We start from the raw sequence: 57,671 nt of genomic DNA, 5'->3' as shown, positions 1-57,671 counted from the left end.
CTTTGCTGTTTCTATCAATAACAAATCACCCGCATCGTGGCCACGGGTGTCGTTCAGATTTTTGAAGTTATCCAGATCGATGAAAAAGATGGCGCTGTGACTGCTGTTGCGCTGACGAACAGAAATCAGATGTTCCAGGCGATCCATCAGCAAGCGGCGATTCGGCAACTGCGTCAGCGAATCGTAAAATGCGAGTTTGCGGATATCTGCTTCATAACTTTTGGAAAGACTGATGTCGGTGAATGAGGCAACATAGTTGCTGATTTCCTGGCCTTCCATGATGGCTGTCAGTGTTAGCATTTGCGGGAACGCTTCGCCATTGCGGCGGAGGCTCCACAGTTCTCCGTTCCAGAAATGTTTCTCTTTCAATGAGTCAAAAATTCTCTGAAAAAAAGCGCTGTCCTGCTCATCGCTTCTGTAAACCGGGGGGCGTTTTCCCAGCATATCTTCTGCGGTGAATCCTGTGATCCGGGTGAATGCCTGATTAACTTTCAGAATTTTCCAATTGGCATCGGTGATGAAAATGCCTTCTTGTGATTCGAAGGTGCAGGCAGCGATATGCAAATCTCTTTCCGCTTGTTTGCGGTCTGTAATATCGCTGAGAAAACAATGCCAGAGCATAGCGCCATCGGCTTCGCGCTCAGGCAGTCCATCGACAAACAACCAGCGCACACTGCCATCAAGGCGATAAAAGCGAAATTCCGTTTGCCATGGCGACAGTTCTCGGGTTGCCTGTGCGAGTTGTTGTCTGGCTGTCTCGACATCACGAGGATCGATTCTGTCTATGAGCTGTTGCGCGTTATCTTTGACGTCTTGATGACTGACTTCTAACATCTGCAAGATGCCGATACTGGCGTAAGGGATACTCGTGGTTTTGTCAGAACGTACCCGGTATTGTATTGCCAGGCCGGGCAGGCGGGACGTCACTTTATTGAGCCGCTGATAGGTTTCGTTTATTTTTTTACTGGCGATTGCGTTTTCTGATCGCATGGCGTTGATCATCAGAGCAATCAAGGCAATCGTAGTCACATACGCCCAGACCACAACCAGACCGGATGCCTCGAAACTGGAAAACCTGCCGAGATTATTCGATGCGGCCCAGGTCGAGAATATGGCCAAGGCCAGGCTGATGCTGCTGACCGTCAGCAGGCTGAATCGCATCGCGGCCCAGATCATCATGGCGACAATCACGAAACTGAGACGCAGATAGTTATACGGCGACAAAAAAACGAACCAGTTCGCAGCTACGAGCAGAATCAGAAACATCAAAATTTCTTTTTTATGCTCAAGTGCACGTAAAGAGTGTCGCGATATTGCAAGTAACACCGGGCTGGCCAGTAAAGCACCCACGGTGTCACCGGCAACCCAGATGTACCAGGTGCTAACGGTGAAGGGTTTACCAGACAGAATGCTTAAAGCCAGTGTGCCAAATGTCGCAGAAATCATCGCGCCGGCCAGCGAAGACAGCGTAAACCACAGTACATCGCGGCGCGCCGCAAAGTGCAGGTCGAAATTTTTTTTATGAAGCATCCAGCAGGTCGCCGCAGGCCCGGTCGTGGAACCGATGGCAAGTAAGATAGCTTGATAAATGGATAATTTCCACCATAACTCCGTGAGCAGAATTGCAATGAAAATTGCTGGAATCATCACTTTGCCGTAGCGAAAAATAACGGCAATCGCGACACCTGCAGGCAACCAGAGCAGGCTGAGATTTGAATCGCGATAAGTAATGGAGATTGCCAGGCTGCAAGCGAGAAAATAGATCAGTATCACTGACAGTATCCGGGGAAGCGACTGCTTTGATCTGAAGCGGGCAAACAAGCTGGGGTTCTGCGTCTTTAACATGAAAATTGAATGATGACTAAGCCTGGTTATTATGCGTTATAACGGCAATGAATTGAGTTGGGACATCGCCGGAATTTTTTTGTGCAGACATAAAGAACTTATGTCTCTCTTTTGATGTATCTCTTTCTTAGCGGAATGAATCATTCTAATAAAATGATGCTGCGGGTTTTGTCTGAGTCTGATCGGTTCTTCTGTGCAGAATGCTGTCCGGCATTTTTGCGTGTGTCGCATGAGGCGACACAGTTTCCTTGTCTGGCTTGAATGCTGTTAGCATACTCGGTAGAGTATAGGGGATCATGCCCGTATAACTCATATAAACACTACTCAGGAGAACGAAGATGGCAGATACTCCCCCATTAAAGATAGTTCCAGGGAATGCGTTAAGCGATGCACAGAAAAAAGATCTGATGCACAGGCTGGCGCGTATCGAAGGCCAGTTGCGCGGTGTGCAAAAACTGATTGCCAAGGCAGATACGGCAGAAGATTGTGAAGGTATCGCGCAACAGATGTCGGCAGCACGCAAGGCACTGGATCGTTCTTTTGTGACTTTGCTGACGGATTCTGTCGTCACTCAGGCTGAAAAAGCGAAGACCACTGCAGAGGCGATTGAGGGCAGCAAGCGCCTCGCTGCACTGTTAGAAAAATTCGCCTGATGCTGTAATGCCGCCGACGCTGCTTGCCGGCAGCATCAGCGTTTGCGGGGGGGATTCAGGCCGCGATATGTCTGCTCTGGCGTTGCGGAGTGGCTTTGGCTGTCGTTTTTTCTGCTGCGGGTTTACTGCTGGTTTGTTTATGCCTGGCATCGCCCGCATAGTCGCTGGATACCAGCGCCAGCGCAGCTTCTCTTTCCATGCCGCGTTCTTCCTGTAACCATCTGCTGACCAGACCTGCCAGACGATCAAGGGCAATTTTGTGGGTGGCATCTGTATTCGTATACATCCAGTCAGAGAAAGCCAGGAAATTTTCAAACGGCGCGTCGCCCAGAACCACGGGTAAAGTGTTTGCAAAGCGTCCCGAGTTCGCCACCATGTCCCAGTAACGCGCAAAGCGCACCAGCTTTTGCATGTCGGCGAAGGGCACATCTTTATTCGCCAGTATCGTGTACGGTGGTTGCGGATCGAATGTCAGCTGGAACGCTTCGGTGTGACGTATCACCGGCGTGCCGCGTAAGCGTTTCAAAATACCGAACTGAATTTCATGCGGACCGAGCGCGACCAGTTTGTTAAAACCCGCCGCAAAACTTTGCATCGTTTCCCCGGGCAGACCAGCAATCAGATCGACATGCAGATGAGCATGCGAGTGTTCGCATAACCAGCGTATGTTCTCGGCCGCTTTGTCGTTATTTTGTTTGCGACTGATCAGGCTTTGCACTTCTGGATTAAAACTCTGAATACCGATTTCAAATTGCAGCGTGCCTTCGGGGAATTTTTGTATTCCTTCTTTCAGGGCATCGGGCAAATGATCGGGAACCACTTCAAAATGGGCAAACACCGGATCATCTGGTGCGGCAGCCAGCTTATCCAGAAAAAACTGCATGATTTTCAGGCTGGTCTTGATATTCAGATTGAATGTGCGGTCAACAAATTTGAATAAGCGTGCACCGCGCTGATACAGGCTTTCCATCTCCGCCAGAAAGACATCGATATCAAACGGCCAGGCGGTTTTATCGAGTGACGATAAACAGAATTCGCATTTGAACGGACAACCGCGTGAGGCTTCGACGTACAAAGTGCGGTGGCGGATATCCTGATCGCTGTAAAGCTGATACGGCAGACGGATATCGTTCATCGGTGGCTGCAGCCCCGCATGGATTTTCATTAAAGGTTGCGGGCCACGCAAAATTTGCTGGCACAAATGGGCAAAGCTGATATCGCCCCAGCCGGTAATCACATAGTCTGCAAGACGGATAATTTCCTGATCACTTGTTTCGTGCGATACCTCTGGCCCGCCAAGAATCACGACCACATCCGGCGCCACCCGTTTCAGAATCGCAACGATCTGGGTCGTTTCAACCACGTTCCAGATATATACACCGAAGCCGACGATGAATTTTTGCCCTGGTTGACGAAAGGCAAGAATTTTTTCCACCACGTCAGTGCTGCGCGCCCCGATCACGAACTCACGAATTTTTGTCTGTTCCTGTAACTCTCCCATATTTGCGAGCAGATAACGCAGACCCAGTGAGGCATGGGTATAGCGGGCATTCAGGGTCGTCAGCAGGATAGTCATGGAGCAGAGAGCAGGCAGAAAGCCGCTATTGTACGCTGGGTGCGGGCTATCCCGATGAATGTCGCCTTGGCGTACACGTGCTTTCGTGGTTGATGCGGATTCATACCCGCAATCGCAGTGAAACGGAGGTGTTGGAAAGCATAGGATGCATTCTTTATTCCGGATATTTGTAATTTCAATCCTGCGTTTCTGCAGTTCGTCGCATACCGCTCGCTGCTGGACAAATGATCTTCTACAGTACACACATCAAACAACCACTGAAGGAGAAATAAAATGAAATCATCACTGAAAAACACCACAATTTTTGCAGTCGCTATGTGTGCTGCAGTCTTTATCAGCGGCAGCGCTTTCAACACTGTTACGCATGGTACACAGAATAAAATCCAGACTGTCACCATCACTGCGAAGGCAATGACGGAAGCACAAAAACTGGCTTACGATGCTGAACAAAACGGGATACAAACTGTCGTGATTTCTGCGAAACGTCTGACGCCAGAGCAAAAACTCGCCATGGATCAGCAAGATCAGCAAAATCAATTCAAGCAACAATCTGTCGCAGAGAAAAACAACCGTCGCACTGCGATCTGAGGATGAACACAGATGATGTATGCATTCTTAAAAAATGGCGGGCAATCAGGGGTTGCGACTGACTAGCACGGGTGCGTTTTTAAAACAAAGTGATGCACCTGATTTGTAGTGGATTGCTTTGCTTTGAAAACATGCCGAAACGTGAATTTTTTGTCGTCCCAGTATGTGGCATACTGGGACCCCTTTCCTATCAAGTGGTTGCATGATGAATACCGAAGAACGTCTGATTGATCTGGAAATCCGTTTGTCACGGCAGGATGATCTGGTGGATACCCTGAATACGCAGGTGTATCGCCAGCAGAAAAAAATTGATGAGCTGGAAGCTTTGTGTGCTGCGATGGCAGGCCGTATCCGTGAGCTGGCTGTGATGGCGAGTCAGAAAAATACGGTACTCGATGAAAGACCGCCGCATTATTAAATTTTCACTCAGCATTGCCGGTTGCTGAAAATACGGCAGATAAAAAAAGGACGAAAGCCGCAAGGCGATTCGTCCTTTTTTGTTGTTGCCTGCGCTATGACGCAGGCACGAAGCTGATTATGGCTGTAGTGCGTAATTTAATGGTGCCCAGGCATAGCCTTTACCTTCTTTGCGCACATAGCCCAGACCCGGGAAAGCCAGATGTGCCGCGCCTACCAGATAAGACTGTTGTGCCGCGTCGGCATAGCTTTTCTTGCGTTCAACAGCCGCAGCTTTCGAGTCAGAATCAAATTGTATCGTGACGGATGGATTCTCAAACTGTACCGCTGCCACATGCATCAGATCCCCCCACAGTACCAGTGTCTGCCCTTTGCTTTCGATTTTATAAGTGCTGTGGCCGGCGGTATGACCGTGAGCTGGTATTGCCTTAATACCAGGAACCAGTTCTGTGGCGCCGTCGAAGGATTTGAATTGTCCTGCTTTGACATAAGGGTTCAGTGATGTCATTGCGCCTTGAAAGTAGCCTTTACTTTCTTGTGGCGCTTTGTCCAGATTGGCCTGACTCAGCCAGAAGTCAACATCATGCTGATCAGCGCGTACCACTGCGTTCGGAAAGGCCATTTTGTCGCCGTTCATCAGACCGCCGACATGGTCTGGATGCATGTGCGTGATGTAAATTTCATCGACTTGTTCTGGCTGATAACCTGCAGCTTTCAGGTTGGCCTGCATTTTTCCCAGAGTCGGACCAAATAAAGCGCCAGCGCCGGTATCGATCAGTATCAATTTGCTGCCGGTATTGATCAGATAAGTATTGACAGAGGTATCCAACGGGCTGTGCTGGTGCAATTTACCGAGTGCTTTATTGACTTTCGCGGGTGTGGTATTTGTCAGTAACTTATCCACAGGAAGCTGTACCGTGCCGTCTGAAATTGCCGTGACTTCAAAGTCACCCAACATCGTTCTGTAATAACCCGGTGCAGCAGTTTTTACCATAGGTGCGGCTGCATAGGCCGTGCTGACGGAGAGTGTCAAGGCACTGGCAGTAGCAAGGATTCCTGCAGATAACAGATGTGAAATTTTCATTTGTTCTTCCTTCAAAGTCATTGGTCGGGCAAACATGGGAAGCTGATTATGCCGAATAAATGCAAAGCCTGCAGATGACCAGTCTATTTCTAGTGGGCTGCTATGATTGACTGGGCTGGTTATGCACAAAATCAGGAGATCAGCGCCTCGGTCAGGGAACCAAGATCTTCTTTCGAGTCAGCCAGAATTTCTTGTAAAGACTTGTCTCCGACCATGAAGTCGATTTTGCCGGTGTCCGCTGCCAACTTCGTCTGACGGCGTTGCTTCAGCGGAGAGACCGTATCGGTAAGATGATTCGCCAGCAATAAGGTGTCACCCAGGCTGACTGGTGGAAATACAGGGGCTCCATGCCAGCAGCTTTCTATGCTGCTCATGACCCGCTTGGGAATCAGCAATTTTTGCAGCACTGCGCGGGCAATTTCCAGCTCGTGGGATTGGTCTGCCGACGGATAATCGATCTCTGTTCCGCTTTCTAATAATGCAGGAAACTCTTCTGCTCGCGACAGTAAATAGAAACCGCCAACTTCATGGACAACACCGGCAAACAGTGCAGTTTCAGGATCAATTTTGCTGACTTTACGTGCTAACAGATGCGCCATTGCAGCGACGGTTGCGGAATGCACCCACAGATATTCCATCTTTTCCCGGATGGCATTATCGGAAATTGCCAGACATATCTGGCGCATGATCACGGCGGCGACAACGGAACGTAAGGTGCTGAATCCCAGAATGGAAATCGCCATGCGGACATTGGTAATGCCTCCGCCAAAACGGCTGTAGGCGACGGAATTAGCGACGGCAATGACGCGGGCGGCGACCAACGGTTCCTGAATAATCAGTTTCGCGATCTCGTCTGTCCCGTATTTCGGTTCATCAAGCGCTTCCTGAATTTTTAAAGTGGCCCGGACGTTGGCGGGAAAAACCAGTTCGCCCGAGCTGATCTGTGCAACGATATTACGTAATGCTTCTGACTTTATAACTGCTGACTTCTTCATATCTGCTGACTATCGTCTGTTTTTCCAGACGTCTGATGGTGGGAGTCATGTTTTCATCCCTAGAGTTTTTACAATTGCTCCAGCCGTCGCAGAAAGCAGAGACATGGGTGTAGCCGTATCGGTGATTTCTTTCTGCACCCGCTGTACGGGACGATGGTGACGTCCGTCTGTGTCGAGTTTAAATGCAGATACCGCACGCGCAAGATTGCCTGCCTGTTCTTCCATACTTTCTGCTGCTGCGGCGGCTTGTTCTACCAGCGCCGCATTTTGCTGAGTCATTTCGTCCATCTGTGTGATCGCACGATTGACTTCTTCAATACCGGAACTTTGTTCCTGACCTGCTGCGGTGATTTCAGCCATGATGTCCGCCACATGTTTGACGGAACGGACAATTTCATTCATGGTTTTGCCCGCTGCTTCGACTAACTTGTCGCCAGTTCCGACTTTTTCTACTGAATCACCGATCAGGGTTTTGATTTCTTTGGCGGCGTTGGCACTGCGTTGTGCCAGATTCCGGACTTCGCTTGCCACCACGGCAAACCCGCGCCCTTGTTCTCCGGCACGAGCAGCTTCTACTGCGGCATTGAGCGCCAGAATATTGGTTTGAAATGCAATTCCATCAATCACACTGATGATGTCGACTATTTTACGCGAACTTTCTTTAATCGAATTCATGGTGTGAACAACTTTGCCGACCTCTTCGCCGCCTTTGACCGCAAAATTCGATGCCGAAGTCACCAGCGCGTTTGCCTGACGAGCATTGTCTGCGTTCTGGCGCACGGTTGCGGTGATTTCTTCCATGGAGCTGGCCGTTTCTTCCAATGCGCCTGCCTGTGTTTCTGTGCGTGATGAAAGATCAGCATTCCCGGTTGAAATTTCGACCGACGCAATGGCGATGGCATCCGTGCCTTGTCTGACTTCGCTGACAATGTGATAAAGATTGTCGTTCATTTCTTTCAGCGCCAGCAGCAGTTCGCTGATTTCATCATTGCCTTCAGGTTCTGCATGAAAAGATAACTCACCGGCGGCGACCTGCTTCGCAATTGCCACTGCTTCGCGTAATGGTGCAGTGATACTGCGTGTGAGTAACACAGAAAAAGCGATGCCTGCGCATAAAACAAGCAACGCCATGAGCACCAATGTTCCTATGGTTTTGTTTGCAGAACTTTCCGATTGCGCCGCCAGTTCAGCCGAGGCGGCATCCTGCAATGCAACCAGCTTGTTAATTTCCTGCAGTGCTTTTTGTTGCAAAGGATCGATCTGCGTGGAGATCACTTTGACCGCTTCTTCACCATTAAACGACAGCAGCATTTTGAATGCTTCCTTGGTCGGGCCATCGACTTGTTGATCTAAGCTGAGCACGCTATCGAGAATTTTTTTCTCTGCATCGTTGAGCCCCAACGCCGTTAATTTCTGGCGCGCTTCGTTAAATGCATTCTGCTGATTTTTGACGATCAGTTTTTGTTTGTCGATTTCAGCCAGATCTGTCTGCAATCCTATATTCCGGATTGCCATACCACCTTCCAGCATGCTGCTTCTCATTTTTGCTGCCAGTGCTGTTTTGCTATGAGACAGTTCTATGCCTGTCAGCATCTGTTGCCGGTTGCGTGCACTGAGCGCGCTGCCGATAACGAGCATCGCAATCAAAGAAACCAGGATAACGCCGAAACCAGTTGCGAGACGTGTTCCGATATGAAGTTGGCGGAGATTCATTTTGGCGTCCTTTGAGTAATTTTAATCAAATGATTGCATCTAAAATAACGTCCGTGAAATAATCGATCCGGTTCAGGTATCGCCTGTGACCGGACTTTATCGTTCACTCAATGCCGTTCAATCTTTTAAGCAAATGCAATGCCAGAAGCATCGTGTTGTTGTTGTACCGGCCTGTCAGCTTCTGAGTCCGCGATTCACTTTGTTGCATATCCTCTAAGATAGGAATTTGTCAGAATGATCCTGGTTGTTACTTTCGTATTGATATCTGCTCTTGCTGCGGCATTGCTCTTTGTCTGGTTGCGTACACGACGGGTCATGCGAGCCGACTATATCCGTAGTTATATGTTCCCGCCTGGCCTGTTGGAACGCTTGCATCAACGTCGTCCAGACTTATCATTGAAGGATAGACAACTGGTGGCCAGAGCACTGCGACAATTCTTTTTGGTGTATCTGAAGTCTGGATACAAGCATATCTCTATGCCGTCACAAGTGGTGGATGATTTGTGGCACGAATTTATTTTGTACACAAAAAACTACGATGCTTTTTGTCAAAAAGCTTTTGGCCGTTACATGCACCACACCCCGGCGGCTGTGTTAGGTGAGAGCCAGCGTAGTAATATTGGTTTGCGTCGCACCTGGTGGTTTGCCTGCCTTGAAGAAAATATTAATCCACGCAGCGCTACACGCTTACCTTTGCTGTTTGCGCTGGATGCAAAGTGGAATATTGCAGATGGATTCCGTTATGAACCAGACTGCTGTGCCTTACGCAAAAATGGCGATGGCACTGTGTACTGCGGCGGAGATTTTTATACCGGGGGAAGTACTGGAGACAGCATTGATTTTGGCGATTCCACTTCTTTTGGCGATGTTGCCGATAGTGGTGGTGACAGCTCATCATGCAGCGGTGGATGTGGCGGCGATTAACGATCGTTTGCCGGTGAATGAAAAAAACAGAAAGATGAAGATGGAAAAAGTGTTATCAAATCAGGCAGAACATGCCGAAAAACTGAATCAGCTGGGTAGCAGCTTTTTACCTGGTCATCTGGGTGTACGGATGTTGTCGGTAGAAAAAGGTCGCTCACATGGTGAACTGGAAGTACTTCCTCATTTGCTGGCACCGAATGGTTTTTTACATGCCGGTAGCGTGATCACGCTGGCCGATACTGCTTGCGGCTACGCTTGCATGGCAAGTTTGCCAGAAGGCGCGCACAGCTTTACAACCATAGAATTAAAATCGAATCATCTGGGAACTGCCCGTAGCGGCAAAATCGAAGTGGTAGCGACCGCATCTCACCTCGGGCGCACGACTCAGTTATGGGATGCCGAAGTGACATACGAGGGAAAGACGATAGCCTTATTCCGATGCACGCAAATGATACTTTATCCAAAATGAGGCTGGCTTGCAGATGGTGCATACAGCCTGTGCACCATCTCAGCGGATGTTTCTCAGTCTGTTAAGCCGCGTTATTTGCGGCTTCTTTTTCTTGCAGCAGGCGCCACATGATTTTGCCCGAACCGGATTTGGGTAGCGTCTCGACAAACTCAATCAGACGCGGCACTTTATAAGCCGCCATTTTCTCGTGCGCCCAGGTGATGATTTCTTCCGGGTGAATCACTGCACCAGGTTTTCTGACTATCAGCGCCTTCACCGTTTCACCGCGATAGGTATCCCGTGCTGCGATGATGCAGCATTCCTGTATCGCCGGATGCTGATACATCATGGATTCGACTTCGGCTGGCCAGACTTTAAATCCGCTGGCATTGATCATGCGTTTCAGTCTGTCCGTAAAAAAGAAAAAACCTTCCTCATCGATATAGCCGAGATCACCGGAACGGAAAAATTTTTTACCGTCGAGTTCAGCGAACGCATCGGCGGTTTTTTCCGGATCATTCCAATAGCCTTGAAATAATTGCGGGCCGTGTATCCAGATCTCGCCGGTCTCACCTTGTCTGACTTCCTGCATCGTAATGGGGTCAACAACGCGGGAATCGACATTGAAAAAGGGTATGCCCAGACATTGCTGTTTCATTCTTTGTGGCGGATTCAGATGTGATGGCGCCATCGTTTCAGACAAACCGTAACCTTCCATATATACCTGACCCGACAGATCCAGCAATTTTTGTGCGATTGCCGCCGGCATCGCAGCACCGCCACCGGATACGCGCGTCAGTTTGGAAATATCATATTCCGGCAGACGTGGATTCGATAAAAAATCTATCATCATCGATGGCACCAGTGTCCAGTTGGTGACGTGGTAGCGAGTAATCAGTTGTCCCGCAACGTCTCTGTCCCAGCGTGGCAAAATCACCAGCGTGCCGCCACAGTAAAGCGAGGCATTCATGACGGATTGCATGCCGGTGACATGAAAGAAAGGCAGCACTGCAAGTGCTACGTTATTGGGCACGATAGGGCCGGACCAGGTCGGGCTGGCGACAATATTGAACATGACCGAGCGATGGGTATGAATGCAGCCTTTCGGATGCCCTGTTGTGCCAGACGTATAAGGCATGCAGGCCAGATCATCCGGTGTCGCCTGATGTGCGGCGGGAGCCAGAGCTGCAGCAATCGCCGTTTTCCACGGCGTGATCTGAGGCGACGCAGGTACATTGGCCACGGCTTTGACGAACTCAGGAACGGTCAGTGTGGTGTCGCAAGTCAGATGATCTGAGTATGTCGCCACCACTGCATGCCGGAGTGCCGTGCTGCCGACGAGTGGTGCTAATCGTGGAAAAACATCCTGTGACACCAGTGCGGCTTTGGCGCCACTGTCTTTAATGTAGTAATCAAGTTCGTCCGTCATCAGCATCGGGTTGACTGGCACGACCATCGCGTCTGCCCGCAGAATCGCGTAGAAACCGATGACGAACTGCGGGCTGTTCTGCATATCCAGCAGCACCCGGTCACCACGCTGGATACCGCAAACCTGTTGCAGATATCCGGCTAAAGCGAGCACTTCCTGATGTAGCTGACGATAAGTCAGCACGGAGTCGTAAAATATGATCGCAGCTTTATCCGGGTAACGTTGCGCGGAAATCTGCAGATTTTCATACACACTGATGGAGGGGACGATCAAATGGTGCGGCAGCCCTTTTGGCCAATGGACGTAGTGAGCGGTATTCATTCAGAGTCTCCTTGGAATAGTGTTTTATTTAGAGTGCCATATTTCAGCTGGAATTGCATGATCGTTCGTAAAATTGGAACTAATTTCTGAGTTTTGTAATTTTGAACATATTCTGTTTTACTGCTGACGTTACAATGTGCTGTCAGTCTCAATTTTCATATCGGAGTTACCGTGGTTTTCAGCAGATTAATTACTTTTAGTGCCATCAGCATTCTGTTGTCCGCTTGTGGTGGAGGCGGTACTGGCAGCACTAGCGCTGGCAGCACCCCGGTTGCTGTCAGCGTGCCCTCTGCATCCACGGTGTCAGTTGGCGATGCACTCAGCTTTGTCGGGCAGGCCAGCAGCTCTGCGGGACAGATAACGCAAATGTCCTGGCAGACCGAGGCTTTGACGCTGGGTGCCAATCCGCTGACAGCGATCACGAATGCCGACTGTAAAACGATGCAGACCTCGGGCAATTCGGCGAGTTGCACCTTACAACTGACGCCTCCCGCAAAACTGACTGCCGACTACACTTATAAGCTGACCTTGCTGGCAACTGATGCAAAGGGAAATACCTCCAGCACTTCGACGACATTAAAGGTACTGCAATCCGCTTCGGTGACCAATAATCCTGTGGCGCAGACCGGTGCTGACGCGAGCGTGACTTCCGGTGATAAGGTCAGCCTGAGTTGCGCTGGTAGTGGCGGAACGCCTGCCACCAGTGGCGCCGCTTATGCCTATCAATGGGTGGTCGAAGATGCAGCCGGTCTGACGATTTCTCTGGCGAGCACGACTGGTGCCAGCAGCAGTTTTGTCGCACCCGTAGTGAAAGATGCCACGACCGTCAAGTTGCAATGCCGTGTCACTGACGATAAACAAAAGACGGGTACCGCGACACAGAAAATCACGATCACGCCTGTTCTCAAGCCAACGATCGTACCGATTTCTTACAGTGGCGGCACCGTGCAACCCGGCGCTGCGGTGGCGCTGGATGGCAGCAAAACTACGATGTATGACGTTAATGGCAAAGAAGTCAGCGGTACGATTTATTATCTGTGGAAATTCAAATCCGGTCCGTCGGGCGCTACCCCGCTGACGGTCTACAACCCGACCAGTAGCGTTGCCAGCGTTGTCTTTCCCAGCGTTGTCACGACCACGTCAACTTATGTATTTACCTTGAACGCCTCTACTGCACCGATTGCTGCGGATGGTACTTCGGCAGATACCGTTAAACAAAAAGATGTGGTGTTCTTTGTCAGCGCCCTGCCACCGATTACATTAACTTCATACAATCTGGTGCAGGTAGTGCAGAGCGGAGCCAGCGTACAGTTGAAAGCAGAAACACCGAATTACACTGGATCATCGCCGCTGTATTTCAGCTGGACACAGACAAATACGCCGCTGGTGACACTGGTCGGTACGAATTCCCAGATTGCTGGTTTTATCGCGCCGACCGTATCTGTCGCGACAACGCTGAGCTTCCGGGTGTCGGCAGACTATTTTCCGATTACGGTGGCCAACCCCGGAAGTGCCAGTGTCGATTTGCTGGTGCAGGTACAGCCCAAGAACTGAAAGCGATATGCCGACGACAGAATCAGCGTTGCAAATGTCTGATTCTGTCGCGTTGATGTTGGCGATCCAGCGTTCTTGTTGCAACGATAATTTCACTCATAAAATAAACAAAGCTGCCGATCAGCGACAAAATACCGCCAACAAACAGACCCGCAATCAGTTTATCAAGGTTTAAACCAATCGCATCCCCGACGAACAACGCCGCAATCACCAGGCAGATCAATAAGCCGCAGGTTGTGCTCAGCGTAATCGCACGATTAATCAGATGTGAGCGTTGAAATAATTCAACCAGTTCCTCTTCGAGACCCACCGTTGCGTTTGTCTGCAGTAAATTTTCCACCACCCTCGCTCTGTCGATAATCCTTGCCAGACGGCTGGTCAGTACGGCCAGTTTCGTGCCAACACCGGTCAGCAGAAAAACGGGGGCAATCGCGAGTTGGATAATATGGCTGACGTCGCCAAGCTGAAGACTGATCATGGAATTCCTTTCTAATTTTTGCGTGATTCTACCTTGTGGTTGAATTGCATTGATGTTCTTCCCTACCTGCTTTTCAAAAATATTCTATCCTAGAGCCCGTTACTGTTAACTATCTGTAGCTTGTGTGCCTGACTGATACCGGTTTGTGCTTGCAATAATTGACCTCAGGTTACATATATTGTTGATAGATTCAAAACCAGATCACTGTCAGGACTTATATTTATGACTCAGTCACAGCGCATGCCAGCCATTTTCGTCGGACATGGCAGCCCCATGAACGCCATTGAAAATAATATTTATACCCAGGCCTGGGAGGCGTTGGGGCAACGTTTTCCTGCGCCAAAAGCGATATTGATGATATCGGCACACTGGATGACACGTGGTGTGGCGGTAACGGCAATGAAGCAGCCACAGACGATTCATGACTTCGGTGGCTTTCCGCAAGCCTTGTTTGACATTCAATATCCGGCTCCCGGCGATCCGGCGCTGGCGCAGCATATTACACAACATCTTGCACCGTTACCGGTGGTACTCGATCAGCAATGGGGGCTGGATCACGGTACCTGGTCGGTATTGGTGAAAATGTATCCACAGGCGCAAATTCCAGTGATACAACTGAGTCTGGATTTGACCCAGCCGGCCAGCTGGCATTTCGAATTGGGACAGAGACTGGCGGCCTTGCGGGACGAGGGCGTCATGCTGATGGCGAGCGGCAATGTGGTGCACAATTTACGCCGTATGGCTTTTCAGTCGCCCGGTTTTGACTGGGCGCACCGCTTCAATAATGTTATGCGCAAGGCCATTCTTGAAGATGACACTGAAAAGCTGGTGAATTACCAGCAATTCGGTCAGGATGCGGCACTCTCCGTACCGACCTCTGAACATTTTCTGCCGTTGCTGTATGTGATGGGAAGTAAAAATGGTCATGACAAGACCGAGATCGTAGTGGATGGTATGGATCTCGGTGCCATTAGTATGATGACTGTCCTCATATCATGAGGCGAGTGCCGGAAAGCCCGCGACTATGTGACTATAGGGCTTTCTGGCAGACAGTTATTGCGGATTCTGAATGGGCAGGGTCAGGCGTACTTCCAGACCGCCCTCGGGCAGATTGTGTAGATGCAGTTGTCCGTCATGTTGTTGTGCGATATTTTGCGCGATGGTCAGCCCGAGGCCAGAACCGCCGGATTCGCGCGAGCGTGATGTTTCCATGCGATAAAACGGCTCGAATACTTTTTCTTGCAGTTCCGTTGGAATGCCTGTGCCGCCGTCCCGTATGAAAATCTGTAAAACGTCTTTGCCGCCTTCTTTTTCTTTTGACATACTGACTTTTGCGTAATGTCCGTATTTGACAGCATTATCAATCAGATTCGTCAGGCAGCGCCGCAGCGCCTGAGGTTTAGCCAGGACGGTTATTCCTGGCAATCCTGAAAAACTGACGTCTTGCCCCGCCTCGCTGGCGTCACTGCAAACACTGTCGAGCAGTGAATCAATATCCAGCGGTCGGCGCGCTTCACTGCTTTCTATACTGCGCGCCAGATCCAACCCTTCCCTGATCATCATCTGCATGGCGGATAAATCACCGATCAATTTTTCGCGTAATTCAGCATCACTGACTTTTTCCAAGCGCAGACGCAAACGGGTTAAGGGTGTTTGTAAATCGTGAGTAATCGCCGCCAGCATATGTGTGCGCTGTGAAATATGGTGGCGTATCCGGGCCTGCATCGCATTGAATGCCCGCGTTGCGGTGACGATTTCGCTGGCACCTTTTTCAGGTAAGGGCGGACGATTAATGTCTTGCCCCAGTGCCGTGGCCGCTTCTGCCATATGGCGCAGGGGACGCATCGTCATCCGGGCGATAATCAAGGCTAATACTGCAATGAAGGTCAGAAATAAAAAGAAATATTGTATGAAATCATCACGCAGCGGTGGCGCTGGTGTTTTTGGTGGCATCACCGTCAGACGTAACACGGTGCCATCGTGCAAGGTAATACTGAGAGCCTCACATGGCACCCGCATCAGCACGGCATTTTTGGGTGGACGCGGGCAGGTTGACGGATCAGTCGGCAGAGACAGTACGCGGAAATTCCGACCCAGCCGTTCGCTGACAGCTCTGGCGTAATCCGAGCGTGGCCCGGTATCGCTGATATTTTCGGGTAATGTGGTGACTTGTAACCCCAACCGCGGAGCCGTCGCCAGAAAACTCTCGCGGTTTGCTGTGGGCAAGGTATCGAGCGCACTGATTAACTGTTCTATCCTGTCGATAGAATGTGACTCGCGATATTGCATCAGCGTTTTTTCGCGCTCACCAAAGGCCAGCCATACTGTCAGGGTGGCGGATAATAAAACACCGATCAGAAGCGCGCCAAAAACCCGCCCCCACATTGACGACAACATCGCCATCAGTGCTTCTCTGCCGTTACAGTCACCGCCAGCACATAGCCGCCGTTACGAACTGTTTTAATGATTTGCGGAGAGCGCGCATCTTCCCGGAGTTTCTGGCGCAGACGGCTGATCTGGATATCGATAGAACGATCAAAAGGATCGGCATCGCGGCCGTGCGTCATATTCAATAACTGATCCCGATTCAGAACGCGATTCGGGTGTTCGAGAAAAATATTCAACATCCTGTATTCGGCACCGGACAAGGAAACGACCATATCGTCCGGGGCGATCAGATGGCGAGCCGTCATATCCAGCACCCAGCCGGCAAATTTCAGTTTTTGCAAACCGTCGTTATTCGAGCCCAGCTGATTATTTTGTGTCCGCCTTAATACACTGCGTATGCGTGCCAGCAATTCGCGTGGTTCAAATGGTTTCGGCAGATAGTCATCAGCACCCATTTCCAGCCCGAGTATCCGGTCTAAAGGTTCGCCACGCGCGGTCAGCATAATGACGGGAATCGTCGATTTGCTGCGAAGATTCCGGCATAAAGTCAGACCGTCATCACCGGGTAAATTAAGGTCGAGGACGATCAGTTCAAATTGATGTTCCTGTAATGCCGCCCACATCGCGGTGCCATCTGCCGCCATGACAGCGGAATAGCCGTTCTGATCCAGATATTCAGCCAGTAAACTGCGGATATCGCGGTCATCGTCAACAATGAGTATTTTATTTGAGGTATCCATGGTCTTCATTATGAACCGGGTCTCCGTGAAAGGCATTGTGGGTTTGTATCGTCTTGTTATGATAACGCTTTGCCGACATAGTACGAAACATCGGACGGACACGCGTTCCGGCGTTGTTACACAGAGATACAAACCTGAACGTAATTGATATTTACCGGTTACAAGACGCAAGCACAATGAGGCCGTTGACTGTTACCCCGGCAAGATGTGTAACGGTTAATGTTGCTCAACTGCAGTTGTTTTATTTTATAGGACTGACGCAAAACCGCCCCAGCGGCGTTATGGCTCCTGGCCGTACTATTCGTACTGTCTGTGTTGCCATGCCTTGCCGGAGCAATTTTGCGTCAGTCCTGTTTAAAAAATAAGTATCTGCAAAGTCTGAGCTTTTTCCGTGCATTCAGAAAGATAAATGATGAAAAATTTCAAACAAACTTTGCTGGCAGTTGTCCTTACTTCCTGTTGTGGCGTCAGCGCGATTGCGTTGGCACAAACCGCACCGGACATTCCTCCGCGTCCGCAACATCCTATGGGCGAGCCTGGTAAAAATCCAGAGCAGATGAAAGAACGTTTTGCCAAGCATCAGGCAGAGCTGCACGATACCTTAAAGATTACGGCAGCACAGGAGCCCGCGTGGAAAACATTCATACAATCGGTCACGCCTAAAGCCATGCCGCAGCGCGAAGATTTTAAAGAGCTGGATAAGCTGACCACACCGCAGCGCATGGAAAAAATGCTGGAAAAAATGAAAGAGCATCAAGCGGCATTGCAGGATCGTCTGGCTGCTACTAAGACTTTCTATGCAACATTGACGCCTGAACAGCAAAAGATTTTTGATGAAAGCCATCGTCGCCTGCAGCACAAAATGCAGAGCCACATGGCGCGGCAAATGCATAAACGCGGTGATGCTCCCGGCATGATGGACAAGCCATAAAAAATTCAGAAGCAAAATAAAATGGGCGCCTTCATCGGGTGCCCATTTACTTTTCAAGCGATATCTTTTCTATTGTCAGGCGAATCGTCGTGCCGCATCTAATCCCAAGCCTGCACCGATACTGCCGAATAAATCGCCTTCCACCTTACGTGCGTTCGGAACAATCGCAGCAATTTGCTGACGCAAACCGCGCACGCCACTCGACCCACCCGTAAAGAAGACTGTATCCACCTGATCTGGGTGAATACCCGCCTGCTGCAATACTTTGGCGACAGCCTGTGCAATATCGCGGCTCAGATGGCCGATGGCTGATTGCAAACCTTCTTGCTCCAGTATCAGTGAACAGGGCACAGATACCGGTTTGCTGCGCAGGCGTTCCAGCGGCAGATTAATGGCATCCTGATCCGACAATAAAATTTTTGCTTCTTCCGATTTGATCGCCAGCCAGTGTCCATCCCGGTCTTCGACCAGATTCAATAAGCGTTCAAAGCGTTGACGTACATCGCTGCTTTGTATATCGCGATATACATCCTGTAATTCCCGCCAGACTTTTTGCGTATACGCCAGATTGATCGTGTGCCACGTCGCCAGATTAAAATAATAACTTGATGGCACATCGGTCTGATTCGCCAGTCTGCCGCCTAAACCCAGCAAGGGCATGATGTGCGTCAGACTTAGATATTTATCAAAATCCGTACCGCCGATATGGATACCGCCATTACCTAGAATATCGTCATGCCTATCCAGTAAATGCGCGCGTTCCGGCGCCAGACGCACCAGAGAAAAATCGGAAGTACCACCGCCGATATCGGCGATCAGAACCAACTCTTCTTTTTCTATGCGCGACTCATAATCGAAGGCGGCCGCGATAGGTTCAAACTGAAAATGTACTTCTTTGAAACCAACCGCATGAGCGATATCTTCCAGCGTGTTCTGGGCGATCTGATCAGCCTGGCGGTTATCGTCGATGAAATGGACGGGGCGACCGAATACCGCATGTTCAAACGCTTGTCCGGCGGATTGTTCGGCACGTTTTTTCAGTTCACCGATAAATTGCGACAGTAAATCGCGAAATGCCAGTGGCTTGCCCATGACTTCCGTTTGGCCGTCGATAAGACTGGTACCCAGCAAGCTTTTCATCGAGCGCATCAGGCGCCCTTCGTACCCAGCCAGATAGTTCGCCAACGCGGCACGTCCGTAGCTGACTTCATGTTCTTCGGCATTGAAGAAAATGACCGATGGTAAAGTCAGCTTATCTTGTTCCAGCGCCAGCAAAACGGATTGCGCGCCACGATGCCAACCCACGGTTGAGTTTGAGGTACCAAAATCTACTCCACAAGCTTGCGACATGAAACTTCCTGATAAAAAAACGAAAACGCCGTCAACCTGATGCTGGCGGCGCTGAAAATGAGTGACCTCTATACAGAAGCCTTTATTCCGGTGTTGCTGACGGTTCTTGCTGAAGAACGACCAGCAACTGATCTATACGGTAATGGTCGATATCGACAACTTCAAACTTATACCGGCCTACCATCACGAAATCGGTACGCTTCGGGATCTTTTTGAGCATCGTCATCATGAAGCCCGCAATAGTCTCATAGCTGCCCTGCCCGGGCAAGGAATCTATGTTCAGGGCACGACAAACGTCTTCTATCGTTGTCGCACCGTCAATCAGCCACGAGTTCGTGTCGCGCTGGACGATCTGGTCTTCCAGAAACGGATGCACCAGATTTCCCATCAGCGTACTCAGGACATCGTTGAGTGTGATAACACCGACAACCAGCGCGTATTCATTGAGGATCACGGCGAAATCCTCGCGCGTCCCTTTAAATTGCTCAAGCATCTCCGATAAAGTCAGTGAATCCGGTACGGCCAGCGCGGTTCTGATCGACAGTTCCTGCACTTTGGAAAAAGCCTGATTGGTCAGGACGCGCTTCAGAATATCTTTGGATTCGACGTAACCGACGACATTATCGATATGGCCGTCACAGACCAGAAACTTGCTGTGCGGATTATCCGCAATTTTCTGGCGTATCACGGCATCGGTGTCTTGCAAGGTAAAAAATACGATGCTGTCGCGCTGTGACATCGCGCTCGGGACGGTGCGGCTTTCCAGCTCAAACACATTGCCTATCATGTGGTGTTCACGTGCCTGCAGCACGCCAGCCTCAGCACCGGCATCCACCATCGCATAAATTTCATCCGAGGTAATCTGTTCATCTCTTACGGTTGGTAAATTCAGCACTTTGAAAATCAGATTGGATAAGCCATTGAATATCCAGACCAGCGGCTTAAACAGGCGGGCACACAAACGCATCGGGGTAATGACCACCATTGCTACTGATTCCGGCGCGATCATTGCCAGCTTTTTCGGAATCAGATCCGCAAACAGAATGAAAATGGAAGTAACAAAGACAAACGATGTCAGAAAACTCGCAGTATCGACCCAACTGTTATTTCCAAACATCGCGTGGAATACGGTTGAGAAATACGGCGTCAGCGCTTGTTCACCCAGAATACCGCCAAGTATCGCGACCGCGTTCAGGCCGATCTGTACAACAGTAAAAAAATGACCGGGCGCCTGTTGCAGCTCCAGTACTTTCGTTGCGCGCAACTCCCCTTCTGATTCCAGTACCTGCAATTTCATTTTTCTCGCTGCGGCAAGAGAAATTTCTGCCATCGAGAAAAATGCACTGATCGCAACCAGTAAAGCAATCACCAGAAAGTGATCAAATAAGGCCATGTTAACTCCCGTGAAGCATGTTGTCAGGGTTAATCATATACTATGCAAACCTCCGCCTGAGAATGCGTGTAAGACGGCGACACCGCAAATTGATCCCTGAATTTTTATTGTATCGAAAGAGAGTGCAGATGCCTCCACCGGATTCTTCTGAGCAAACGTCTTTGTCGACGAATGTGCGTTTTGTGCTGATTACTGTCTTTCTGGATATTCTCGGCATCGGTCTGATCATTCCTGTTCTGCCCCGGTTGGTGGCGTCGTTTACTCTGCAGAGCGATATGCAGGCATATTGGTATGGCGCGATTGTCGCCATCTACGGTGTGATGCAGTTTTTCTTTGCACCGGTGATCGGCGCACTGAGTGACCGCTTTGGTCGCCGTCCGGTGTTGCTGACCTGTGTATTTGGACTGGGGCTGAATTTTGTTTTACTGACTCAGGCAACATCCATTTACTGGCTGCTGTTTATCCGGGCTTTAGGCGGTGTGACTGCGGGTAATCTGTCTGTCGCAACGGCCTATATTGCGGATGTCAGCGCTCCGGAAAATCGCAGCAAGGCGCTGGGAAAAATTGGTGCGATGTTTGGTCTCGGCTTTATTTGCGGACCTGTGATCGGCGGGCTGCTCGGTGAAGTTCATATTCATTACCCGTTTTATCTGGCTGCCCTTGTGTCGCTGGCAAACGTGGTCTACGGCTATTTTTCTTTGCCTGAATCCTTATCGCCGGAACACCGTAAAGCCTTTTCACTGTTATCGGCCAACCCATTTGCCGGACTGAACGGGCTTGCGCATTTACAGAGCGTGGGGCCGCTGGTATGGGTGTACGCATTGTCGATGTTTGCCCAGTTTATTTTGCAAACGACCTGGGTTTTATCGACGGAATTACGTTTCGGCTGGACGCCGATGCAAAATGGTTTTTCCCTGTTTATGGTCGGTATTTCCAGTGTGCTGATGCAAGGTGTTTTTCTGACGCGTTATATACAGCGTGTCGGTGATGCGAATGCTGTTTTGTTTGGCCTCACGTCTTCGTGTATTGCGCTGAGTCTGTACGGCGTGGCCACGCAGGGCTGGATGATGTATGTCCTGATCCTGTGCAATATGCTTGCGTTTGCTTCCGGGCCAGCTTTACAGGCCTTTTTCTCTCGTGCTGTGAATGCGCGTTCGCAAGGCTTAGCCATGGGTTCACTAAGTGCTCTGGCGAGTATTATGAGCGTTGCGGCGACACTCACTGGCACTGCTTTGCTGGCACAGGTGAGTCATTTTCCACGCGGTAGTTGGATGCTTGGCGCGCCCTTTTTTATGGCGGCAGCAGTACAATTATTTGCGCTCTTGCTGGCGATGCGTCACCTGAAAAAATAGCGCACTATCATTTGCGTACGATAATTTGCGCGCATAAAAAAAGCGGACATTTGTCCGCTTTTTTTGATCATCAACCGATCAGCGATGCCGAGGTACATCCATCATCGCTTCGTAATCATCACTGTCCACTGGATTGACTGAATTCAGACCGTTTTCCAGCTGCTGCATGTTGACGTCATTTCCCCACTTTGCCACGACGATAGTTGCAACGCCATTCCCGATCAGATTTGTCAAAGCGCGGGCTTCTGACATGAAGCGGTCAATACCGAGTATCAGAGCGAGACCTGCAACCGGCACGTGGCCTACCGCAGATAAAGTGGCGGCCAGCACGATAAAGCCGCTGCCGGTAATACCCGCCGCGCCTTTGGATGTCAGTAACAGTACGGCCAGCAAAGTGATTTGCTGCATCAGGCTCATCGGCGTATCGGTGGCCTGCGCGATGAACACGGCTGCCATCGTCAGATAAATCGAGGTGCCATCGAGGTTAAATGAATAGCCAGTCGGAACAACCAGACCAACGACAGATTTTTTCACGCCCAGTTTTTCCAGCTTCGCAATAATCCCCGGCAATGCGGATTCAGAAGAAGAGGTGCCGAGCACGATCAGCAATTCTTCTTTGATGTATTTGACGAATTTCCAGATGCTGAAACCGTGGAACTTAGCAATAGTACCGAGGACGACGAAAATGAAAATCAGGCAGGTGCCATAAAAAGTCGCCATCAGATAACCGAGTGACAGCAGTGAGGAAACGCCGAATTTACCGATGGTAAATGCCATCGCGCCGAACGCACCAATCGGTGCCGCTTTCATGATGTAGCCAACGATGACGAATAAGACGTGCGAAAATTTTTCGATAAAGTCAAAAACCAGCGTGCCGCGACCACCGAAACGATGCAGTGCAAAACCAAAAAATACCGAGATCAGCAAGACTTGCAGAATTTCACCTTTGGCAAATGCATCGACGATGGTTGTCGGAATAATGGCCATCAGAAACTCGGTCGTTGTCTGCATTTTTCCCGGAGCAGTGTAGGCGGCGATTCCTTTGGTATCGAGCGCATTCACATCGATATGCATGCCAGCACCGGGTTGGACAAGATTGATCATGACCAGCCCGACAATCAGCGCCAGCGTACTGACAACTTCAAAGTACAGCAGCGCCATACCACCGGTTTTACCGACTTTTTTCATATCTTCCATACCGGCGATACCGATCACCACGGTACAGAAAATAATCGGTGCAATCATCATCTTGATCAGCTTGATGAAGCCGTCGCCCAGCGGTTTCATTGCCGCGCCGGAATCAGGGTAATAGTGACCTAATAAAACGCCGATGATAATGGCGCTGATCACCTGAAAATACAGGGATTTGTAGATTGGTGGCTTATTCATTTGCCGTCTCCGTTAATTTTGTGGAATTTGATGGCGGGAATGAATGCGCCATATCAATCACGATGATTTCTAACCGAGAGCATTATCAAAAAATAGGCAAGTCCGGGCAATTGTGGGTTTCCACACGATTGCCAATCTGCCAAGCGGGGTGCTGAGTGTGGAAAATCTAGCCTGAATATGTGTTTATTTTCAGGCCGGATCAGTTTTAAGCCGCGATGTGCCGTTCCTGATGTTGACGTTGTCGCGCCATGGCCGTGATGATGTGTCCCAACTGACGCAGCGCATTATCTAATTCCGGCGTGAAATGCTTGCCACAATTTAAACGCAGGAAATGATCGAACCGGTTTGAGTTTGAATACAGCAAACCTGGCGACACTAATATCCCCTGTTCTAACGCCGCCTCAAATACAGCTTGCGACGAAAGCTGATGCGGCATTTCTATCCAGAGTGAAACGCCACCATCTGGTATCGTCAGGCGGGTACCCTCAGGAAAATAGGCGGCAATCGCTTCGGCGGTGCGCTCGCGTTGCTGAGTCAGACTATGACGCAGCCGTCGCAGGTGGCGGTCGTAGGCGCTGGAGTTAATAAATTCGGCCAGCACGATTTGCGACCATTCTTCGTTGTACCGGGTCTGGGCATATTTCAGCATGCTGATTCTGGCGTGCCAGCGTCCGGCGACCATCCAGCCGACGCGCAAGCCCGGTGCCAGAATTTTATGTAGGGACGCACAATAAATCACATTGCCGGTTTTATCCCAGTGTTTGGCGCTGACCGGTGTCGCGTCGGCATTCACTAAGGCGCTGTACGAATCATCTTCAATCAAGGGAATTTGCTGCGTTTCACACAGGGCAACCAGTCTTTGTTTATGGCTATCCGGCATGATGCTACCCAAAGGATTTTGCAAATGCGGCACGACAACGACGGCTTTGATATTGTCATAGGTGCGCATCGCCAACTCCAGCGCTTCTATCGAGATGCCGGTTTGCGGGCTGGTCGGAATTTCCAGCGCCTTCATACCCAGACTCTCGAGCACTTGCAGCAGACCATAAAACGTCGGCGACTCTACCGCGATGACGTCACCGGCTTGCGCCACTGCACGTAAAGCCAGATTCAAGGCTTCGATACAACCCATCGTAACAACGACATCATCGGGCTTGATGCTCATGCCTATGCCCAGCGCACGCTTTGCCAATGCTGCTTTCAGTTCTTTATTGCCGCCCGGCGAGATTGCCTTGGTCAGCAATTGCGGCCGCTGTCGCAGCAAGCGTATGGCCAGATTTTTTAACTCTTCCTGTGGATACATATCCGGCTCACCGTTGGCTCTGGCGAAATTGATATTCACCGGACGCTGCCCCTGCGCGATGATGGCCGACACTCGCTCGTGAATACCGACGAACTGCGCCGGGTCAATCGGTGCATTGATGGGCGGCTCTGTTGCCGGCACGAGATTAATGCGTCTTGGCTGACGCACAAAATAACCCGAGCGCGGGCGCGCTTCCAGCCATCCCTCAGTTTCCAGCTGGCGGCACATTTGCAAAGCGGTTGATAAGCTCACCGTATGCAATTGCATCAGCTTGCGCACAGACGGCATACGATCACCGACCACCAGCGTGCCTGCCTTCATCGCTGATAAATAATGATTGGCCAGCCGTCGGTATAAAGGCAGAGGCAAATCATTCTCGTGATTCGGGTTGTACAGTTGAAATGTGCTGTGTTTGGGCATGCGACGATGATCCTCTCCGCCATACAGGATGAACAGATACAGTTAGCGTGAATAGACACAATAACAGATGCCGGAATTCTGGTTTGCACCGATGCAGTCTGTGCGTTTTTGTGTCTGTTATGGCTGTTTGCCCTGACCTATTCTGTGTGCATATCTTCAGATGAGAGCTCAGCATGCATATCACTACTTTGCAATCCACACAGTCGCTTCAGGTGTATGTTACCGCCGGGACTTTATTACATTTAAGTGTCGGCCAGGTCGTTATTCGGATTCCCTCATCGGAGGTTGATGCTTACGCTTACACAACGCAAATTTACATGCCGGAAGGTGCTGTCTATGCTGTTGAACGCAGCGGTTGGATACAGATATCGGCCCGGCGTCGTAGCGAGATTTTGACTCAACTGCCAGAATCCACTATGGCTGTTCGATTCTGGTGTGCCTTAAAAAATCTCACTCTTCGCTGGTGGCGTCGCAGTTGGCGCAGGCGTGTACCCGGTTGATCGCACAACTGAGTCTGAAGGGCTTAGCGGCCGCTGCCAAAAAACTCTTTCATCATGAAATTTTCCAGCTCTGCGGTGTCTTGCGGTCTGGCTGACAAGGTAACTACCCGGCCAAGGCGGTGTGACTCCCAACTGAAGTCGCCCTGATATTCTTCACGGATTAACACGATCATACGGCGGATGATGGCGATCTCAATATCGCCACCAAGACCCGCATCCACTTCTATCGTCTTTTTGTAGCTGTTTTGTCTGCCCGGTTTCCAGCCACGGAAGGTGAAGGTCGCCGTGCGTAAGTTTTTGTCTTTGATCTCGAATACTCCGCCCGTACCTTCACGGCCATTCGCTTGCTGCATACTGCGACGCACGTTGGCTTCTGCGACTTCTTGCGGACTCATGCCGCGTCCAGGCTGGTTTGCCGCATTTTCCTGATTCGACGGATCCTGCGCACGGCGTCGTTCACGTGCAGCATTCAACATGCTCATCATATCTTGCTCAGGTGGTGCCTGAACGATGGGAGTGGGCGGTGTGACGGTTGTTTGCGCCATCTGAACCGGTGCTACCGGCGGCGTTACCGGTGAGACGATGGATTTTTTCGGACGTGGAATGACCACGGGCTTGGAAACCGGCTTTTTGGGTTCAGGTGCCGCCATTTTTGCGACGGTTGCCTTATCCAGCATCAGAACGATGGCATTTTGTGAGGCGGCGTCATCGCCCTGCTTTTTTTTCTTGACCGGATGCATATTCAGTAAGAAGTACAGCAGCAAGGCATGAATGATCAAAACAATCACGATACCTACGAAATTGGCGGGTCGAAACCGGATATGCAGATGAATTTCGCCAGACTTGGCAAGGTCATTTTCTGGTGCTTCGATACTCAACTTCATGGATGGCGGTCAAGAATTTCTGGATGGCAGGTTGGCAAGGATACCTTAATCTGTGGCACGGACTGTAACAAAGATTGATGATTTAGTAGCAGGCATCCTCTACATGAAGTTGTTTTCGGAAACGAATATGTAACAAGAATTAATATCGTGGTTTTCAGCGACTGCGCTATTCTCCTATGAAATCGCTTGTTTTGTAGCGGCTTTATGCGTTCATTTTGTGAAGAGCGCATACAAATTCAGTGTGCGAATCCAGCGGCTGTCTTCTATGCTATTCCGGATTCGCCAATGGTGTCTGGCATTGCATGCATACAGAGGGAGAAATACATGCTGGTTCAAACTGAAGATGAGAACGTTCTCGGGGGTGATCCGTCCCGCCTGCATGAAAATTCCGGTGTGGGCTTACCGGCTGCGGCGCTCGTATCGGCCACCCTGTTGAGTGCTTGTGGCGGTGGCGGCGGAAGTACAGGTGGCAGCGGCAGCACCGCTCCCGTTATCAATGTCCCGCCGGTCACCGAAATTCAGGCATCCCGGTTTCTGGCGCAGGCGTCGACCGGTGCGACACGCGAACAGATTGCCCGCGTCAGTGCGATTGGCTATGCGGCATGGATAGATGAGCAGATGGCGATGCCACCTTCCCAGACCCGTTGGGACTGGCTGGTAGCCAAAGGCTTTAACGCTGCGACGAATATTTTTACCCAGAACGGTTTTGATTCTGTGGTCTGGTACAAGTTGATTAACGCGCCAGATACCTTACGTCAGCGCGTCACGTTTGCCTTGTCAGAAATTATCGTGGTCGGGATTGATGGCCTGGTGGGCGCTGGCTGGCAGGCATTTTCTGCGGCCCAGTTTCTGGATTTGCTGGAAGCGCAATGTTTTGGCAATTTCCGCACTTTGCTGGAAAACGTGTCCACCAGTGCCGCAATGGGGCAATACCTGACGTATCGCGGGAACACCAAATACAATGCCAAAACCGGCGCGCTGCCTGACGAGAATTACGCCCGCGAACTGATGCAATTGTTTTCTATCGGGCTGCTCAAGCTCAATCCCGACGGCACACCGCTGACCGTGAACGGCGTGCAGCAGGAAACCTATACCCTTGACGACATCACCGGTCTGGCCAGAGTTTTTACCGGCTGGGATTTTGATTTATCGACCAGCAAAACTGATACGCCGGATTTTTTAAGGCGTCCGATGACGCAGGTCGATAGTCGCCATGAAACAGGGGTGGCGACATTTCTTGGTGCGACGGTGCCTGCCGGCTTAAATGGTGCGCAAAGTTTAAACGCGGCTTTGGATATTATTTTTGCGCATCCGAATGTTGCTCCATTTATCTGCCGTCAGCTGATACAGCGACTGGTGACCAGCAACCCGACGCCAGCCTATGTGCAGCGTGTTGCGAGTGTATTTCTGAACGATGGAAAAGGAGTGAAAGGCAATCTGGGTGCAGTGGTCAAAGCGCTGCTGCTGGACGATGAAGCGCGCAACGCAGCGAATCTCAGTAATCCGCAATCCGGTAAATTGCGCGAACCGGTGTTGCGTTTGCTGGCATGGGCGCGCGCGTATAAGTTATCGTCCGTCAGTGGTAACTGGAGTATTGGTAATACCAGCGATCCGGCGACCCGCCTTGGGCAAAGTCCTTCGCGCTCTTCATCGGTTTTTAATTTTTTCCGTCCCGGTTATTTGCCGCCGAATAGCGCGATCGGTGCCGCATCTCTGGTCGCACCGGAATTTCAGATCACCAATGAATCAACCGTGGTCGGCTATGTGAACTTTATGCAGCGCTTGGTCAGTCTTGGTAATACCGATTTAATCCCCGATTACAGCAGCTTGTTGCCCTTAGCTGAAAATGCACCGGCGCTGCTGAAAGAAATCAATATCGTGCTGGCAGCGGGGCAAATCAGCGATGAAACGCTGAACAATATTGCCACGGCAGTCAACACCATGCCAACCGGTACGGATGCGCGCAAGAATAATCGCATTTATGCCGCACTGACCCTGGTTCTGGCTGCGCCAGAATTTCTCGTCATTAAATAAGGAATTCATCATGACCGATCAAACCAGGATGAATGCATCCCGCCGTGCTTTTTTACAGCGCGCTTCAGCTTTATCAGTGGCCGGTGTTGCGACACCTTGGGCCTTAAATCTGGCGGCGATGTCCGAGGCCGCAGCGGCCACCGCAACGGATTACAAAGCCATCGTCTGCGTTTTTTTATATGGCGGCAATGATTACGGCAATACCCTGGTGCCCTACGATACCAGCTCCTACAATGCGTATTCAGCATTGCGTCCGACATTGGCGTATGCGCGGGATACGCTGACGGCGACGGCACTGAGCTCGCTCAACGATCCGAAAGACAGCGCCGGGGTCAGCCACCAATATGCGCTGGCACCGAATCTTGCGCCGCTGATGCCGATCTTCAATGCCGGTAAATTGGGCGTGATCCTGAATACGGGCACGCTGGTACAACCGACCACTAAATTACAGTACACAAACAAGAGCGCGCCTTTGCCGCCGAAACTGTTTTCGCATAACGATCAGCAATCGGTATGGCAGTCGAGCTCTGCCGAAGGCGCGCGTACGGGCTGGGGCGGCCGTATGGGCGATCTGTTTCAGGCTGCGAATACAAATTCGACGTTTACCTGTATCAACGTTTCCGGAAACGCCGTGTATTTATCCGGAAATACAGCGGTGCAGTATCAGGTATCGACCAGCGGATCAGTGCCGCTATCGGCCTTGCAGACATCCATGTTTGGCTCGAAAGAATGCTCTGCTGCCTTACAAAATTTAATCACCCAAAGCCGCACGCATTTATTTGAAAATGAATATAACCGCGTGACGAAACGGGCAATTGATGCGAATGTCATTTTGTCTTCGGCGTTGGCCAGCGCACCTGTACTGAACACGCCATTCCCGACGAAAAACAGTCTGGGTGATCAACTGAAATTAGTCGCCCGTATGATTTCCAGCGCGACGACACTCGGTGCAAAGCGTCAGGTGTTTTTTGTTTCTATGGGTGGTTTTGATACGCATGACGGTCTGGTTGCGAATCATCCCGGTCTGATGAAAACGCTGGCAGATGGCATGGCGGCGTTTTATAACGCAACAGTAGAGTTAGGCGTCGCGGACAGGGTGACCACGTTTACCGCGTCTGATTTTGGCCGTACGTTGAGTGGCAACAATGACGGTTCAGATCATGGCTGGGGCAGTATGCATTTTGTGATGGGGGGCGCGGTGAATGGTCAGCGCTATTTCGGCACACCGCCTGTCGTTGCGTCGAATGGGCCGGATGATGTCGGTCAGGGTCGTTTGCTGCCGACGACTTCAGTTGATCAGTACGCCGCAACATTGGGTAAATGGCTGGGCGTATCCGACAGTAATTTACTGATGTTGTTGCCCAATCTGGTGAATTACAACGCCAGCAACCGTACTCTGGGTTTTGTTTAAACCAGCCCGAACCAACCCAAAAGCGCACCCGCCGCCAGCAGCCACAACAAATGCAGGCTGGTGCGCCAGACCACGAAGGCACATGCTGCCGAGAGCAGCCACAGTGGCCAGTCGCGCGCCACAACATTGTGTGAACTCGCCATGATCCAGCCTGTTGCAAGCAGCAGACCGATGACGATAGGCGTCATTGCGAGTTTAAAACTGCGCACACCGAGCAGATCGCGGTTTTCATGGCCCCAGCGGGCAGCCATGTAAGTGAGCGTGGTACTTGGCAGCAGAATGCCTGACATCGTGATCAGCACACCGAGTAAGCCCGCCCACATGCTGCCGCTGTTGAGACCGACATTCCAACCCATCAGGGCGATAAACAAGACATTCGGCCCTGGTGCGGCTTGTGCAATCGCGATCGAGGCATTGAATTGCGCATCCGTCAGCCAGTGTTGCTGATCGACCAGATAACGGTGCATGTCCGGCAGTGTTGATACCGCGCCGCCGATCGACAACAAGGACAGCATCAGATAATGCAGCCACAGATGAAACCAGTCGCCCCAATTCATGCTGATGTGTAAAACCGGATGGATTGCTTCGCTCATTATTTCAGCTTCCTGAACACCAGCGCCCAGCTGATCGCACCCAGCCCCAGCAATACATAAACCAGTGGGAGTTTAAGAAGGGCAACGCAAACAAAACACAGCGCACTAAACAGCAAGGCCAGACGCCGGGTCAGCGGGTGATTGCGAAGTGCAGGAACGAGTTTCAGACCGGTCGCAAAAATCAGCCCGGAGGTTACGGCACTCATGCCACGCAAGGCACCTGCGACGCCGGGGTGTTGCGCGAATTGAGCGTACGCCACGGCCATCAGCAACACGATGATCAAGGGAATCATCAATAAGCCCGCCAGCGCCATCAATGCACCCGGCAGACCAAAGTAGCGATTACCTATCATCAGACAAAGATTGATGACGTTCGGGCCGGGCATGATTTGCGCAACCGCCCAATCCTCCACAAATTCTTCGTTGGTCAGCCAGCGTTTGCGTTCCACCATTTCTCTTTGCACAATCGCGACGACGCCGCCAAAGCCCTGCAATGCCAGCACGGTGAATGAAAAGAAAATGTCTGCTAAAGATGTTGGACGTGCACGTGCAGGTTGAGGCTCGGTAGACATGGTATTGGAAATGTCAGCAGGAGCACTATTGTAAAACAGAGCTGCAGGTAGCGCAGAGACTCACTCCTGAGACTTTCTATGGGCGCGGATACGGGCGCGCCATTCGCCGAGCGCGGTTAAGGCGCCCTGAAATTCACGCTCAATCAGATCAGCTTCAGCATCGGTGATGACGCCATCAAGCAGCGCTGTGGAGACGGCTTCCGCCACATCGCCAACCTGACTCATGACGCGGCAGACTGTTTGTGACAGATCATCTTTCAACACTTCGTCCGGTTCCGGTACGACAAATGCTGCCATGCCGTGGCGTCCGAGCAAGGCATGCAATGGCAGATGCGCTTCTTTTACTCCCGCGTTATGACAGTGTTCGATGATGATCGACAGTTCTTCAAACGAAGGATAGTGCGAGTCAATTCCGGGGGCCAGTTTGTTTCTGAGGACGTTGACGGAAATATCCATGCGCAGCGCCAGCGCTTCCAGCCCACCCGGATATGCACGCGCGACTTTGTACAGTGCATCGTGCTGGTTCATATCTGAATATTTACGTGTCATCGTGCGTCCTTGATTGCCGGGAGATTGATCATAACCAGGCCGCATGGTGCAGCATAGTGGTACGCGATTGTACTGATTCAATATCTGCTTATCAATCAGTTGTAATCAAGGTACTGCCCACCGCAGAAAATATCAGTGGCAGCTTCTTTCTTTGCTCACGCGGCGGATCGCTCACTGAGGAAGGTCAGCCAGCGATCGGCGCCTTCCACTTCGCTGAAGACCTGCGCGAAATCGGTCACAGTGCGGGCGGCACGTTCGAGTAACTGGATATCTGCTTCATGCTGACGAGCGACATGCGGGTCTTCCAGAAACAGGATGCGCCGTATTTTTCTGTCGAGTACCAATTCCGCTAACTGGGCGTCGCCGCCGAGCGGGCCGGAAAGAAAGGGCTGAACCCAGTCACGTCCTGCTTCGCCTTTGATTTTTTTTGCTAACTGATTCAGCAGACCACCAGTGGTGCCGGTCGCATACCGATACGCAAACTTATCCAGCACATTGAAATGCTTTTCTGCCAGCGCCAGCATTTTTTCTTTCATTGCATCGTGTGCAATCAGCGCAATACCTTCATTGTTCAATGCAAAGCTGGCGTCGAGTGCGGGATCGGTGGGAGCGCCATTGACTGTCGCTTCCAGTTCCAGCCATTCGCGGGCGCCGGCCAGCGTAGCCAGAAATGGCTTCCTGTGAATCACGCATTGCCGTTTTAATGCGACTGCCTCTGGAAAAACAGACGATGGATCGACCGGATCAATCAGATAAATCACCGCATCCACCGCTTTGGCCGGATCACTGTCAACAACGCGTGAGACCAGCTTCATCAGGCCGCCGTCACGACCATAAGGAAAACGTTCAACATGCTGGCAAATATCCAGCAGACCATGCATAACCATCGCATCCAGCGTTCTGCCGACGACGACAAACTCCGGTTGCAGGAATGTGATAGCCTGACGTGAACCGCGCAGTAGTTGAACTAAGGCGGAATCCTGTGCATCCTGATGAGAGCGGTTTGCAATCAGGCCAATACGCAACTTTTTAGCGACGGTAAAGCTCACGGTTCATCCTTTTCTTAAGGGCAGACCGCCAGTGTAACCCCGGCACAGGAACACGTCATCAAGGATGACTACATTTTGTTACCTTAATCGACAGAAGCGAAATATGTTTCCGTCAGGTCAAGACGTAACATCACGACTACCGACAATAGTGGAAGAAAATCATGAAAAAGTGGCGACATTTGTTTTGCGCGCTCGCGATCATGTCTTCGTGTGCGACGGCATCAGGCGATGATGATTTTGACGACGATGAACTGCAGGTTCAGCGTTGGGCTGTACTCGGCGATATGCAGGCACAAAATACTCTGGCATTGTCGTATCTGAATGGCGACTTTGGCTATCAGAATGTGGACGAGGCCCGCTTCTGGCTGAAGCGCGCAGCCGAACAGGGACATCCTGGTGCGCAGACCAATCTCGGTCTGCTGTACTTATCCAGTCATACTAATGCAGAAGAAATGCAGCAGGCGGTGGATCTTTTGTATCAGGCCGCCGAGCAGGATTTCGCTGCAGCTCAGTTAGTATTAGGCTCATTACATGAATCAGGAACGCTGCTACCGCATAGTTACATTGAAGCGGCTGCCTGGTATCAGGATGCTGCCGAGCAGGGTAATGCGAGCGCACAGTATCATCTGGCGATGTTGTATCTCAATGGATCAGGTGTACCGAAAGACGAAAAGCAGGCCGTGTACTGGCTCAATCTTGCCGCTGTTCAGGAACTATCGTCTGCTGAATTTGAGCTTGGTCGTCAATATTTGTATGGCGCTGGTGTGCCCAAAGATATCTTGCTGGCATATCAGTATTTACTCAAGGCCAGCATCAATGTCGGTAGTAAAGCGATCGATAGCCGGGATCTGGTGAATACCGGGCTGACAGCCGAACAACTTGCCGCCATTCAGGAAGATAGCCGTCACTGGCAATTCAAATCCTGAATGACTAAATTCAGTCTCACTTACAGAAATTTCTCTTCAAATTCGCTGGCAGATATGGCTGGTGAAAACAGATAACCCTGAAATTCATCGCAGTACAGATTGAGCAGGAAATTTTTCTGTTCCTCGGTTTCTACGCCTTCGGCAATGACTTGCAGCTTCATCGCATGCGCCAGATGAATAATCGCCGTCACAATTGCGACATCACTTTCGTCCGTTGGTAATTCATCGATGAAAGAACGGTCAATTTTCAACTTATGAATCGGAAAACGCTTCAGATAACTAAGGCTGGAGTAGCCGGTTCCGAAATCATCGATCGATAATTTCACGCCTAGTTTTGCCAGCGATTCCAGTTTCTTTAAATTCTCTTCGACGTCGCGAATCAACACCGATTCCGTCAGTTCTAATTCAATTTTATCCGGACTGAGCTGATGTTCTTCCAGCGTCGCTGCTATCGATTCAACAAAATTCGCTTGTTGGAATTGCAGCGCGGAGACATTGAAACCCATCCGCAGCGAATAGCCAGCGCGATTCCATTGTGCGGCCTGGCTGATCGCCGTTTGCATGACCCAGTTACCGATAGGAACAATGACGCCGGTTTCTTCGGCAATCGGAATAAACTGCGCCGGGCCAATTTCGCCGAGATCTTTGTCATTCCAGCGCAATAAGGCTTCAACACCGAAAATCTCACCGGTACTCAGATTAATCTGCGGCTGGTAATGCAAACGGAAGCGATGATGTTCCAGTGCCTGACGCATGGCGTGATCGAGCTTCATCCGCGACAACAAACCGATGTTCATCTGGCGCTGATAGAAGCGGAAATCCGAGCGTCCGCGCTCCTTGACGTGATACATCGCACTGTCGGCGTTTTTGATCAGATCATCCATGTTTGTGCCGTCATCAGGGAACAGCGCAATACCGATGCTGGAGGTCACGGTAAAGCTCATTCCCTCCAGATTGATTGGCACGGATAATTCTTCCAGCACGCGCTGCGCACAGACTTCAGCGCCGGCAGCATCGGCTTCATGAAGCAGCAAGACAAATTCATCGCCACCCAGACGTGCCGCGGTATCGACCTGACGGATACATTTTTTTAGACGTTCAGTCACTTCCAGCAACACCCGGTCACCGAATTGATGTCCGAGTGAGTCATTGATTTGTTTGAAGTGATCCAGATCCAGAAACAGTACGGCAAAACTGCTGTTGTCCCGCCCCGAAATCATAATCGATTGTTTAATCCGTTCTGATAACAGCAGACGATTCGGCAAGCCTGTCAGTGCATCGGAAAAAGCGAGTTCCTCGATTTTTTGTTTGGCGACGTGCGTTTCTGTTCTGTCTTTAAAAAAACCGATGTAGTGCAAAGTTTTGTTGTGATCGTCTTGCACTTTGACCAGCGTGATCATGCACAGATAGGCATGGCCGTTTTTGCGGCGATTCCAGAGTTCGCCTTCCCAGCAGCCGTCTTTTTCCAGCTTTGCCAGCAATTGATCAATCAGATCAACGTTACTTTCAGCGGCAAAAAAATCGCGCGGCGTCTTCCTCTGCATTTCGCTTTCGGTGTAGCCACTCAGACGTTCAAAACTGGGGTTGGTGGTGATGATGCGTTGATCTCTGTCGGTGATGAAAATCGCGTCGGTGCTGGATTCAAACACTTTTGCTGCCAGTTGCAAGCGCGCTTCATCGGCGAGTTTTTGCGTAATGTCCCGATACGAATATACCCTGCCGATAGGACGTCCGCGCGCATATTGCGGTAAGGTCACGCGCTCCAGAATTTTCCCGGAGCGCAGTACCAGCACATCACTGGCTTCCATCAAGGGTGAACGGCTGATCGTGCCGAGGCGCTCGGTATAACGATCCGCGTCTATCATGCATTTATCCATCCATGCATAGATGGCCGCATCGTCTCTCTGCGTCATCAGTTCATCAGGCAAGCCCCAGAGATCGGCGAACAAATGGTTATAACTGCGGATAGCACCGTCGAGATCAGTAACAAGGATGCCGTCGGCAGTGGATTCCAGTGTCGCCCGCAATTCTGCGATCAGTTTTTCCAGTTCATTTTCGGTTTGTTTCTGACTGGTACGGTCACGTACTGCAACCACAAAAATCGAGTTGTCCATACCAACTCTGACCAGACTGACCCGGCGTTCGACCTGCACCACCGTTTTATCGGAGCATTCGAGCAGGGTTTCAGAGTAAATGTTTTCTGACAAACCCGCCGCAACATCTTCCCAGAAAAATACATCTTCAGGCGCCGCAGCCAATTCCACAATACCTTTGCCACGCAGACTTTCTTCCGGCACTTTTAACAAGCCATGTACGGCGCGATTGGCTGCCAGTATGCGCAAGGTAATCGGATCGACCAGAATGACGGCTTCCAGCATGCCCTCAATCAGCGCCTGTAGCTGGTGCGCTTTCATACCAGACCTTCGTTTGACTTGCCTGTCCGGGCTTCCATTCCGCGTTCGAAGAAATAACATAAACGCTTGCGTGGCGACAGGTAGTCGTATGCAGCCTTAGGCAATTGCAATGGCTTCAGGCTGCGATGTATGCAAAGTTGCTGTTCGTGTTCGAGATTGATCACCAGTGCTTCATCGCGGTCTATCGTGGGATCATGAATAATGACTTTTGGTTTGATCGGCCGGGCAGAATTCACCGATACCACCAGCGCATATCGGTCATCGCTCAATTGCACCACTGAGCCTGGCGGATATATCCCCATCATGCGGATGAAAGTCGTCAGCGTCAGTTCGTGGAAGCGGGTTTTGTACTTGGTAAATATCTGCGACAAGGCTTCATGTGGCGTCAACGCCAGCGCCGGATTCGCCGGATTGCACAGATTGTCGTACTGATTCACCAGCGCTACGATGCGACTCAACGGCGACATTTTTTCACCCGGAATACGACTCGGGTAGCCGCTGCTGTCGTGATGCTCGTGATGCTGTGCCATCAGCAGCATGGCGTTGGGTGCCAGATCCATTTTGCGTGCCAGATTCACACTGTGCATCACATGTTCCTGATAGGCTAGTTTCTCGGACGCACTGAAATGCTCATCGATCCAGCGCACCCGATCCGGCAATTCGATTTTACCGATGTCGTGCATAAGTGCGCCGACACCCAGATTGAGCATCTCGGTCTTATTCAGATCCAGGGCTTTACCCAGCAACAGCGAAATGACAGTCACATTAATCGAATGTAGCGAAGTCTTTTCCCCTGCTTTTTCTGACAACAGGCGGATGGCAGCCTCATCTTCGCTGAGTATCTGCCCGAGGAAGCCCTGAATCAGTTGTTCGACCAGTTGTTTTGCCAGCCCCGGTTGTGCATGAACATGCTCGGAAACTTGTTTAAAAGTTTGTGCGGCGTGATTGAATTGCCGCTCACAAACCTGCAGGCTGGCCGCCTGACTGGCAAGCAAGGCCCGGCGTCGCCGTAAAGCGTGTTCGCTCGGCGTTTCTGTCACGGTGGAGACGATGGCATCGGCAGGCGGTGCGTTATCAGTGGCCGCATCGGCGGCAGAGCTTTTATCTGGGGCATAACGGATACGCTCTATTCCCAGCGAGCGTATGGTGTCGATCTGTTCCTGCGTACTGATTTTGAAGTTGCTGATCGGAAACGGATGATCCATCCAGCCCACGTCCAGATAGACGTACATTCCTATCCGCAGTTCGGATAGTTCGATAAATTGGGTATGAATGTCAGTCATCGCGTTTGCTGACAAAAGACCGGCAAGATGGAAGGGGATAGCCCCGTGGTATTTTCAATTTTAATCATTTAAAAAGCGAAATTTTTAACGGAAAACAGCTTTTTGTAAAAAATACCACGTTATTTTTTTCCAATACTAACTGAAATCTTCCCGAAAAATGACATGTGCGGGTTTAATTCTTTGTCGATGTTGTTATCGAATACACGACTCAACTGTTGCGTGTTCTATGGTAGCAGAAGAGCGTTGTTTTTTTAATCGCCGTCCCGTTTTCGGAACGCCAGCCAGCCGGCGATCACCGTAAATGTCAGCACTATCGCCACCACGATCCAGAAGCCGTATTCGTGTTGTGCGAGTGGAATACCACCGACATTCATGCCCAGCAAACCGGCGATCATATTGATAGGCAAGGCCAGCACCGTGACGACCGTCAGCACAAACAGCGAGCGGTTGTTTTGTTCATTTTCGCTGGCGGCGATTTCTTCCTGCAATAACTTGATGCGTTCCTGCAACGACGCCATGTCGCTCAGCACCACCGCGAATTCTTCAGTCGATTGGCGTAGTTCCTGCACGTCACTTTCTGCCAGCCATACCGGCGGTTTTTGCAGCAAGCGGAACAAGGCCGCAGGCTCGGGTGCCAGCAAGCGTTGCAGGCGCACCAGCACACGCCGGATTTCGCCCAGATTGGCGCGTTTTTTGTTGAGGCGATCTGCCAGCAAATGATCTTCGATGTCGTCAATTTTTTTGATCACATTGCGCACAATGCCGATCAGCACGTCGGCCTGATCGCGTAACAGGTGCGTCAGCAATTCGCTGGGAGAATGGAAAATTTCACCGTGATTGACGGCATTGCGTAAGCGATCAACCGATTGCAAAGGCTTGCGGCGCGCGCTGATCATGATGTTATTGGTGACACTCAGCCATAAGGTTGCAATATCGGACGCTTCAAATGCAAAGTCATGCAGCACATCGTTAATGACGGCAATCAGATTATGATCCGCATGTTCAATCCGGGTTGAACGCGAACCTTCGTGCAGGGTTTCGTAGAATTCTTCCGGCAGCGAAACATGTTCATGCAACCATTTTTCGGCCGCCACATTGGTCAGATTGAAATGCAGCCAGATAAAGCTGTTGTCATTCGCGGCGCGGTTCGTTTGCAGCCACGCCAGCGCTTCGTTGGTGTGTAGTGCTTTTCCTGCCTGACCATGGGCAAACAGGTAGCCGCAGATTAAACCAGACTGATCTGAGCCATACGATAAGTTATCCAGCACCATCTGATTTCCTGCACAACGATAGAGCCGCTATTGTAAGACAGCGCCTGTACCGATACCGACATTTTTACTTCGCAGCCGATCAGATTTCATGCAGGTGTCACAATCCTCAACGCCTCGCACTTATGTCGGTGAAACAGGAACAAGGCGCATGCAAAGGCCTCAGAGCGCTTCCCAGCGGCTAAATATACTGGGGGGAGTATGTTTACAAGGCCAGCAAATACGCTGAGAATTGATGCAAAACGCCATATACTCCCCCATTTTTATGCTGGTGAGGGATTACAGATTCGGTGCCAGCCAGCGTTCGACTTCTTCTTTTGCCACGCCACGTCGTGCCGCCATATCCGTGACCTGATCGTCGCCGATTTTGCCGACGCTGAAGTATTTGGATTCTGGATGCGCAAAGTAAAAACCGGAGACCGCGGCGCCCGGAATCATCGCCCATGATTCGGTGATGTGCATATCGATTTCTTCGCATTGCATTTGTTTGAACATCGCGGTTTTAACCGTGTGTTCCGGACAGGCCGGGTAGCCGGGTGCCGGGCGTATGCCCTGGTAGGATTCTTTGATCAACTCTTGATTGCTGAGTTTTTCATCGGCGGCATACCCCCACAGATCGGTGCGTATGCGTTCATGCAGATATTCGGCGAAGGCTTCGGCCAGACGATCTGCCAGCGATTTCAGCATGATGCTGCTGTAATCGTCATGCGCGTCTTCAAACCGTTTTTCGTATTTTTCGATTCCCAGACCGGCAGTGACAGCGAACATGCCGATATAGTCAGCGACGCCGCTGTCTTTCGGCGCGATGAAATCGGCGAGGCATTGATTCGGACGCTGTATGCCATCAACCAGCGGTTTCTCGGTTTGCTGGCGCGTGCCGTAATAAGTGAACGCGACCTGGCTGCGGCTATCGTCGGTGTAGATTTCGATGTCGTCGTCATGCACGCTATTCGCAGGCAGCAAAGAGACGACGCCGTTCGCCGTCAGCCAGCGGCCATCGATGATTTTCTTCAGCATTGCCTGGCCTTCGGCAAAGACTTTGCTCGCCGCTTCACCGACCACGCTATCCGTCAGAATCGCAGGATAAGGGCCCGCCAGATCCCAGGTCTGAAAGAACGGACCCCAATCGATGTACTGCGCAATCGTTGCCAGATCGACGTTTTTGAACACGCGGCGACCGATGAATTTTGGCTTCACAGGTGCGTTCGCACCGTCAAAGCTGAGCTTCATTTTATTCGCACGCGCCTGCGCCAGCGTTAGCAGCGGCGTGGTTTTTTTGTTCGCATGCTGCACGCGGATACGTTCGTAATCCGTCGCCAGCTCACCAATGTACTGATCGCGGCTTTCCGGCGTCAGCAGCGATTGCGCAACCGATACTGAGCGCGACGCATCCGGCACATACACGACCGGGCCTTCGTAATTCGGTGCGATTTTCACCGCAGTATGCGCACGGCTGGTGGTAGCACCGCCGATCAGCAGCGGGATCTTCATCATGCGGAAATGCGGATCGCGCTGCATCTCTTTGGCGACATACGCCATCTCTTCGAGTGACGGCGTGATCAGGCCGGAGAGGCCGATGATGTCGGCGTTTTCGGCTTTGGCTTTCGCCAGAATTTCCGAACATGGCACCATCACACCCATGTTGACGACTTCAAAGTTATTACACTGCAACACCACGGTGACGATGTTTTTACCGATGTCATGCACGTCGCCTTTGACGGTGGCAATGACGATTTTGCCTTTCGGTTTATTGTCGCCGCTGCGCTTTTTTTCTTCTTCAATGTAGGGCACCAGATGGGCGACGGCCTGCTTCATCACACGTGCGGATTTCACCACTTGCGGCAGGAACATTTTGCCCTGACCGAATAAATCACCGACGATATTCATGCCGTCCATCAGCGGGCCCTCGATCACCTGTATCGGGCGGCCACCGTTGTCCATAATGGCGGCGCGCGCTTCTTCGGTATCTTCAACGATCCATTGCGTAATGCCATGCACCATCGCATGTGCGAGTCGCTTGGCGACCGGCTCACTGCGCCATTCCAGCGTGGCTTCTTCTTTTTTGCCGCCGGCTTTCAGCGTGGCAGCAAATTCAATCATGCGTTCGGTCGCATCTTCCCTGCGGTTCAGCACCACGTCTTCCACGCGTTCACGCAATTCGGGATCAAGCTCGCTATACACGCCGACCATACCGGCATTTACGATACCCATCGTCATACCGGCCTGAATCGCGTGATACAGGAAAACGGTGTGGATCGCCTCGCGTGCCGGGTCATTGCCACGGAAAGAGAAACTCACATTCGAGACGCCGCCGCTGATTTTTGCGCCGGGCAAATTTTGATGGATCCAGCGCGTGGCTTCGATGAAATCGACAGCGTAGTTATTGTGTTCTTCGATACCGGTAGCGACCGCGAAAATATTCGGATCGAAAATAATGTCTTGCGGATCAAAATCGAGTTGATCGACCAGCAGGCGATAAGCGCGTTCGCAGATTTCTATCTTGCGTTGATACGTGTCTGCCTGGCCTTTTTCATCGAATGCCATGACGATGACCGCCGCGCCGTAACGCTTGCACAAGTTGGCCTGGCGCAGAAATTCTGCCTCCCCCTCTTTCATCGAAATCGAATTGACGATGGCTTTGCCCTGCACGCACTTCAAACCGGCTTCGATCACACTCCATTTGGAAGAATCGATCATCAGCGGCACGCGGGCGATGTCTGGTTCCGATGCGATCAGATTCAGGAAGCGCGTCATGGCCGCCAAAGAATCGAGCATCGCTTCATCCATATTGATGTCGATGACTTGCGCGCCGTTTTCGACTTGCTGACGGGCGACCGCTAAGGCTTCATCGTATTGCTCGTTCAAAATTAAGCGTGCAAAGGCTTTGGAGCCCGTAACGTTGGTGCGTTCACCGACATTCACAAACAGGGAATTTTCATCGATGGTGAATGGCTCTAAGCCCGACAAACGACAGGCCGGCGCAATGCTGGGAACCGCGCGTGGTGTCTGCGTTTGCAGGATATCGGCAATCGCCTTGATGTGTGGTGGCGTAGTGCCGCAGCAGCCACCGGCGATATTGATGAACCCGGCTTCAGCAAATTCTTTCAACAAGGCAGAGGTATCCGCTGGCAGCTCATCAAAACCGGTATCGCTCATAGGATTTGGCAAACCGGCGTTCGGATAAATACAAACAAAAGTATCGGCGATTTTAGACAATTCTTCTGCATACGGACGCATCAGCGCCGCACCGAGTGCGCAGTTCAGGCCGATGGTCAACGGTTTGGCGTGGCGCACGGAATTCCAGAATGCTGGTACGGTCTGACCAGACAGTATGCGACCAGAGGCATCGGTGACGGTGCCGGAAATCATGATAGGCAAGGTCTTGCCGGTTTCTTCAAAATACTGATCAATCGCGAACAGGGCTGCTTTACAGTTCAGCGTATCGAAAATGGTTTCGACCAGCAGCACATCGGCGCCGCCTTCGACCAGACCACGGGTTTGCTCATGGTAGGCAGCAACCAGCTGATCGAAAGTGACATTGCGCGCTGCTGGGTCATTCACATCCGGTGAAATCGAGGCGGTTTTTGGTGTCGGCCCCAGCGCGCCAGCGACGAAGCGCGGTTTGTCGGCACTGCTGTATTTGTCACAGGCGGCGCGGGCAATCTTTGCCGCCTGCACGTTCATCTCATAGGCCAGATGCGCCATGTGGTAATCGTCCTGCGCGACGGTCGTCGCACCGAAGGTATTGGTTTCGATCAGATCGGCACCTGCGGCCAGATATTGTTCGTGAATTTCCTGAATGATGTGAGGCTGCGTCAGCGTCAGTAATTCATTGTTGCCTTTGACGAATAATTCTTTGCCGGGCACTGCAAAATCTTTGAAACGGTCGCCGCGATAATCTTCTTCCGTCAGCTTGTAACGCTGGATCATGGTACCCATCGCGCCATCCAGGATCAGGATGCGTTGTTGCAGTAATTCGCGCAAACGGGTTTCGGTGGCGGAGACAGGCAGGGTTCTGGTCATGATCTTTACTCGCAAAAAACAAAACCCGATCGGCTCATGCATGCAGGCGGATCGGGCGACGTCCTTTTAGCAGCACTTATTATGCGCCCGCAATCTGAATCTCAAATCGGCGCTGGGAAGCATAAATTATACGTCAAATCAAGGGCTTGACGCCGAAGTTGCGGGAGTTTGCCGGTTTTTGCTTATACATTGTGGTTAGATCGATATATGTTGATCGCATCAATGGTGCACTTTTTTGCGTAAGTGTTAACAAAAAAGGGCATATCCTCAAACGAGAGATATGCCCAAAGGGAATACTTATGACGATTAAATCTGCAGCGTCGGAAAGCGTGTGATTAATGCTTTTTATGTCGGGTGGCGATCAGGCTGGCAATAATAGAACCGCCAAGAATCAGGCCAATCACCATCAGCGAAACATCGGTCGGCACATGCATCCATTTCACGATCAGCATCTTGATACCGACAAACATCAGCACAAACGCAAGACCGAATTTCAGTAAATGGAAACGGTCAGCCATATCTGCCAGCAGGAAATACAATGCCCGCAAACCCATAATCGCGAAAATATTTGATGTAAACACGATGAACGGATCAGTCGTCACGGCAAAAATCGCCGGAATCGAATCGACTGCAAAGATGACATCGGATACTTCAATCAGGATCAAGACCAGCAGCAACGGCGTGAAGACGCGCTTGCCATCAATTTTGATACTGAATTTTTCTTTGTGAAACTCTTTGGTAAATGGCAGTAATTTTTTTGCCAGTTTCAATACCGGATTGGCGTCGAGATCAGGCTCTTCTTCCGTCGATACCAGCATACGGAAACCGGTGATCAGCAGGAACACACCAAACAGATACAACACCCACGCAAACTGGGTGACAACCCAGCTACCGGCGAGAATCATGATGACGCGCATGACGATCGCGCCTAATACACCGTACAGCAGCACTTTGCGCTGATATTGCGGCGGCACTGCGAAATGGCCGAAAATCAGCAAGAAGATAAAGATGTTATCGACCGACAGTGATTTCTCAATGACATATCCAGTCAGGAATTCCATGGCTTTGGCGGTGGCGATCTCGCGCCCGACGGTTTCTGTCAGGTATATCCACAGACCAAAATCAAATGCCAAAGCCAGGCTGACCCAGACAATCGACCAGGCCGCCGCTTCCCTGACGCTGACTTTGTGGGCGCGTGAACCACCCAGCGCCACAACGTCTATGGCTAACATCGCTAAAACAAATGCGATAAATGCGACCCACATCCAGGGTTGAGCGACGGTATGCAACATGATTTACTCTTTTTCGATAAAGCCCAGCAATTGCAGCAGGCTGGTGAACAGATTGAAGATTGTGACGTACAGGTTGACTGTCGCCATGATGTAATTGGTTTCGCCACCGTGGATGATATTGCTGGTTTCAAACAAAATCATGCCGGACATCAGCAATACCATGACCGCAGAAATCGTCAGCGACAAAGCTGGAATCTGGAAGAAAATCGCGCCCAGACTCGCCACCAATGCGACGATCATACCGACCATCAGGAAGCCACTCATGAAGCTGAAATCACGTTTGCTGATCAGTACGTAGGCAGACAAGCCCATGAAAATCAGACCGGTCATGCCCATTGCCGTCATCACGATGGAAGTGCCGCCTGGCATTTTCAGATAATGAGAGAGAATAGGACCGAGGGTGTAGCCCATGAAACCGGTCAAGGCAAATACACTGGCAATACCCCATGCGCTGTTACGCAGTTTGTTCGTGGCAAACAGCAGGCCAAAATAGCCGATCAGTGTCAGAAAGATGCCGGGACCTGGAATCGCGAAAGCGATAGTCGCACCTGCGGTCAATGCAGAAAACAATAAAGTCATCGACAACAACATATACGTGTTGCGTAAGACTTTCTGACTGTCACTGGCTGTGGTGTCGATATAGTCAACGGTTTGCACATCATGTGCAGTAGAGCGACTCAAGATTTTCATGCTTTTCTCCTGAAATGTTGAAGTCTGACGAAAAGACACAGGACTTCCCCTTCTCAACAGAAGGTGGAAACAGTCTAGTTGCAAGAGAATTGAAAGAAAAGTCGAATATAATTGATAAATACTTCGTAAAAATCGATGATTTGTCGATGATCTCTCTTTATGCCAGCACTGAACTACAAACACCTGCACTATTTCTGGATGGTTGCCAAGTCAGGCAGCATTGCGCGTGCCAGTGAACAATTGCATCTGACGCCGCAAACCATCAGCGGACAACTCACTTTGTTTGAAGAAATGCAGGGCGAGACTTTGTTCCGTAAGCAGGGGCGTAATCTGGAACTGACTGAGGCGGGTCGTTTGGTGCTGAGTTATGCAGAAGATATTTTTGCGCTCGGGCGTGAGTTGGAAGAAGTGCTGCATCACCGGCCGACCGCGCGCACTGTGCAGCTACGTGTCGGAGTGTCAGATGCGGTACCGAAAACGGTGGCGTATCAATTGCTGGAGCCCGCGATGACTCTGCCGCAGACCTTACGGATTAACTGTCGCGAAGGCAAACTCGAATTACTGTTAGCAGAGTTGGCGATGCATAAGTTAGATGTCGTGTTATCCGACAGCCCTATGCCGGTGACAGCGAATGTTCGTGGTTATAGTCATTTGCTGGCCGAATCCGGCATCAGTTTTTTTGCCACCCGTGATTTGCGTGCCAGCTTGTCCAGTACTTTCCCCGCACTGCTGGATGGCGCACCATTCTTATTACCTGGTGAAGACGCTGCGCTGCGCGGACGTTTGTTGCAATGGCTGGATCAGCAACAATTGCATCCAAAAATTACCGGCGAGTTTGACGATAGTGCGCTGATGAGTGCATTCGGTCAGGCTGGCGCTGGTGTGTTTGCTGCACCCACGGTCATCGTTGATCGTGTGATACGTCAGTATGATGTCGAGCTGATTGGCCAGACACAGGCGATTCAGGAACAGTTTTACGCCATATCGGTTCAGCGAAAATTGACTCATCCCGCGGTGTTAGCGATTAGTCAGGCTGCGCAGCAGAACTGGGTGCAACCATTCTCGCCAGAAAAATAATCCTGAAGCGAACCGTGTGTTGAACTCATATGGAGTTCGCTGCCGCAAAGAGGCTAAAAAAAAGCACCTGAAAAATCAGGTGCTTTTATCCAGTGCTTTTTTAAGGCTGTGTTGCCAATACTTTATATTGATGCGATCAGCGACGACCCAGCAGAGATTTGACAGTACGATCCATAGGGACAGCGTAGTCATACGTACTGAGGACGATATTGTCGACCGGACGTATCAGTTTCAGGTTAACGAAAACCAGCTTTTCACTTTCCGCATACGTACCAACGATGACGGCCTGTGCCTGATGATTTTGTGCAACTTCCTTAATTTCGCGCGTCAGCAGCAGTTCACCGACATTTTGCTTGATCAGTACTTTGTCGCGGAATTTCATTTCCAGCATTTGATATCCAGCGCGGGAAAACTGACCGGAAACTTGTTCAGCGACAATACGTCCGAATGGAGAGGACTCTTCCAGCACATTGATATTCGCCAGCGTGGCAACGATCAGTGGGCGCGATTTATCCAGAGAATTACCGGCAGCAGCGATCAGGGCTGTTGCTGCTTTCTGATTGGTTGGGATAAATTCGTTCGTTTCAGCTTCTTTCCAGGACAAGGCGGCTGTCGATGTCGATGTGCTGGCCCCGGTGAGGTTCATATTTGAGCAAGCGCTGAGCAACAGACCACAACTTACTGCAAGTGCAATTTTCTTTACCATGATTAGCCCCCGATCACTTTAAAATTAAATTCAGTTTCTTTATTGTATAAAGACGCGTCATATTCATTGACGGGATACGCATCAGTCCTGCGTGCTACGTATTGTGCGTTTTTTATCAGTGACGTCGTCACAATTACTTCATAGACGGATGTCGTGCTAGTCGTTGACGGGCCGCCGAAAACAAAACGGCGGTTGACTTGCCGATCAGTGGAGAAACGCACTAATTGAGTATCGATATCGACGATTTGCGCTGTACCATCATTGACTTTTCTGACGGTCACACCTTGATTGACCAGGGACGTTACTACCTGAGTGTAAAACGCCTGACTGAATTTACTCGGGTTTTGCGGCGGAGTGACAAATACTGGAGCACCAATTTTGTCGGTGCCTGATTTGATCTGGTCAGCAACGTCCTTCGCGATCAATAACCAATTTGAGACGACTTGAAGTTCAGGAGCCGCAGTCTTAGTGTTGTTATTATAAGACGCGTTAGTGTTATTCAATGGAGTTGAGCAACCGGCCATCAGCATGACGGTAACAACAACGGGAACGATTTGTTTCATGCACTTCCTTTTCTAGCGTTCGGGTCAGGGATTTGGGCGGCAAAATCCAGCGCACACCATTAGTTAGCGTAAGAGAATACAACAAGTCTCGCAGAGCAACAAAGAATTTACTTGTAACCAACAGTGAATCGGCCTAATTCCTGCTTAATGTGGGAATTGTGTATAAAAGTGTCCCGATTTGTCGTTTTTTTGCTTCACACTCAGCCGGTTCAGGTTCGATTGAATTGCATATCAGGAATCAGGGGAAAGCCTTGCAGGAACTCTGCAGCAGGTAAACGTTTTCCTCCTGGCTTTTGTAGTTCGGTCAGTTTCAGAACGCCTTCCCCGCAGGCAACCAGAATGCCTTCTTGTGCGGATGCCGTCAGAATTTGCCCCGGAGTTGCGCCAGTTTTATTCGCAGTGACCATTTGCGCAGCCCAGATTTTGATCGTGTTGGTGCCGTACTGAGCATGTGTGCCGGGAAACGGATTGAAGGCGCGGATTTTTCTTGCCAGTACATCTGCAGGCAGGTGAAAGTCGAGCGCAGCTTCTTCTTTACTGATTTTGGCGGCGTAAGTCACACCCTGTTCCGGTTGCACTGTCGCAGCCAGGGTGCCTTGTTCTAACTGGTGTAAAGCTTGCACTATCATTTCGCCGCCCATCGCTGCCAATTTGCCGTGAAGGCTGCCTGTGGTCTCAGTGTTGTTAATGCTGATGCTCTGTTTTAACAGCATGGGGCCGGTATCCAGACCTTCCTCCATTTGCATGATCGTGATACCTGTTTCGGCGTCGCCAGCCTCAATCGCTCTGTGTATAGGCGCCGCACCGCGCCAGCGTGGCAAGAGCGAGCCGTGAATATTCAGGCAGCCTAAACGGGGGATTGTTAGTACAGAGAGAGGCAATATCAAGCCGTAAGCCGCCACCACCATGACATCATGTTCTGTGTTGCGCAATATGTCGTGCGCCTCTGCCGCAACATCAGGATATTTGCCGTTTAATCTCAATGAAATGGGTTGTGCAACTGGAATGTTGTGTTCCAGTGCGTATTGCTTCACCGCGGATGCATGCAAATGCATGCCTCTGCCGGCCGGCCGGTCTGGTTGCGTGAGCACCAGAGGAATGTCAAAGCCCGCCTCATGTATGGCTGCTAAGGCGGAGGCGGCGAATTCCGGCGTTCCGGCAAAAATGACTTTCATTTGCGATTTCCGGGATGGCGTTGCATCTCACGTTCTTCCTTGACCAGCTTGGTCTTGATACGGTTTCGTTTCAGCGGCGACAGATATTCAACGAAGACTTTACCCTTCAGATGATCAAGCTCGTGTTGTATGCAAACAGCGAGTAAATCTTTGGCATGAATTTCGAATTCTTTGCCATCGGCATCCAGTGCTTTGACTTTGACTTCGGCAGGTCGTTCAACGCCGTCATAAATGCCGGGTACAGACAGGCAACCTTCGTCGTAGACTTTTCTTTCTTCACTGGCCCAGATAATTTCGGGATTAATGAATACTTGTAACTGATCGTTGGCTTCAGAGATATCGATGACAACCAGTTGTTCATGCACATCAACCTGTGATGCCGCCAGACCGACGCCAGGCGCGTCGTACATTGTTTCAGCCATGTCCGCAATCAGTTGCTTGAGGCGTGCATCAAAGGAAGTTACCGGTTTTGCCACTTTGTGGAGGCGCGGATCGGGATACCGCAGTATATTTAGTATGGGCATATTACATTTCGCAACAAGCTGGTTTAGCTTTTGCGCTGTTTTTCTTGCTAGTTCAAGGATTTATGGGCAGAATTTGATCCAATTTGGCAATTATTATAAGCAGATTGCATGCTTGCTTGCCTGTTTGCTGTATGACAGCATCTCGTATCGGATATGTTTATGAAAAAGTTTAGCACAATCGCTGCCATCCTCGTTGGCAGTCTGCCATTCGCTTCCAGCTCCGCGTTTGCGGCACCGGGAGAAGCGACGATTGCGCAAGCTCAGGTTGTGGCTCGCAGCAGCAAATGTGCTTTTCTGCCGGATGCTCCGGATAAACATGTTGTTGTCAGTGGTGATACCTTGTGGGGAATTTCTTCTAAGTTTTTGCAAAACCCCTGGTGCTGGCCACAAGTGTGGGGCATGAACAAAGAAGAAATTCGTAATCCGCACTGGATTTATCCGGGGCAGATTGTTTATTTTGACCGTGCTAATCAGCGTCTGCGTCTGGGGAATGTTTCAGGTAATGGCGTTGTCGGTGGTGTTCCTACTGTCAAATTGTCACCCAGATCCCGTGTTGAAGGATTGGGGGCGAATGCAATTCCGGCTATTCCTGCGTCAGCGATTGAGCCGTTTTTGGTACATCCGATGATCGTCGAGGTCAATACACTGGAACGTACACCGCGCATCGTCGCGGCACCGGAAAGTAAAGTGAATATGGGACAGGGCGAAAAAACCTATGTTCGTGGTGATCTTGATGGCGGCACCTCATTTCAGGTATTCCGTCCTGGCGTACCGTTGAAAGACCCTGATAATGGGAACATCATTGGCTACGAGGCTGCTTTTGTCGGCACGGTAAAGCTGGCGCGCGAGCCAGATGATAACAACGACGTCTATACTTTCAACGTCGTTAATTCAAAACTAGAAATGTCTGTCGGTGACAGGTTGTTACCTGTAACACCGACTCCAATTCTCAGCTACGTACCTCATCCGCCGGAAGATGAGATCCGTGCGCGTGTCGTCAGTGTTTATGGTGGTGTGTCGGTTGCCGGACAAAATCAGATTATTACGATTAATCGCGGCAAAGAGCATGGCCTTGATCTTGGTACTGTGTTGTCCTTGCAACGCTACGGGGAAGTAATCACGGATCGCACTGATGGTAACCGCAAGGTAAAATTACCGGATGAGCAATATGGCCATGTGTTTATTTTCCGCTTGTTTGACAATATCTCTTACGGCTTGGTGATGCAGGTCACTGATTTTGTCAAAGTTGGCGACGTCGCCAGATCGCCTCAATAATCAAATGGAGGTCTGGAATTGTTGCCGGACTTCTTTTCCTGGTTAAGGCTGGAACAAACGCCGGGCGTTGGCTCTGGCACTGCCTGTAAGTTGCTTGCTGGCTTTGGCTTGCCAGAACATATCTTTACAGCAAGCTTCGAGGCTTTGTGTTCTGTCGTCACGCCAAAAATCGCCCGCGCCTTATTACTCCCGCCGCAAGAAGATTTTCTCAGGTTATCTGAGATTACTCAGTCCTGGGCTATGCAGCCGGGCAATTATGTTGTCACGCTTGCCGATACGCTGTATCCTCCGGCATTGCTGGAAATTCCCGACCCACCGCTGATGTTGTATGTGAAAGGAAGGCCGGAAATACTCCGGCATCCAGGGATAGGTGTGGTGGGTAGTCGGAATGCGACGGCGCAGGGGATACGGAATGCGGAACAATTTTCTGAAGTTTTAAGTCATGCCGGATTGACGATCAGCTCCGGTCTGGCCGCAGGTATTGATGCCGCAGCACATCAAGGAGCGCTTCGCGGTATCGGTTCGACAATCGCTGTGATCGGCACAGGTGCGGATATTGTTTATCCCGCCAGAAATCGGCTGCTGGCACATCAGATAGCAGCAGAGGGCTGCATCGTCAGTGAATACTCACTTGGCACGCCCGCGATTGCCTCTAACTTCCCTCGCCGTAATCGGATTATTTCTGGGTTGACGAAAGGAGTGTTGGTGGTGGAAGCCGCTGCGCAGTCGGGTTCTTTAATTACGGCAAGGATGGCGGCGGATCAGGGGCGGGAAGTGTTTGCGATTCCCGGCTCCATCCACTCGCCGTTAGCAAAAGGCTGCCATCAATTGATCAGACAAGGTGCGAAACTGGTGGAGTCTGCGCAGGATATATTAGAAGAGTTGCAACTCAGCCTACCACAAGCAACTGTTGTAGCGGGTTCGCTTCCAATAGCAGCGACGGCTGACGCATCGGCTGGTTTGCTGACGCTGATGGGCTATGATCCGGTTCCGCTAGATGTGCTGGCATTACGTGCTGATCTGGATGTTGCAAGTTTAACCGGGCAATTACTGGAACTTGAGTTGTGCGGGCAGATTGAGTCATTACCGGGTGGAATGTTTCGCCGTCTTCATTAGGTTATGTACAAATCATGCGCTAAACCCGGTGTTGGCCTTTAAATATACTCCGGGGGAGTATATTTAAAGGCCCAGTATTGACAGAGACTTTCTGGCAAAAAATGCAGATACTGCCCCGAAATAGTTAAAAATCTCAAAAAACCGAGGGGATATCTCAGGACGGGACTTGTTTGAAACTGTTTCAGCAGATAGAGTACCGACATGTTTGATATTCTTGTTTACCTCTACGAAACTTATTATCGTCCTGACGCCTGTCCGGATACCGCCGCTCTGGTCAAAAAACTTTCCGCTGTTGGTTTCCCTGAAGATGAAATTTCTGAGGCACTGGATTGGCTGACTGGTCTGGCAAATACAACGGATCAGTCGTTGCCATCACCATTAAGTTCAAACGGTTTCCGGGTCTATGCTGGAGTTGAGCTTGCTGCTCTCGGTACGGAAGCGATTGGTTTTATTCAGTTTCTTGAATCGGCAGGATTGTTATCCTCCTTGCAACGTGAAATCGTTGTCGAGCGTGCGCTGGCTGTGAACGAGTCACCGCTGCCGCTCAATAAACTGCGCATCATTGTCCTGATGATGTTGTGGAGCCAGGGCGCCGAACCAGATATGTTGATGTTTGACGAACTGTTGTTGTCAGATGACGACAATACGCCTCGTCTTTTGCATTAATCGTTTCATAAACAGAAGATTTCTGGCAAAAATCGCAGCTTGGTTGCGGGTTTTGCGTTTGCACGTTTATCATTCCGCACTAACTTAGGTTAGTCTTACGCTTATTTAGCAAAAAATGTTGTTTGTTAATCATTTTTTGTGCAAAAAACATTCGAGAATTCCGAAATGACAAAAACGCTCATCATTGCCGAAAAACCTTCTGTCGCCGCTGACATTGCGAAAGCACTTGGAGGTTTCACTAAGCATGATGACTATTTCGAATCGGATGAGTATGTATTATCTTCCGCAGTAGGTCATTTGCTGGAAATTACCGTTCCTGAGGAATATGACGTCAAACGCGGCAAATGGAGTTTTGCGCATTTGCCGATGATCCCGCCACATTTCGCGCTGAACCCTATCGCCAAAACCGAAACACGCCTGAAAGTGCTGAATAAGCTGATCAAGCGTAAAGATGTTTCGGCACTGATTAATGCATGTGACGCGGGCCGTGAAGGTGAGCTGATTTTTCGTCTGATTGCGCAGCACGCAAAAGCAAAGCAACCGGTACAACGCTTGTGGCTGCAATCAATGACGCCGGCAGCGATCCGGGACGGCTTTCAAAAGTTGCGCAGTGATGCAGAAATGATGCCTTTGGCCGACGCTGCACGTTGCCGCTCGGAATCAGATTGGCTGATCGGTATCAACGGTACCCGCGCCATGACTGCATTCAATTCCAAAGAAGGCGGATTTTATCTGACGACAGTCGGGCGGGTGCAGACGCCAACCTTATCGATCGTGGTTGAGCGTGAAGAAAAAATAAAGAAATTCGTTTCCCGCGATTTTTGGGAAGTTCGCGCCGAATTCGTTTGTGCCGCAGGCATTTACGAAGGACGCTGGATGGATCAGCAGTTCAAAAAAGACGAGCATGATCCGGAGAAGAAAGCGGAACGACTGTGGAGTAAGCTTGCCGCCGAGTCCATCGTCGCGGCATGCCGTGGACGTCAGGGCAATGTTACAGAAGAGTCTAAGCCTGCGACGCAGATGGCGCCGGCACTGTTTGACCTGACCAGCCTGCAGCGTGAGGCGAATGCCAAATTCGGCTTCTCTGCCAAAAATACCTTAGGCCTTGCCCAGGCTTTGTACGAAAAACACAAAGTGCTGACTTATCCGCGTACGGATTCCCGCCATTTGCCGGAAGATTATCTGGATACCGTCAAACAGACGCTGGAAACGGTTTCGGAAAGTAATAATTATCATCAGTTTGCGAGCCAGATTCTGAAAAATAACTGGGTCAAGCCGAACAAGCGTATTTTTGATAACACGAAAATCAGTGATCACTTTGCGATCATTCCTACTGGTCAGGCACCAAAAAATTTGTCTGAACCCGAGCAAAAACTCTACGACCTGGTGACGCGTCGTTTTATGGCGGTATTTTTCCCGGCGGCAGAATTTCAGGTGACAACGCGCATCACAGAAGTGACGGGGCACCACTTCAAAACCGAAGGTAAAGTCATGACCAACGCTGGTTGGTTGGCGATCTACGGAAAAGAAGCACTGGAAGAAAAAGATACGGAAGGCAAAGGCACGCTGGTTCCGGTTGCCAAAGGTGAAAAAGTTCTTGCCGATAAAATTGAAGCGCATGGCCTGGTGACAAAACCACCGGCTCGCTACAGCGAGGCGACCTTATTGTCGGCAATGGAAGGTGCCGGCAAACTGGTGGATGACGGAGAGTTGCGCGAAGCCATGGCGGGCAAGGGGCTTGGCACTCCGGCAACAAGGGCGGCGATTATTGAGGGCTTACTGACCGAGAAATACTTGCTGCGCGAAGGTCGGGAGCTGATGCCGACGGCCAAAGCATTCCAATTGATGACCTTGTTGCGTGGTTTAGGTGTGGATGAATTGACTTCGCCGGAGTTGACCGGTGAATGGGAATACAAGTTATCGCAAATGGAGAAGGGCAAAATCAGCCGTGAAGAATTCATGCGCGAAATTGCCCAGATGACACAAATCATCGTCAAACGCGCTAAAGAGTATGACAACGACACGATTCCTGGCGATTATGCGACGCTACACACACCTTGCCCACATTGCGGCGGTGTAGTCAAAGAAAACTACCGTCGTTTTGCCTGCACTAAGTGTGAATTTTCTATGAGTAAAACGCCCGGTAGCCGTCAGTTTGAGGTAGCCGAAGTCGAAGAATTATTAAGCAAGCGCGAAATTGGCCCTCTGCAAGGTTTCCGCTCGAAAATGGGCAGACCGTTTGCGGCTATTTTGAAGATTGTTCCGGATACAGAACACAATAATTTAAAGCTTGAATTTGATTTTGGCCAGAATCAGGATGACGGCGAGGATGGTGAGGGCATTGATTTCACTGGTCAGACTGCATTAGGCCCTTGCCCGAAATGTGGCAGCGGCGTTTTTGAAATGGGCCTCGCTTATGTTTGTGAAAAGACCGTTGCCAAGCCTAAAGCATGTGATTTCCGTAGCGGCCGCATCATCTTGCAGCAAGAGATTTTGCCCGAGCAGATGACTAAACTATTGGTTGACGGCAAAACTGATTTATTGCCAGGCTTTATTTCTCAGCGTACACGTCGCCCGTTTAAAGCATTCCTGGTCAAGGCGAAAGACGGCAAAGTGAGTTTCGAATTTGAGGAACGCAAAGCTAAGGTACCTGCCGCTAGCAAAGCAAAAGCGGCGGCACCTGCTGATGAGGCTGCAAAACCCGTTAAAAAAGCAGCGGTCAGAAAGAAAAAAACCGCCTGATATTGCGTGAAGTCAGCTTTGACTGTGCTTATCCGCTCCGCTTTAAGTTGCAGCAGATGCCATTCCTTCGGTATATTGTATGAAATGATTTTCTTGCAATAAGGTATATATGGCATTGGTTGAAATACTGTCGAGCGCACGCAGAGAATTTTTTAATGCCTTTCAAAATGCCGCTGCAACTCTGGTTCCACGTACAGTGGAGGCTTTGTTTTCTAAGGTAAATTCAGAAAATAGCCCGATAGAACAGGCTGACATTGTTCGTGCTCAACTTTTGTTGCAGGAGCATCGTCACGAAATTGAGCTGCAACTGACAAAAAATATGCAACAGTTGCTTGATAGGAGTATGGAAACGACCTATCAGAACTTTCGCCCCAATTTATCTGCCCTTTCCATCTCTGCCGATAATCTGAGTCTGCTTGATTCATCGGCATTTGAGAGTTCGCTGCGCTTTAATGAAGTCACACAGCTGTTCCGGAATGTCGCAGAGCAAGAATTGATTGATCTGAATATCCGTATCGCTGTTTTGTTCGGTCAGGACGATATACGCGAGCGGGAAAATCCTTTCCGGCCTTATCTGATAACCCGTTGTATTTTTCTTACAATAGAAAGTTTGCGCCTCACTCAGGAAATGTTTTCGCTACTGGCGATGCAGTTGGGCGAAACTCTGACGGTGGATATTCCGGGTATTTATCAGCAAACCAACGCCGAATTAGAAAAACATGGTGTGCACGCACACCTTTCCTTAAAAATAAATAAATCAGCAGAGACGTTGCATCCCAGAGGCAGCAGCAGCGTTGGGACGCAGCAGAATGTTATTGGTAGTCAACAGATCAATAACGCTTTTCCGGCATTTAATCAGTTGGATTTTCCCGCAGCGGAAGATGTCAGATCGGCGCCGTCGTCTCCGTCCGGTAATCCGTCAATTAACATAGACCAGCTGTTTCAGGTTTTGCGCGGTAGAGAAAAAACGGTATTTTCAGCATATAGCCCAACGGTTGCTGCGCAAGACAATTCTTCGTCACCTGCATGGCTTGCCAATACATCCGATTTGCCTGAGCTTTTGCGAAAAACCTTTGGACAATCACGTCCTTTCCAACGCGGAAGGGATTTTGATCTTGCAAGCCAGCAAGCGCAACAGGAGACTCCTTTACCAAGCGCAGAGATGGCGCAATCTGCGATTCGCGGTTTAGTCGAGCGCTTTAGTCATTTACCTGTTCCCGAAAAAATTAACGCTGCTCCTCCAGAATTAGAGGAGTTGTTGATTGAAAAGGATTTGATTCGTACGCTCGGTTATTTGCACCTGTCAATGAAGCCGGATCTGAGTATTCTGAATGAACGCGGCGACGTCCGTAATCTGATTCGTGAACAACGTGAGGCATTTTCAGCATTAGTTCGCTCGACCGAGGAGCTCATGATCATTGATGTGCTGGCGATGTTGTTTGAGTCGATATTATTCGATGATTTGCTTTCGAAAGAATTACGAGAGCAGTTGGGACGCCTTCAGTTTCTATTGTTGCAGTTGGCTTTGAGTGACAGTACGTTTTTGAGTAACCAACATCAAGCTGCCCGGTTGCTGCTGAACCGGATCGCATCCGTATTGCTTGGAACGCAGCATTTACCTGTGACTCAGCGCAAAATTAAAGAAGAAATTTCCAGGGTATTTAAAACCTTATCCCGGCATGATTGTCGTGTACCAGAACTGTTTGAGCGAATATATAACCGATTCGATACGTTTATTTCTACTGAATTAAGAACTCAGGATAAGTTCATCAGGCGTACGGTGAAGTCGATAGAAGAAGCTCAAATCCGTTATCTGTGCTCGGAACAAACTTCTTCGCTGCTGATGGACGGCTTGGCGAAGCTGGATGTTCCCCAGCATTTCGCTAATTTTTTAGCGACGGAATGGGTGCGGGCAATTAATATCGCCGAGCGAACCGACGCGTCACTGGCCTCCCATTTGCGAGCACTGGTGCCGGATCTGATATGGAGCATCCGGCCTAAAAATTCTCAGGAAGAACAAAGTCAGCTTTCCGCGCTGCTGCCTGGAATGTTGACTGATCTCAGGCGCGGTATTGCGATGTTGGATTGGACTCAGTTTAAACAGAATGCCTTATTGAACTGGCTGCATGAAAGGCATCGTGGGGTATTGCTTCCCACGCAGGAATTTTCAACATCTAAGACTTTAGTGCAGGCTCGGGAGATATTTTTAAATTTTTTGGAGCAGCCAGCAGTAGTTTTATCTGATTCCATCGAAAAAAATAAGTATCACGAAGTTGAAAAGTATCTGCATGAGGTACTCGCGGAATTGCAGTTGAACGTTGTTTTCATCGAGGCCAGCAACACACAAGTTCCCCTGAAAAATGAAGATGTTTTATCCGTAGTAACGACGCAGGGCGAAAGTAAATCTTCGGAAATCCTGCAGCGCTTATATAGTGGAGCACCGATAGAACTTGCAATTGATAATCTCATTAAGCGAGGCTGTATTGCCTGGGTTAACCCTAATATGAGCAACCTCCTATTGAGTCTGAATCAACAAGCTGAACCCGTCATTATCAGCTACGAAAGTTTCTCCCATTATTCTGGCAATGGAGCACTGGCATTTGTTGAAAACGCTCCTCTGATAGACAGAGCCGTTCAGGCCGTACTTAAATCTGCAGAGATAATCGAGAAGCAAGCTAGCTGATTACCCTTTGGCTTCTGTGCCTGAAACATTAAATCCTTATCCATTAAAATAATTTACCTGTTAGATTGCGAATTGGGGATGGTTTTGCTATAGTTCGGCTCCCGCTGAAAGGCGGGGGAAGAAAGTGAAGTGAAGCAAGAAGTCACTGGCAGTCAACAAGCCAAGGCCAAGCGATCCGATTGGCGCCCGCACAACAAAATGCGGACGCTGAGAAGAAAAAGCGAAGCGAAAGGGCGAAGGGAGTTGACAGTGAGTGAGAAGTACTTCATAATCTCGTTTCTCTGCTGCTGACGCACACAACGATGCGAAGCAAAACTCGGAAGAGTGAGGTGGAAAAGAATTTTAGGATTCGCGGTTCTTTAACA

The 57,671-nt window shown here is 50.3% G+C and carries 47 protein-coding genes (1 of these 47 running past the window's edge); 19 read left to right on the top strand and 28 right to left on the bottom strand.

Going from position 1 to position 57,671, the window contains the following annotated elements:
- A protein-coding gene (locus tag H8K26_RS00235; protein WP_190476475.1) for a bifunctional diguanylate cyclase/phosphodiesterase crosses the window boundary here: on the bottom strand, window positions 1–1,773 show its 5' portion. It extends 1,146 nt beyond the left edge of the window; only the first 1,773 of its 2,919 coding nucleotides appear in the window; it begins with the start codon at window positions 1,771–1,773; its stop codon lies off the left edge, out of view.
- A 410-nt stretch (window positions 1,774–2,183) separates the two neighbouring features.
- On the opposite strand from H8K26_RS00235, the gene H8K26_RS00230 reads away from it, so the two are divergent.
- Window positions 2,184–2,498, top strand: a complete 315-nt coding sequence (locus H8K26_RS00230) for a metal-sensitive transcriptional regulator (protein WP_190476473.1) — start codon at window positions 2,184–2,186, stop codon at window positions 2,496–2,498.
- Between the two features lie 55 nt (window positions 2,499–2,553).
- Here the strand turns inward: H8K26_RS00230 and H8K26_RS00225 are convergent, their stop codons facing one another.
- Window positions 2,554–4,074 carry a B12-binding domain-containing radical SAM protein gene (locus H8K26_RS00225; RefSeq protein WP_190476471.1) on the bottom strand — a complete coding sequence of 507 codons (1,521 nt, stop codon included), beginning with the start codon at window positions 4,072–4,074 and terminating at the stop codon, window positions 2,554–2,556.
- A 273-nt stretch (window positions 4,075–4,347) separates the two neighbouring features.
- Between H8K26_RS00225 and H8K26_RS00220 the strand changes: the two genes are divergently transcribed.
- Window positions 4,348–4,662 (top strand): hypothetical protein, encoded by a 315-nt coding sequence (locus H8K26_RS00220; RefSeq protein WP_190476469.1) that lies wholly within the window; start codon window positions 4,348–4,350, stop codon window positions 4,660–4,662.
- Window positions 4,663–4,864: 202 nt separating this feature from the next.
- Window positions 4,865–5,080, top strand: a complete 216-nt coding sequence (locus tag H8K26_RS00215; RefSeq protein ID WP_317889223.1) for a SlyX family protein — start codon at window positions 4,865–4,867, stop codon at window positions 5,078–5,080.
- A gap of 117 nt (window positions 5,081–5,197) precedes the next feature.
- Here the strand turns inward: H8K26_RS00215 and H8K26_RS00210 are convergent, their stop codons facing one another.
- The 3 genes from H8K26_RS00210 to H8K26_RS00200 form a co-directional block, all read right to left on the bottom strand.
- A complete protein-coding gene (locus tag H8K26_RS00210; RefSeq protein WP_190476467.1) occupies window positions 5,198–6,163 on the bottom strand; it encodes an MBL fold metallo-hydrolase in 966 nt (321 codons plus the stop codon).
- A 131-nt stretch (window positions 6,164–6,294) separates the two neighbouring features.
- Entirely contained in the window at window positions 6,295–7,158 is an 864-nt protein-coding gene (locus H8K26_RS00205; protein ID WP_190476465.1) for an HDOD domain-containing protein, read from the bottom strand.
- A gap of 45 nt (window positions 7,159–7,203) precedes the next feature.
- On the bottom strand, window positions 7,204–8,871 hold the full coding sequence (locus H8K26_RS00200) for a methyl-accepting chemotaxis protein (RefSeq protein WP_190476463.1): 1,668 nt from the start codon (window positions 8,869–8,871) through the stop codon (window positions 7,204–7,206).
- Window positions 8,872–9,105: 234 nt separating this feature from the next.
- Between H8K26_RS00200 and H8K26_RS00195 the strand changes: the two genes are divergently transcribed.
- Together H8K26_RS00195 and H8K26_RS00190 are read left to right on the top strand one after the other, a co-directional pair.
- Window positions 9,106–9,795, top strand: coding sequence for a glycine-rich domain-containing protein (locus H8K26_RS00195; RefSeq protein WP_190476461.1), 690 nt, complete (start codon window positions 9,106–9,108; stop codon window positions 9,793–9,795).
- A 40-nt stretch (window positions 9,796–9,835) separates the two neighbouring features.
- Window positions 9,836–10,264 carry a PaaI family thioesterase gene (locus H8K26_RS00190; protein ID WP_190477567.1) on the top strand — a complete coding sequence of 143 codons (429 nt, stop codon included), beginning with the start codon at window positions 9,836–9,838 and terminating at the stop codon, window positions 10,262–10,264.
- 61 nt (window positions 10,265–10,325) lie between these two features.
- Here the strand turns inward: H8K26_RS00190 and H8K26_RS00185 are convergent, their stop codons facing one another.
- Window positions 10,326–11,993, bottom strand: a complete 1,668-nt coding sequence (locus H8K26_RS00185; RefSeq protein WP_190476459.1) for a long-chain fatty acid--CoA ligase — start codon at window positions 11,991–11,993, stop codon at window positions 10,326–10,328.
- A gap of 171 nt (window positions 11,994–12,164) precedes the next feature.
- Here H8K26_RS00185 and H8K26_RS00180 point away from each other — a divergent pair, with 171 nt between their 5' ends.
- Window positions 12,165–13,547 carry a hypothetical protein gene (locus H8K26_RS00180; protein ID WP_190476455.1) on the top strand — a complete coding sequence of 461 codons (1,383 nt, stop codon included), beginning with the start codon at window positions 12,165–12,167 and terminating at the stop codon, window positions 13,545–13,547.
- Between the two features lie 22 nt (window positions 13,548–13,569).
- On the opposite strand, the gene H8K26_RS00175 is transcribed toward H8K26_RS00180, so the two are convergent.
- A complete protein-coding gene (locus H8K26_RS00175) occupies window positions 13,570–14,025 on the bottom strand; it encodes a DUF2721 domain-containing protein (RefSeq protein ID WP_222611381.1) in 456 nt (151 codons plus the stop codon).
- A 222-nt stretch (window positions 14,026–14,247) separates the two neighbouring features.
- On the opposite strand from H8K26_RS00175, the gene ygiD reads away from it, so the two are divergent.
- Window positions 14,248–15,024, top strand: a complete 777-nt coding sequence (gene ygiD, locus H8K26_RS00170; protein ID WP_190476453.1) for a 4,5-DOPA-extradiol-dioxygenase — start codon at window positions 14,248–14,250, stop codon at window positions 15,022–15,024.
- A 54-nt stretch (window positions 15,025–15,078) separates the two neighbouring features.
- Here ygiD and H8K26_RS00165 read toward each other — a convergent pair whose 3' ends face one another.
- Together H8K26_RS00165 and H8K26_RS00160 are read right to left on the bottom strand one after the other, a co-directional pair.
- Entirely contained in the window at window positions 15,079–16,428 is a 1,350-nt protein-coding gene (locus tag H8K26_RS00165; protein WP_223826765.1) for an ATP-binding protein, read from the bottom strand.
- Window positions 16,428–17,153: a response regulator gene (locus tag H8K26_RS00160; RefSeq protein WP_190476451.1), complete on the bottom strand. Its 726-nt coding sequence runs from the start codon at window positions 17,151–17,153 to the stop codon at window positions 16,428–16,430. Before H8K26_RS00160 ends, H8K26_RS00165 begins: the two co-directional genes overlap by 1 nt.
- Window positions 17,154–17,562: 409 nt before the next feature.
- Here H8K26_RS00160 and H8K26_RS00155 point away from each other — a divergent pair, with 409 nt between their 5' ends.
- Window positions 17,563–18,084, top strand: coding sequence for a Spy/CpxP family protein refolding chaperone (locus H8K26_RS00155; protein ID WP_190476449.1), 522 nt, complete (start codon window positions 17,563–17,565; stop codon window positions 18,082–18,084).
- A gap of 75 nt (window positions 18,085–18,159) precedes the next feature.
- Here H8K26_RS00155 and H8K26_RS00150 read toward each other — a convergent pair whose 3' ends face one another.
- Together H8K26_RS00150 and paeA are read right to left on the bottom strand one after the other, a co-directional pair.
- Entirely contained in the window at window positions 18,160–19,434 is a 1,275-nt protein-coding gene (locus H8K26_RS00150) for an Hsp70 family protein (protein WP_190476448.1), read from the bottom strand.
- An 82-nt stretch (window positions 19,435–19,516) separates the two neighbouring features.
- Complete coding sequence (gene paeA / locus H8K26_RS00145) at window positions 19,517–20,827, bottom strand: polyamine export protein PaeA (RefSeq protein WP_190476446.1); 1,311 nt, start codon at window positions 20,825–20,827, stop codon at window positions 19,517–19,519.
- A gap of 128 nt (window positions 20,828–20,955) precedes the next feature.
- On the opposite strand from paeA, the gene H8K26_RS00140 reads away from it, so the two are divergent.
- Window positions 20,956–22,179 (top strand): TCR/Tet family MFS transporter, encoded by a 1,224-nt coding sequence (locus tag H8K26_RS00140; RefSeq protein WP_190476445.1) that lies wholly within the window; start codon window positions 20,956–20,958, stop codon window positions 22,177–22,179.
- A 78-nt stretch (window positions 22,180–22,257) separates the two neighbouring features.
- On the opposite strand, the gene H8K26_RS00135 is transcribed toward H8K26_RS00140, so the two are convergent.
- On the bottom strand, window positions 22,258–23,568 hold the full coding sequence (locus tag H8K26_RS00135; RefSeq protein WP_186884155.1) for a dicarboxylate/amino acid:cation symporter: 1,311 nt from the start codon (window positions 23,566–23,568) through the stop codon (window positions 22,258–22,260).
- A gap of 205 nt (window positions 23,569–23,773) precedes the next feature.
- A complete protein-coding gene (locus tag H8K26_RS00130) occupies window positions 23,774–25,291 on the bottom strand; it encodes an aminotransferase-like domain-containing protein (protein WP_190476443.1) in 1,518 nt (505 codons plus the stop codon).
- A gap of 173 nt (window positions 25,292–25,464) precedes the next feature.
- Between H8K26_RS00130 and H8K26_RS00125 the strand changes: the two genes are divergently transcribed.
- The gene (locus tag H8K26_RS00125) at window positions 25,465–25,791 is read left to right on the top strand and encodes a hypothetical protein (RefSeq protein WP_190476440.1); all 327 of its coding nucleotides are present in this window, start codon (window positions 25,465–25,467) and stop codon (window positions 25,789–25,791) included.
- A 23-nt stretch (window positions 25,792–25,814) separates the two neighbouring features.
- On the opposite strand, the gene H8K26_RS00120 is transcribed toward H8K26_RS00125, so the two are convergent.
- Window positions 25,815–26,675: a TraB/TrbI/VirB10 family type IV secretion system protein gene (locus H8K26_RS00120; protein WP_186884158.1), complete on the bottom strand. Its 861-nt coding sequence runs from the start codon at window positions 26,673–26,675 to the stop codon at window positions 25,815–25,817.
- A gap of 324 nt (window positions 26,676–26,999) precedes the next feature.
- Here H8K26_RS00120 and H8K26_RS00115 point away from each other — a divergent pair, with 324 nt between their 5' ends.
- Both H8K26_RS00115 and H8K26_RS00110 read left to right on the top strand, forming a co-directional pair.
- Entirely contained in the window at window positions 27,000–28,709 is a 1,710-nt protein-coding gene (locus tag H8K26_RS00115; RefSeq protein ID WP_190476438.1) for a DUF1800 domain-containing protein, read from the top strand.
- A gap of 10 nt (window positions 28,710–28,719) precedes the next feature.
- On the top strand, window positions 28,720–30,120 hold the full coding sequence (locus tag H8K26_RS00110) for a DUF1501 domain-containing protein (RefSeq protein ID WP_190476436.1): 1,401 nt from the start codon (window positions 28,720–28,722) through the stop codon (window positions 30,118–30,120).
- On the opposite strand, the gene H8K26_RS00105 is transcribed toward H8K26_RS00110, so the two are convergent.
- The 4 genes from H8K26_RS00105 to H8K26_RS00090 all read right to left on the bottom strand — a co-directional run bounded on the left by H8K26_RS00105 (window position 30,117) and on the right by H8K26_RS00090 (window position 32,883).
- Window positions 30,117–30,713: a chromate transporter gene (locus H8K26_RS00105; RefSeq protein WP_223826764.1), complete on the bottom strand. Its 597-nt coding sequence runs from the start codon at window positions 30,711–30,713 to the stop codon at window positions 30,117–30,119. The genes H8K26_RS00110 and H8K26_RS00105 overlap by 4 nt on opposite strands.
- Window positions 30,713–31,285, bottom strand: a complete 573-nt coding sequence (locus H8K26_RS00100) for a chromate transporter (protein WP_190476434.1) — start codon at window positions 31,283–31,285, stop codon at window positions 30,713–30,715. Before H8K26_RS00100 ends, H8K26_RS00105 begins: the two co-directional genes overlap by 1 nt.
- 60 nt (window positions 31,286–31,345) lie before the next feature.
- On the bottom strand, window positions 31,346–31,834 hold the full coding sequence (locus H8K26_RS00095; protein ID WP_186884161.1) for a phage regulatory CII family protein: 489 nt from the start codon (window positions 31,832–31,834) through the stop codon (window positions 31,346–31,348).
- A gap of 155 nt (window positions 31,835–31,989) precedes the next feature.
- Window positions 31,990–32,883: a methylglyoxal synthase gene (locus H8K26_RS00090; protein WP_190476431.1), complete on the bottom strand. Its 894-nt coding sequence runs from the start codon at window positions 32,881–32,883 to the stop codon at window positions 31,990–31,992.
- Window positions 32,884–33,044: 161 nt separating this feature from the next.
- On the opposite strand from H8K26_RS00090, the gene H8K26_RS00085 reads away from it, so the two are divergent.
- The gene (locus H8K26_RS00085) at window positions 33,045–33,809 is read left to right on the top strand and encodes a tetratricopeptide repeat protein (RefSeq protein ID WP_186895905.1); all 765 of its coding nucleotides are present in this window, start codon (window positions 33,045–33,047) and stop codon (window positions 33,807–33,809) included.
- A gap of 20 nt (window positions 33,810–33,829) precedes the next feature.
- On the opposite strand, the gene H8K26_RS00080 is transcribed toward H8K26_RS00085, so the two are convergent.
- From H8K26_RS00080 to H8K26_RS00055, 6 genes are all read right to left on the bottom strand, one after another.
- The gene (locus tag H8K26_RS00080) at window positions 33,830–36,223 is read right to left on the bottom strand and encodes a sensor domain-containing protein (protein WP_190476429.1); all 2,394 of its coding nucleotides are present in this window, start codon (window positions 36,221–36,223) and stop codon (window positions 33,830–33,832) included.
- Complete coding sequence (locus H8K26_RS00075; RefSeq protein ID WP_190476427.1) at window positions 36,220–37,506, bottom strand: HD-GYP domain-containing protein; 1,287 nt, start codon at window positions 37,504–37,506, stop codon at window positions 36,220–36,222. The genes H8K26_RS00080 and H8K26_RS00075 overlap by 4 nt, the downstream gene beginning before the upstream one ends.
- Window positions 37,507–37,757: 251 nt before the next feature.
- Entirely contained in the window at window positions 37,758–38,777 is a 1,020-nt protein-coding gene (locus H8K26_RS00070) for a transporter (protein WP_186895902.1), read from the bottom strand.
- 276 nt (window positions 38,778–39,053) lie between these two features.
- Window positions 39,054–42,797, bottom strand: coding sequence for a methionine synthase (gene metH / locus H8K26_RS00065; RefSeq protein ID WP_190476426.1), 3,744 nt, complete (start codon window positions 42,795–42,797; stop codon window positions 39,054–39,056).
- Window positions 42,798–43,132: 335 nt separating this feature from the next.
- Window positions 43,133–44,089 carry a TerC family protein gene (locus tag H8K26_RS00060; RefSeq protein ID WP_190476424.1) on the bottom strand — a complete coding sequence of 319 codons (957 nt, stop codon included), beginning with the start codon at window positions 44,087–44,089 and terminating at the stop codon, window positions 43,133–43,135.
- A gap of 3 nt (window positions 44,090–44,092) precedes the next feature.
- Window positions 44,093–44,779, bottom strand: a complete 687-nt coding sequence (locus H8K26_RS00055; RefSeq protein ID WP_190476422.1) for a Bax inhibitor-1/YccA family protein — start codon at window positions 44,777–44,779, stop codon at window positions 44,093–44,095.
- 159 nt (window positions 44,780–44,938) lie between these two features.
- Between H8K26_RS00055 and nhaR the strand changes: the two genes are divergently transcribed.
- On the top strand, window positions 44,939–45,856 hold the full coding sequence (gene nhaR, locus H8K26_RS00050) for a transcriptional activator NhaR (protein ID WP_190476420.1): 918 nt from the start codon (window positions 44,939–44,941) through the stop codon (window positions 45,854–45,856).
- 136 nt (window positions 45,857–45,992) lie between these two features.
- Here the strand turns inward: nhaR and H8K26_RS00045 are convergent, their stop codons facing one another.
- The 4 genes from H8K26_RS00045 to def form a co-directional block, all read right to left on the bottom strand.
- Window positions 45,993–46,502 carry a FlgO family outer membrane protein gene (locus H8K26_RS00045; RefSeq protein ID WP_212677222.1) on the bottom strand — a complete coding sequence of 170 codons (510 nt, stop codon included), beginning with the start codon at window positions 46,500–46,502 and terminating at the stop codon, window positions 45,993–45,995.
- A 62-nt stretch (window positions 46,503–46,564) separates the two neighbouring features.
- Window positions 46,565–47,125 (bottom strand): hypothetical protein, encoded by a 561-nt coding sequence (locus H8K26_RS00040; RefSeq protein WP_186884172.1) that lies wholly within the window; start codon window positions 47,123–47,125, stop codon window positions 46,565–46,567.
- A 209-nt stretch (window positions 47,126–47,334) separates the two neighbouring features.
- Window positions 47,335–48,300, bottom strand: coding sequence for a methionyl-tRNA formyltransferase (gene fmt / locus H8K26_RS00035; protein WP_190476418.1), 966 nt, complete (start codon window positions 48,298–48,300; stop codon window positions 47,335–47,337).
- Window positions 48,297–48,824, bottom strand: a complete 528-nt coding sequence (gene def, locus H8K26_RS00030) for a peptide deformylase (RefSeq protein ID WP_190476416.1) — start codon at window positions 48,822–48,824, stop codon at window positions 48,297–48,299. Before def ends, fmt begins: the two co-directional genes overlap by 4 nt.
- A 159-nt stretch (window positions 48,825–48,983) precedes the next feature.
- Here def and H8K26_RS00025 point away from each other — a divergent pair, with 159 nt between their 5' ends.
- The 5 genes from H8K26_RS00025 to H8K26_RS00005 all read left to right on the top strand — a co-directional run bounded on the left by H8K26_RS00025 (window position 48,984) and on the right by H8K26_RS00005 (window position 57,306).
- Window positions 48,984–50,099, top strand: a complete 1,116-nt coding sequence (locus H8K26_RS00025; RefSeq protein ID WP_190476414.1) for a LysM peptidoglycan-binding domain-containing protein — start codon at window positions 48,984–48,986, stop codon at window positions 50,097–50,099.
- Between the two features lie 12 nt (window positions 50,100–50,111).
- Window positions 50,112–51,215: a DNA-processing protein DprA gene (gene dprA, locus H8K26_RS00020; protein WP_190477560.1), complete on the top strand. Its 1,104-nt coding sequence runs from the start codon at window positions 50,112–50,114 to the stop codon at window positions 51,213–51,215.
- 201 nt (window positions 51,216–51,416) lie between these two features.
- The gene (locus H8K26_RS00015; protein ID WP_186884176.1) at window positions 51,417–51,881 is read left to right on the top strand and encodes a Smg family protein; all 465 of its coding nucleotides are present in this window, start codon (window positions 51,417–51,419) and stop codon (window positions 51,879–51,881) included.
- A 165-nt stretch (window positions 51,882–52,046) separates the two neighbouring features.
- Window positions 52,047–54,623: a DNA topoisomerase III gene (locus H8K26_RS00010; RefSeq protein ID WP_190476412.1), complete on the top strand. Its 2,577-nt coding sequence runs from the start codon at window positions 52,047–52,049 to the stop codon at window positions 54,621–54,623.
- Window positions 54,624–54,732: 109 nt separating this feature from the next.
- Complete coding sequence (locus tag H8K26_RS00005; protein ID WP_190476410.1) at window positions 54,733–57,306, top strand: DUF1631 family protein; 2,574 nt, start codon at window positions 54,733–54,735, stop codon at window positions 57,304–57,306.
- The last annotated feature ends 365 nt before the right edge of the window (window positions 57,307–57,671 follow it).

The sequence above is a fragment of the Cognatundibacterium aquatile genome, from assembly GCF_014699135.1.
GTDB classification, from domain to species: domain Bacteria; phylum Pseudomonadota; class Gammaproteobacteria; order Burkholderiales; family Burkholderiaceae_D; genus Undibacterium; species Undibacterium aquatile.
This window is presented reverse-complemented; position numbering and strand designations above follow the sequence as displayed.

Coding starts and splice junctions, on each gene's coding strand:
- H8K26_RS00150 (WP_190476448.1), bottom strand. CDS start 19,434: ATGTCGCAAGCTTGTGGAGTAGATTTTGGTACCTCAAACTCAACCGTG.
- H8K26_RS00060 (WP_190476424.1), bottom strand. CDS start 44,089: ATGTTGCATACCGTCGCTCAACCCTGGATGTGGGTCGCATTTATCGCA.
- nhaR (WP_190476420.1), top strand. CDS start 44,939: ATGCCAGCACTGAACTACAAACACCTGCACTATTTCTGGATGGTTGCC.
- H8K26_RS00010 (WP_190476412.1), top strand. CDS start 52,047: ATGACAAAAACGCTCATCATTGCCGAAAAACCTTCTGTCGCCGCTGAC.
- H8K26_RS00105 (WP_223826764.1), bottom strand. CDS start 30,713: ATGAGCGAAGCAATCCATCCGGTTTTACACATCAGCATGAATTGGGGC.
- H8K26_RS00155 (WP_190476449.1), top strand. CDS start 17,563: ATGATGAAAAATTTCAAACAAACTTTGCTGGCAGTTGTCCTTACTTCC.
- H8K26_RS00200 (WP_190476463.1), bottom strand. CDS start 8,871: ATGAATCTCCGCCAACTTCATATCGGAACACGTCTCGCAACTGGTTTC.
- H8K26_RS00205 (WP_190476465.1), bottom strand. CDS start 7,158: ATGAAGAAGTCAGCAGTTATAAAGTCAGAAGCATTACGTAATATCGTT.
- H8K26_RS00005 (WP_190476410.1), top strand. CDS start 54,733: ATGGCATTGGTTGAAATACTGTCGAGCGCACGCAGAGAATTTTTTAAT.
- H8K26_RS00185 (WP_190476459.1), bottom strand. CDS start 11,993: ATGAATACCGCTCACTACGTCCATTGGCCAAAAGGGCTGCCGCACCAT.
- H8K26_RS00195 (WP_190476461.1), top strand. CDS start 9,106: ATGATCCTGGTTGTTACTTTCGTATTGATATCTGCTCTTGCTGCGGCA.
- def (WP_190476416.1), bottom strand. CDS start 48,824: ATGCCCATACTAAATATACTGCGGTATCCCGATCCGCGCCTCCACAAA.
- metH (WP_190476426.1), bottom strand. CDS start 42,797: ATGACCAGAACCCTGCCTGTCTCCGCCACCGAAACCCGTTTGCGCGAA.
- H8K26_RS00135 (WP_186884155.1), bottom strand. CDS start 23,568: ATGAATAAGCCACCAATCTACAAATCCCTGTATTTTCAGGTGATCAGC.
- H8K26_RS00110 (WP_190476436.1), top strand. CDS start 28,720: ATGACCGATCAAACCAGGATGAATGCATCCCGCCGTGCTTTTTTACAG.
- H8K26_RS00040 (WP_186884172.1), bottom strand. CDS start 47,125: ATGAAACAAATCGTTCCCGTTGTTGTTACCGTCATGCTGATGGCCGGT.
- H8K26_RS00190 (WP_190477567.1), top strand. CDS start 9,836: ATGGAAAAAGTGTTATCAAATCAGGCAGAACATGCCGAAAAACTGAAT.
- H8K26_RS00225 (WP_190476471.1), bottom strand. CDS start 4,074: ATGACTATCCTGCTGACGACCCTGAATGCCCGCTATACCCATGCCTCA.
- H8K26_RS00055 (WP_190476422.1), bottom strand. CDS start 44,779: ATGAAAATCTTGAGTCGCTCTACTGCACATGATGTGCAAACCGTTGAC.
- H8K26_RS00175 (WP_222611381.1), bottom strand. CDS start 14,025: ATGATCAGTCTTCAGCTTGGCGACGTCAGCCATATTATCCAACTCGCG.
- H8K26_RS00075 (WP_190476427.1), bottom strand. CDS start 37,506: ATGACTGACATTCATACCCAATTTATCGAACTATCCGAACTGCGGATA.
- H8K26_RS00210 (WP_190476467.1), bottom strand. CDS start 6,163: ATGAAAATTTCACATCTGTTATCTGCAGGAATCCTTGCTACTGCCAGT.
- H8K26_RS00100 (WP_190476434.1), bottom strand. CDS start 31,285: ATGTCTACCGAGCCTCAACCTGCACGTGCACGTCCAACATCTTTAGCA.
- H8K26_RS00115 (WP_190476438.1), top strand. CDS start 27,000: ATGCTGGTTCAAACTGAAGATGAGAACGTTCTCGGGGGTGATCCGTCC.
- H8K26_RS00160 (WP_190476451.1), bottom strand. CDS start 17,153: ATGGATACCTCAAATAAAATACTCATTGTTGACGATGACCGCGATATC.
- H8K26_RS00095 (WP_186884161.1), bottom strand. CDS start 31,834: ATGACACGTAAATATTCAGATATGAACCAGCACGATGCACTGTACAAA.
- H8K26_RS00015 (WP_186884176.1), top strand. CDS start 51,417: ATGTTTGATATTCTTGTTTACCTCTACGAAACTTATTATCGTCCTGAC.
- H8K26_RS00230 (WP_190476473.1), top strand. CDS start 2,184: ATGGCAGATACTCCCCCATTAAAGATAGTTCCAGGGAATGCGTTAAGC.
- H8K26_RS00025 (WP_190476414.1), top strand. CDS start 48,984: ATGAAAAAGTTTAGCACAATCGCTGCCATCCTCGTTGGCAGTCTGCCA.
- H8K26_RS00130 (WP_190476443.1), bottom strand. CDS start 25,291: ATGCCCAAACACAGCACATTTCAACTGTACAACCCGAATCACGAGAAT.
- H8K26_RS00120 (WP_186884158.1), bottom strand. CDS start 26,675: ATGAAGTTGAGTATCGAAGCACCAGAAAATGACCTTGCCAAGTCTGGC.
- H8K26_RS00070 (WP_186895902.1), bottom strand. CDS start 38,777: ATGGTGCTGGATAACTTATCGTATGGCTCAGATCAGTCTGGTTTAATC.
- fmt (WP_190476418.1), bottom strand. CDS start 48,300: ATGAAAGTCATTTTTGCCGGAACGCCGGAATTCGCCGCCTCCGCCTTA.
- H8K26_RS00165 (WP_223826765.1), bottom strand. CDS start 16,428: ATGGCGATGTTGTCGTCAATGTGGGGGCGGGTTTTTGGCGCGCTTCTG.
- H8K26_RS00045 (WP_212677222.1), bottom strand. CDS start 46,502: ATGAACCTCACCGGGGCCAGCACATCGACATCGACAGCCGCCTTGTCC.
- ygiD (WP_190476453.1), top strand. CDS start 14,248: ATGACTCAGTCACAGCGCATGCCAGCCATTTTCGTCGGACATGGCAGC.
- H8K26_RS00125 (WP_190476440.1), top strand. CDS start 25,465: ATGCATATCACTACTTTGCAATCCACACAGTCGCTTCAGGTGTATGTT.
- H8K26_RS00085 (WP_186895905.1), top strand. CDS start 33,045: ATGAAAAAGTGGCGACATTTGTTTTGCGCGCTCGCGATCATGTCTTCG.
- H8K26_RS00215 (WP_317889223.1), top strand. CDS start 4,865: ATGATGAATACCGAAGAACGTCTGATTGATCTGGAAATCCGTTTGTCA.
- H8K26_RS00220 (WP_190476469.1), top strand. CDS start 4,348: ATGAAATCATCACTGAAAAACACCACAATTTTTGCAGTCGCTATGTGT.
- H8K26_RS00140 (WP_190476445.1), top strand. CDS start 20,956: ATGCCTCCACCGGATTCTTCTGAGCAAACGTCTTTGTCGACGAATGTG.
- H8K26_RS00080 (WP_190476429.1), bottom strand. CDS start 36,223: ATGAAAGCGCACCAGCTACAGGCGCTGATTGAGGGCATGCTGGAAGCC.
- paeA (WP_190476446.1), bottom strand. CDS start 20,827: ATGGCCTTATTTGATCACTTTCTGGTGATTGCTTTACTGGTTGCGATC.